Origin of the sequence: Providencia rustigianii DSM 4541 (assembly GCF_000156395.1) — a bacterium.
GTDB classification, from domain to species: domain Bacteria; phylum Pseudomonadota; class Gammaproteobacteria; order Enterobacterales; family Enterobacteriaceae; genus Providencia; species Providencia rustigianii.
This window is the reverse complement of record NZ_GG703818.1, coordinates 939112-996782: the sequence shown is the minus strand read 5'-3', so window position 1 is coordinate 996782 and position 57671 is coordinate 939112. Positions and strand designations below refer to the sequence as shown.

At 42.4% G+C, this 57671-nt stretch carries 51 protein-coding genes and 7 tRNA genes (2 of these 58 only partly in view); 41 read left to right on the top strand and 17 right to left on the bottom strand.

All coding sequences use genetic code 11. The features are described 5' to 3' along the window. The 18 genes from wecA to PROVRUST_RS20335 form a co-directional block, all read left to right on the top strand. A protein-coding gene (gene wecA, locus PROVRUST_RS09705) for a UDP-N-acetylglucosamine--undecaprenyl-phosphate N-acetylglucosaminephosphotransferase (RefSeq protein ID WP_006814617.1) crosses the window boundary here: on the top strand, positions 1-330 show its end. Its footprint begins 756 nt before the window's first position; only the last 330 of its 1086 coding nucleotides appear in the window; its start codon lies beyond the left edge, outside the window; its stop codon occupies positions 328-330. Between the two features lie 28 nt (positions 331-358). Then, positions 359-1417, top strand: coding sequence for an ECA polysaccharide chain length modulation protein (wzzE, locus tag PROVRUST_RS09700; RefSeq protein WP_006814616.1), 1059 nt, complete (start codon positions 359-361; stop codon positions 1415-1417). A gap of 96 nt (positions 1418-1513) precedes the next feature. Beyond that, positions 1514-2644 (top strand): non-hydrolyzing UDP-N-acetylglucosamine 2-epimerase, encoded by a 1131-nt coding sequence (gene wecB / locus PROVRUST_RS09695; RefSeq protein WP_039854893.1) that lies wholly within the window; start codon positions 1514-1516, stop codon positions 2642-2644. Beyond that, the gene (gene wecC / locus PROVRUST_RS09690; RefSeq protein ID WP_006814614.1) at positions 2641-3903 is read left to right on the top strand and encodes a UDP-N-acetyl-D-mannosamine dehydrogenase; all 1263 of its coding nucleotides are present in this window, start codon (positions 2641-2643) and stop codon (positions 3901-3903) included. The genes wecB and wecC overlap by 4 nt, the downstream gene beginning before the upstream one ends. Beyond that, the gene (gene rffG, locus PROVRUST_RS09685) at positions 3894-4967 is read left to right on the top strand and encodes a dTDP-glucose 4,6-dehydratase (protein ID WP_006814613.1); all 1074 of its coding nucleotides are present in this window, start codon (positions 3894-3896) and stop codon (positions 4965-4967) included. Before wecC ends, rffG begins: the two co-directional genes overlap by 10 nt. A gap of 8 nt (positions 4968-4975) precedes the next feature. Next, positions 4976-5857, top strand: a complete 882-nt coding sequence (rfbA, locus tag PROVRUST_RS09680; protein WP_006814612.1) for a glucose-1-phosphate thymidylyltransferase RfbA — start codon at positions 4976-4978, stop codon at positions 5855-5857. Continuing rightward, positions 5835-6575, top strand: a complete 741-nt coding sequence (gene rffC, locus PROVRUST_RS09675) for a dTDP-4-amino-4,6-dideoxy-D-galactose acyltransferase (protein WP_006814611.1) — start codon at positions 5835-5837, stop codon at positions 6573-6575. Before rfbA ends, rffC begins: the two co-directional genes overlap by 23 nt. Further along, entirely contained in the window at positions 6562-7692 is a 1131-nt protein-coding gene (gene rffA, locus PROVRUST_RS09670) for a dTDP-4-amino-4,6-dideoxygalactose transaminase (RefSeq protein ID WP_006814610.1), read from the top strand. Before rffC ends, rffA begins: the two co-directional genes overlap by 14 nt. Then, positions 7692-8942 (top strand): lipid III flippase WzxE, encoded by a 1251-nt coding sequence (gene wzxE, locus PROVRUST_RS09665; RefSeq protein ID WP_006814609.1) that lies wholly within the window; start codon positions 7692-7694, stop codon positions 8940-8942. Before rffA ends, wzxE begins: the two co-directional genes overlap by 1 nt. Continuing rightward, complete coding sequence (locus tag PROVRUST_RS09660; protein ID WP_006814608.1) at positions 8939-10021, top strand: TDP-N-acetylfucosamine:lipid II N-acetylfucosaminyltransferase; 1083 nt, start codon at positions 8939-8941, stop codon at positions 10019-10021. The genes wzxE and PROVRUST_RS09660 overlap by 4 nt, the downstream gene beginning before the upstream one ends. A gap of 8 nt (positions 10022-10029) precedes the next feature. Beyond that, complete coding sequence (wzyE, locus tag PROVRUST_RS09655) at positions 10030-11385, top strand: ECA oligosaccharide polymerase (RefSeq protein ID WP_039854996.1); 1356 nt, start codon at positions 10030-10032, stop codon at positions 11383-11385. A gap of 9 nt (positions 11386-11394) precedes the next feature. Further along, a complete protein-coding gene (wecG, locus tag PROVRUST_RS09650) occupies positions 11395-12132 on the top strand; it encodes a lipopolysaccharide N-acetylmannosaminouronosyltransferase (RefSeq protein WP_006814606.1) in 738 nt (245 codons plus the stop codon). A gap of 238 nt (positions 12133-12370) precedes the next feature. After that, positions 12371-13750, top strand: a complete 1380-nt coding sequence (gene thrP, locus PROVRUST_RS09645) for a bifunctional threonine/serine APC transporter ThrP (protein ID WP_039854890.1) — start codon at positions 12371-12373, stop codon at positions 13748-13750. Positions 13751-13912: 162 nt separating this feature from the next. After that, positions 13913-13989, top strand: a tRNA-Arg gene (locus tag PROVRUST_RS09640). A gap of 79 nt (positions 13990-14068) precedes the next feature. Continuing rightward, positions 14069-14144, top strand: a tRNA-His gene (locus PROVRUST_RS09635). Between the two features lie 16 nt (positions 14145-14160). Next, positions 14161-14246, top strand: a tRNA-Leu gene (locus PROVRUST_RS09630). A gap of 42 nt (positions 14247-14288) precedes the next feature. Next, a tRNA-Pro gene (locus PROVRUST_RS09625) sits at positions 14289-14365 on the top strand. A 358-nt stretch (positions 14366-14723) separates the two neighbouring features. Continuing rightward, positions 14724-14858, top strand: a complete 135-nt coding sequence (locus tag PROVRUST_RS20335) for a hypothetical protein (protein ID WP_006814604.1) — start codon at positions 14724-14726, stop codon at positions 14856-14858. A 270-nt stretch (positions 14859-15128) separates the two neighbouring features. On the opposite strand, the gene PROVRUST_RS09620 is transcribed toward PROVRUST_RS20335, so the two are convergent. The 5 genes from PROVRUST_RS09620 to hemC form a co-directional block, all read right to left on the bottom strand. After that, the gene (locus PROVRUST_RS09620) at positions 15129-15359 is read right to left on the bottom strand and encodes a DUF4014 domain-containing protein (RefSeq protein ID WP_006814603.1); all 231 of its coding nucleotides are present in this window, start codon (positions 15357-15359) and stop codon (positions 15129-15131) included. A 253-nt stretch (positions 15360-15612) separates the two neighbouring features. Beyond that, entirely contained in the window at positions 15613-16812 is a 1200-nt protein-coding gene (gene hemY, locus PROVRUST_RS09615; RefSeq protein ID WP_006814602.1) for a protoheme IX biogenesis protein HemY, read from the bottom strand. Between the two features lie 2 nt (positions 16813-16814). Next, positions 16815-18089, bottom strand: a complete 1275-nt coding sequence (gene hemX / locus PROVRUST_RS09610; protein ID WP_006814601.1) for a uroporphyrinogen-III C-methyltransferase — start codon at positions 18087-18089, stop codon at positions 16815-16817. Between the two features lie 3 nt (positions 18090-18092). Then, the gene (locus PROVRUST_RS09605; RefSeq protein ID WP_006814600.1) at positions 18093-18848 is read right to left on the bottom strand and encodes a uroporphyrinogen-III synthase; all 756 of its coding nucleotides are present in this window, start codon (positions 18846-18848) and stop codon (positions 18093-18095) included. Further along, positions 18845-19789: a hydroxymethylbilane synthase gene (gene hemC / locus PROVRUST_RS09600; protein WP_006814599.1), complete on the bottom strand. Its 945-nt coding sequence runs from the start codon at positions 19787-19789 to the stop codon at positions 18845-18847. Before hemC ends, PROVRUST_RS09605 begins: the two co-directional genes overlap by 4 nt. Before the next feature lie 617 nt (positions 19790-20406). On the opposite strand from hemC, the gene PROVRUST_RS09595 reads away from it, so the two are divergent. After that, positions 20407-22980 (top strand): class I adenylate cyclase, encoded by a 2574-nt coding sequence (locus tag PROVRUST_RS09595; protein ID WP_039854888.1) that lies wholly within the window; start codon positions 20407-20409, stop codon positions 22978-22980. A 55-nt stretch (positions 22981-23035) separates the two neighbouring features. Here PROVRUST_RS09595 and cyaY read toward each other — a convergent pair whose 3' ends face one another. Then, the gene (gene cyaY, locus PROVRUST_RS09590) at positions 23036-23353 is read right to left on the bottom strand and encodes an iron donor protein CyaY (RefSeq protein ID WP_006814596.1); all 318 of its coding nucleotides are present in this window, start codon (positions 23351-23353) and stop codon (positions 23036-23038) included. 214 nt (positions 23354-23567) lie between these two features. Between cyaY and lptM the strand changes: the two genes are divergently transcribed. The 8 genes from lptM (at position 23568) to PROVRUST_RS09550 (ending at position 31139) form a co-directional block, all read left to right on the top strand. Further along, on the top strand, positions 23568-23753 hold the full coding sequence (gene lptM, locus PROVRUST_RS09585) for an LPS translocon maturation chaperone LptM (RefSeq protein ID WP_006814595.1): 186 nt from the start codon (positions 23568-23570) through the stop codon (positions 23751-23753). Positions 23754-23774: 21 nt separating this feature from the next. Beyond that, the gene (dapF, locus tag PROVRUST_RS09580) at positions 23775-24599 is read left to right on the top strand and encodes a diaminopimelate epimerase (protein WP_039854887.1); all 825 of its coding nucleotides are present in this window, start codon (positions 23775-23777) and stop codon (positions 24597-24599) included. Positions 24600-24624: 25 nt separating this feature from the next. After that, entirely contained in the window at positions 24625-25329 is a 705-nt protein-coding gene (locus tag PROVRUST_RS09575; protein ID WP_006814593.1) for a DUF484 domain-containing protein, read from the top strand. Next, the gene (gene xerC, locus PROVRUST_RS09570; protein ID WP_006814592.1) at positions 25305-26240 is read left to right on the top strand and encodes a tyrosine recombinase XerC; all 936 of its coding nucleotides are present in this window, start codon (positions 25305-25307) and stop codon (positions 26238-26240) included. The genes PROVRUST_RS09575 and xerC overlap by 25 nt, the downstream gene beginning before the upstream one ends. Further along, entirely contained in the window at positions 26240-26956 is a 717-nt protein-coding gene (yigB, locus tag PROVRUST_RS09565; protein WP_006814591.1) for a 5-amino-6-(5-phospho-D-ribitylamino)uracil phosphatase YigB, read from the top strand. The genes xerC and yigB overlap by 1 nt, the downstream gene beginning before the upstream one ends. 219 nt (positions 26957-27175) lie before the next feature. Continuing rightward, a complete protein-coding gene (gene uvrD, locus PROVRUST_RS09560; protein WP_039854886.1) occupies positions 27176-29338 on the top strand; it encodes a DNA helicase II in 2163 nt (720 codons plus the stop codon). Positions 29339-29545: 207 nt separating this feature from the next. Next, positions 29546-30319: a hypothetical protein gene (locus PROVRUST_RS09555; protein ID WP_006814589.1), complete on the top strand. Its 774-nt coding sequence runs from the start codon at positions 29546-29548 to the stop codon at positions 30317-30319. 235 nt (positions 30320-30554) lie between these two features. Next, positions 30555-31139 carry a 2OG-Fe(II) oxygenase gene (locus PROVRUST_RS09550; RefSeq protein ID WP_006814588.1) on the top strand — a complete coding sequence of 195 codons (585 nt, stop codon included), beginning with the start codon at positions 30555-30557 and terminating at the stop codon, positions 31137-31139. A gap of 200 nt (positions 31140-31339) precedes the next feature. On the opposite strand, the gene prfH is transcribed toward PROVRUST_RS09550, so the two are convergent. From prfH to PROVRUST_RS09520, 6 genes are all read right to left on the bottom strand, one after another. After that, positions 31340-31951, bottom strand: a complete 612-nt coding sequence (gene prfH / locus PROVRUST_RS09545; protein WP_006814587.1) for a peptide chain release factor H — start codon at positions 31949-31951, stop codon at positions 31340-31342. After that, on the bottom strand, positions 31951-33084 hold the full coding sequence (locus tag PROVRUST_RS09540) for an RNA ligase RtcB family protein (RefSeq protein ID WP_006814586.1): 1134 nt from the start codon (positions 33082-33084) through the stop codon (positions 31951-31953). The genes prfH and PROVRUST_RS09540 overlap by 1 nt, the downstream gene beginning before the upstream one ends. An 873-nt stretch (positions 33085-33957) precedes the next feature. Beyond that, on the bottom strand, positions 33958-35679 hold the full coding sequence (locus PROVRUST_RS09535) for an amidohydrolase (RefSeq protein WP_006814584.1): 1722 nt from the start codon (positions 35677-35679) through the stop codon (positions 33958-33960). Positions 35680-35777: 98 nt separating this feature from the next. Continuing rightward, positions 35778-37151, bottom strand: a complete 1374-nt coding sequence (locus tag PROVRUST_RS09530) for an APC family permease (protein ID WP_006814583.1) — start codon at positions 37149-37151, stop codon at positions 35778-35780. 670 nt (positions 37152-37821) lie between these two features. Then, positions 37822-38721 carry an EamA family transporter RarD gene (gene rarD, locus PROVRUST_RS09525; RefSeq protein ID WP_039854884.1) on the bottom strand — a complete coding sequence of 300 codons (900 nt, stop codon included), beginning with the start codon at positions 38719-38721 and terminating at the stop codon, positions 37822-37824. A 149-nt stretch (positions 38722-38870) separates the two neighbouring features. Beyond that, a complete protein-coding gene (locus tag PROVRUST_RS09520; protein WP_006814581.1) occupies positions 38871-39341 on the bottom strand; it encodes a thioesterase family protein in 471 nt (156 codons plus the stop codon). 151 nt (positions 39342-39492) lie between these two features. On the opposite strand from PROVRUST_RS09520, the gene pldA reads away from it, so the two are divergent. The 5 genes from pldA (at position 39493) to PROVRUST_RS09495 (ending at position 45205) form a co-directional block, all read left to right on the top strand. Continuing rightward, positions 39493-40386 carry a phospholipase A gene (pldA, locus tag PROVRUST_RS09515; RefSeq protein WP_006814580.1) on the top strand — a complete coding sequence of 298 codons (894 nt, stop codon included), beginning with the start codon at positions 39493-39495 and terminating at the stop codon, positions 40384-40386. A 92-nt stretch (positions 40387-40478) separates the two neighbouring features. Then, on the top strand, positions 40479-42305 hold the full coding sequence (gene recQ / locus PROVRUST_RS09510) for an ATP-dependent DNA helicase RecQ (protein ID WP_039854883.1): 1827 nt from the start codon (positions 40479-40481) through the stop codon (positions 42303-42305). A 12-nt stretch (positions 42306-42317) separates the two neighbouring features. Continuing rightward, on the top strand, positions 42318-43313 hold the full coding sequence (gene pldB, locus PROVRUST_RS09505) for a lysophospholipase L2 (RefSeq protein WP_006814578.1): 996 nt from the start codon (positions 42318-42320) through the stop codon (positions 43311-43313). A 20-nt stretch (positions 43314-43333) separates the two neighbouring features. Beyond that, positions 43334-44146 carry a sugar/pyridoxal phosphate phosphatase YigL gene (gene yigL, locus PROVRUST_RS09500; RefSeq protein ID WP_006814577.1) on the top strand — a complete coding sequence of 271 codons (813 nt, stop codon included), beginning with the start codon at positions 43334-43336 and terminating at the stop codon, positions 44144-44146. 261 nt (positions 44147-44407) lie between these two features. After that, complete coding sequence (locus tag PROVRUST_RS09495) at positions 44408-45205, top strand: tetratricopeptide repeat protein (RefSeq protein ID WP_006814576.1); 798 nt, start codon at positions 44408-44410, stop codon at positions 45203-45205. A gap of 16 nt (positions 45206-45221) precedes the next feature. On the opposite strand, the gene PROVRUST_RS09490 is transcribed toward PROVRUST_RS09495, so the two are convergent. The 4 genes from PROVRUST_RS09490 to rsgA form a co-directional block, all read right to left on the bottom strand. Next, positions 45222-45551 (bottom strand): hypothetical protein, encoded by a 330-nt coding sequence (locus tag PROVRUST_RS09490; protein WP_006814575.1) that lies wholly within the window; start codon positions 45549-45551, stop codon positions 45222-45224. A 57-nt stretch (positions 45552-45608) separates the two neighbouring features. Continuing rightward, the gene (gene mscM / locus PROVRUST_RS09485) at positions 45609-48950 is read right to left on the bottom strand and encodes a miniconductance mechanosensitive channel MscM (protein WP_006814574.1); all 3342 of its coding nucleotides are present in this window, start codon (positions 48948-48950) and stop codon (positions 45609-45611) included. A gap of 53 nt (positions 48951-49003) precedes the next feature. Beyond that, a complete protein-coding gene (asd, locus tag PROVRUST_RS09480) occupies positions 49004-49894 on the bottom strand; it encodes an archaetidylserine decarboxylase (protein ID WP_006814573.1) in 891 nt (296 codons plus the stop codon). Between the two features lie 143 nt (positions 49895-50037). Further along, a complete protein-coding gene (rsgA, locus tag PROVRUST_RS09475) occupies positions 50038-51090 on the bottom strand; it encodes a small ribosomal subunit biogenesis GTPase RsgA (protein WP_006814572.1) in 1053 nt (350 codons plus the stop codon). 137 nt (positions 51091-51227) lie between these two features. Here rsgA and orn point away from each other — a divergent pair, with 137 nt between their 5' ends. The 6 genes from orn (at position 51228) to PROVRUST_RS09445 (ending at position 52934) form a co-directional block, all read left to right on the top strand. Further along, complete coding sequence (gene orn / locus PROVRUST_RS09470) at positions 51228-51770, top strand: oligoribonuclease (protein WP_006814571.1); 543 nt, start codon at positions 51228-51230, stop codon at positions 51768-51770. A gap of 88 nt (positions 51771-51858) precedes the next feature. Continuing rightward, a complete protein-coding gene (locus PROVRUST_RS09465; protein ID WP_039854881.1) occupies positions 51859-52113 on the top strand; it encodes a type II toxin-antitoxin system RelB/DinJ family antitoxin in 255 nt (84 codons plus the stop codon). Further along, on the top strand, positions 52103-52396 hold the full coding sequence (locus PROVRUST_RS09460; protein WP_006814569.1) for a type II toxin-antitoxin system RelE family toxin: 294 nt from the start codon (positions 52103-52105) through the stop codon (positions 52394-52396). Before PROVRUST_RS09465 ends, PROVRUST_RS09460 begins: the two co-directional genes overlap by 11 nt. Positions 52397-52628: 232 nt before the next feature. Beyond that, positions 52629-52704, top strand: a tRNA-Gly gene (locus tag PROVRUST_RS09455). Between the two features lie 40 nt (positions 52705-52744). Then, positions 52745-52820: transfer RNA gene (locus tag PROVRUST_RS09450), tRNA-Gly, on the top strand. Between the two features lie 38 nt (positions 52821-52858). Beyond that, positions 52859-52934: transfer RNA gene (locus tag PROVRUST_RS09445), tRNA-Gly, on the top strand. Positions 52935-53621: 687 nt separating this feature from the next. Here PROVRUST_RS09445 and queG read toward each other — a convergent pair. Continuing rightward, positions 53622-54779 carry a tRNA epoxyqueuosine(34) reductase QueG gene (gene queG / locus PROVRUST_RS09440; RefSeq protein ID WP_006814567.1) on the bottom strand — a complete coding sequence of 386 codons (1158 nt, stop codon included), beginning with the start codon at positions 54777-54779 and terminating at the stop codon, positions 53622-53624. Between the two features lie 215 nt (positions 54780-54994). Between queG and tsaE the strand changes: the two genes are divergently transcribed. The 3 genes in view from tsaE to mutL are tightly spaced (at most 14 nt apart) and all read left to right on the top strand, a layout consistent with a single transcriptional unit that may run on beyond the window. Continuing rightward, positions 54995-55459 (top strand): tRNA (adenosine(37)-N6)-threonylcarbamoyltransferase complex ATPase subunit type 1 TsaE, encoded by a 465-nt coding sequence (tsaE, locus tag PROVRUST_RS09435; protein ID WP_006814566.1) that lies wholly within the window; start codon positions 54995-54997, stop codon positions 55457-55459. Positions 55460-55473: 14 nt separating this feature from the next. Continuing rightward, entirely contained in the window at positions 55474-56790 is a 1317-nt protein-coding gene (gene amiB, locus PROVRUST_RS09430; RefSeq protein WP_006814565.1) for an N-acetylmuramoyl-L-alanine amidase AmiB, read from the top strand. A gap of 11 nt (positions 56791-56801) precedes the next feature. Then, positions 56802-57671: the 5' portion of a DNA mismatch repair endonuclease MutL gene (gene mutL, locus PROVRUST_RS09425; protein ID WP_006814564.1), read on the top strand. The gene runs 1086 nt beyond the window's last position; only the first 870 of its 1956 coding nucleotides appear in the window; the start codon lies at positions 56802-56804; the stop codon falls past the right edge of the window.

Sequence of the window (57671 nt, the reverse complement as noted above, 5' to 3'; positions counted from 1 at the left end):
ATTCCATTAATGGATATGGTGGCAATTATGTATCGCCGTATTCGTAAAGGAATGAGTCCATTTTCACCGGATCGTCAGCATATTCATCACCTGATTATGCGTTCAGGCTTTTCCCCAAAAGGGGCATTTGTAATCATCACATTGGCCGCAGCAGTACTTGCGAGCATTGGTATCATTGGCGAACGCTTAACATTTGTCCCTGAGTGGGTAATGTTGGCATTGTTTTTGCTTGTATTTATGATGTATGGCTATTGCATCAAACGTGCATGGAAAGTCGCCCGTTTTATCAAACGAATTAGACGTCGTGTGCGCAAGAGTGCGGTCCGGTAACGACAAACGAACATAGAGGTTCTGCGCAGTGAATAACTCAGAAACACAACCTAGCCAGCACCAATCTCCGGTTGAAGGGGAGTTGGATATCCGAGCGTTATGCCTCTCATTATGGAAAGGTAAAGTTTGGATCGTGGCATGTGCAGTCATTTTTGCAGCCATCGCTTTAGGCGCATCTTATTTTATGCAGCCTAAGTGGAGTACTACTGCGATCACAGATTTACCCACGGTGAATAATCTGGGAAGTTACTACTCTCAGCAACAATTCCTGCGTAATCTTGATTCCCGTATTAATGTTATGGGACAAGAAGGCCAGTTACCCACAATTGCGAAAGAAGCTTATGAAGAGTTTACCAAGCAATTAGGTGCTTATGATACTCGTCGCCAATTTTGGTTAGGAACAGAGTATTACAAGCAACGTCTGGAAAATGATCCAAAAGCTGACGCGGCATTACTTGATGAATTAATTAACAATATCGAATATACGCCAGCGGATGAGTTAAAAAATCCAACCGATAACGTGAAGTTAGTGGCTGAAACAGCAACTGATGCTAACCAGCTATTACGTGAATATATTGAGTTTGCCAACAAACGCGCAACGACTAATCTGAATGATGAATTGAAAGGGACTTGGGCAACGAAGACTCAATCAATGAAAGCCTTAGTTAAGCGTGAAGGTATGGTAGCAACCGCGGCATATGACCGTCGTTTAAATGTCCTTGAACAAGCGTTAAAAGTTGCTGAAAAACAAGGTATTTCACGTAATCAAATGACCGCGCCAGTGGATGAAATTCCGGACTCAAAAATGTTTATGTTAGGTGTTCCATTATTACAAGCACAGATTGAAACACTGAAAGCAACCGGTCCTGATTATGATTCCGATTATGATCAGAATGTCGCGATGTTATCGACACTGAATGTTGAACCCGTTCTTCAAGAAAATTTTCAGGCTTATCGCTTCCTGCGAACTCCTGAAGATCCAATCAAACGTGATAGTCCACGCAGAGCCTTTATTGCTGTTCTGTGGGGAGCCATAGGGATGTTAGTAGGTGCCGGAGTGGTACTGTCTCGCCGTCGCCCTTCATGATGTAGCACTAGCCACTGGCGCTAAGCGTTAGTGGCTAGGTCAAGTCATAAAACAAAAAAAGCAGTAAACTGCGAAGATAAAGATAAGAGAGTCACTGTGAAAGTATTGACTGTATTCGGCACACGGCCAGAAGCCATTAAAATGGCGCCATTGGTTCATGCTCTTGCGGGTGATGCAGATTTTGAAGCTAAAGTTTGTGTTACCGCTCAGCATCGTGAAATGCTAGATCAAGTACTGAACTTATTTGAGATCACGCCTGATTATGATCTCAATATTATGAAACAAGGCCAGGATTTAACTGATATTACATGCCGTATCCTTGAAGGATTAAAAGCGGTATTTGCCGATTTTCAGCCCGATGTTGTCCTCGTTCATGGGGATACCGCCACAACGATGGCAACCAGTCTTGCGGCGTTCTACCACCGTATTCCTGTTGGGCACGTAGAAGCAGGGTTACGCACGGGAAATCTGTACTCGCCATGGCCAGAAGAAGGTAACCGTAAGATTGCCGGGCATCTTGCTCAATATCATTTCGCACCGACAGAAAATTCTCGTCAAAATCTGCTCAACGAATCCATTCCAGATAGCCATATTTTTGTGACTGGCAATACAGTCATTGATGCGTTGTTGTGGGTCAAAGAAAAAGTGATGGGTAAATCAGACATGATGGCGCAATTAGCCGAAAATTACCCATTTATCGACCCAAACAAAAAGATGGTTCTTGTCACAGGGCATCGTCGTGAAAGCTTTGGTGGTGGTTTTGAACGTATTTGTCATGCGTTAGCTGAAATTGCTCAAACACATCCTGATGTCCAAGTGGTTTACCCTGTTCATCTGAATCCAAATGTGAGTGAGCCAGTACAAAGAATTCTACATAATATTGATAATATTATTCTCATTAGTCCTCAAGAGTATTTGCCATTCGTTTATTTGATGAACCATGCATATCTCATTTTAACGGATTCTGGCGGTATTCAAGAGGAAGCTCCATCACTAGGCAAGCCTGTTTTAGTCATGAGAGATACCACTGAACGTCCTGAAGCTGTGGATGCAGGAACAGTACGTTTAGTTGGTACAGATACACAAACCATTGTAAATGAAGTTAATCGGTTACTGACAGATGAAGCGGAATATCATGAAATGAGCCGCGCACATAACCCTTATGGTGATGGTCATGCTTGTCAGCGTATTCTTGCAGCATTAAAAAGCAATCAGGTGAAATTATGAGTTTTGAAACTATTTCTGTTATTGGCCTTGGTTACATCGGTTTACCAACAGCGGCAGCCTTCGCATCTCGTAAAAAGCAAGTTGTCGGCGTAGATGTTAACCAACATGCGGTTGATACTATCAATCAAGGTAAAATCCACATCGTGGAACCTGAGCTGGATGTTGTGGTAAAAAAAGCGGTTGAAGAAGGTCACTTAAAAGCCTTCACTAAACCACAACCCGCGGATGCATTTCTGATTGCAGTTCCAACACCATTCAAAGGTGAACATGAGCCTGATTTGGTCTATGTAAAAGCCGCTGCGGAATCTATTGCGCCAGTACTGAAAAAAGGTGACTTAGTGATCCTTGAGTCTACCTCTCCAGTGGGTACGACTGAACAAATGGCACAGTGGTTAGCTGCCGCACGTCCAGACTTAACGTTTCCTCACCAAGTGGGTGAAGATGCGGATATCGATGTTGCTTACTGCCCTGAGCGCGTACTGCCGGGTCAAGTCATGATTGAGCTGATTAAAAATGACCGTGTTGTTGGTGGAATGACGCCAAAATCCTCTCTGCGTGCTAGTGAGCTGTATAATATTTTCCTAGAAGGTGAGTGTGTAATCACTAACTCTAGAACCGCAGAAATGTGTAAGTTAACAGAAAACAGTTTCCGTGATGTTAACATCGCATTTGCTAACGAATTGTCATTGATTTGTGCAGACCAAGATATCAATGTATGGGAACTGATTAGCCTTGCGAATCGTCACCCACGTGTGAATATTCTGCAACCGGGACCCGGTGTTGGTGGCCACTGTATCGCTGTTGACCCATGGTTTATCGTGGCACAAAGTCCAAAACAATCTCGCTTAATCCACACTGCGCGTTTAGTTAACGATGGCAAACCAATTTGGGTTGTTGACCAAGTCAAAGCTGCGGTTGCTGATTGCTTAGTTGAAACAGGTAAAAAAGCGAACGAAATCAAAATCGCCTGTTTCGGTTTATCTTTCAAACCAAATATCGATGACTTACGTGAAAGCCCTGCAATGCACATCACTAAAATGGTTGCAGAGTGGAACCCAGGTAAAACATTTGCTGTTGAGCCTCATATCCATGAACTACCAACATCCCTGAAAGGTATCGCCGAACTAGTGTCTATTGAACAAGCCGTTAGCGAAGCGGATGTGGTTTTAATGCTGGTTGACCATAACCTGTTTAAAGGTATCCAAGGTTCAGCAATCCCACAAAAATGGGTGGTGGATACGAAAGGAGTATGGCGTTGAAACGTATTTTAATTACTGGTGGAGCCGGTTTTATCGGCTCTGCTGTTGTTCGTCATGTGATTGAAAACACAAATGATAGTGCAGTTGTGGTGGATTGTTTGACCTATGCTGGCAATTTGGAATCACTCGCTGAAGTGGCGAACAATGAGCGCTATGCTTTTGAACACGTTAATATTTGTGACCGCGCGGCGCTAGATCGTGTGTTTGCTGAATATCAACCCGATGTCGTCATGCATTTGGCGGCAGAAAGCCATGTAGACCGTTCAATTGATGGTCCAGCCGAATTTATCGAAACTAACATAGTGGGCACTTACACCCTGTTAGAGGCTGCTCGCCACTATTGGTCTGCTCTTGATGAAAGTAAAAAATTAGCTTTCCGTTTCCACCATATTTCTACTGATGAAGTGTATGGCGATTTAGACGGTCCCGACGGTTTCTTTACTGAAACGACACCGTATGCACCAAGCAGCCCATATTCTGCGTCAAAAGCATCTAGCGACCACTTAGTTCGTGCATGGCAGAGAACGTATGGTTTACCAACCATGATCACTAACTGCTCGAATAACTATGGGCCGTATCACTTCCCTGAGAAGCTGATCCCTCTAATTATTCTGAACGCGATTTCGGGTAAACCATTGCCAGTGTATGGCAAAGGTGAGCAGATCCGTGACTGGCTATTTGTTGAAGACCATGCGCGTGCCCTGCATTTAGTAGCAACTCAGGCACAACCGGGCTCTACATATAATATTGGCGGGCACAACGAGCGCCGCAATATTGAAGTCGTTGAAACGATTTGTGAGCTGTTGGAAGAACTGTATCCACAGAAACCTCAAGGCGTTGCTCACTATCGTGACTTGATCACTTACGTGAAAGACCGACCGGGTCATGACATGCGTTATGCCATTGATGCTGCAAAAATTGAGCGTGAATTAGGGTGGACACCACAAGAAACTTTTGAATCCGGCATTCGTAAAACCGTGCAATGGTATTTGAATAATGAAACTTGGTGGCGCCGTGTTCAAGATGGCTCTTATGCCGGTGAGCGCTTGGGCTTAGGCCGCTAGGAGGTCGTATGAAAGGTATTATTTTGGCTGGTGGTTCGGGAACACGTTTACACCCAATCACTCGCGGCATCTCAAAACAGCTGCTGCCTATCTACGATAAGCCAATGATTTATTATCCGCTGTCCGTACTCATGCTGGCAGGGATCCGTGAAATCCTCGTGATTTCTACACCTGATGACTTACCGATGTTTAAGCGTTTATTGGGTGATGGTCATGAGTTTGGTATTGAACTGAGTTATGCCGAGCAACCATCCCCAGATGGATTGGCTCAAGCTTTCATTATTGGTGAAGAGTTTATCAATGGTGATGCTTGTTGCTTAGTGCTCGGCGATAATATCTTCTTTGGCCATTCATTTAGCCCAAAACTGATGTCTGTGGCAGCACGTCAAAAAGGCGCGACTGTGTTCGGCTATCAAGTTATGGACCCTGAACGTTTCGGTGTTGTGGCGTTCGATGACGATTTTAAAGCACTGTCTATTGAAGAGAAACCCAAACAGCCAAAATCTAATTGGGCGGTAACGGGATTATATTTCTACGATAACCAAGTGGTTGATTTTGCAAAGCAAGTCAAGCCATCAGAACGTGGTGAACTGGAAATTACCTCTATCAACCAAATGTATTTAGAGCGCGGCGAGCTAAATGTTGAGCTATTGGGCCGTGGCTTTGCTTGGTTAGATACTGGGACTCACGACAGCCTGATTGAAGCCGGTACATTTGTGCAAACTGTGGAAAAACGTCAAGGCTTCAAAGTGGCATGCTTAGAAGAAATTGCATGGCGCAATGGCTGGTTGAGCGATGAACAAGTGAAAGAAGCGGCAGCTAAACTGAATAAAACAGGCTATGGCAAATACTTAGAGGATTTACTCCGTGTCCGTCCGCGCCAGTATTGAGCCACTCGATTGGGAGTCTGATTTTTTCAGACACTCAACGGCAAAGCTGAATTTTACGCAGACTGATGCCGAAACCATCCTCGCTTATCAAATGGATAAGTATGACATTGTGCAGGCAAAAGTTTCTGCATCTGAAACTGCATTAATTGATGATTTAGCGGGAATGGGATTCAGCTTTGTCGAGGGTGAAATTGACTTTGCTTTAACGATTGGCACAGAAAATGCTTATCTAAATACGGCATTGGCCGAGACGGATCATGTCGTTGCTGCACAAGTCAGCGACATTGTTCAACTGCGCACAACAGCGGAGTCAGTGTTTAGCAACAGCCGTTTTAGAACGCCTTGGTATCATGAAGGTGATAGCGGCCGGTTTTATGGATTATGGATTGAAAAAGCCGTTTTAGGCACATTCGACCATACCTGTTTACTGGTTAAAGATAGTGCGGGTGCAATTTTAGGTTTTGTTAGCCTACGCAGCCTTGATGCAGATACTGCAAGAGTCGGGCTGTTGGCATCAATGCCAAATGCACAAGGGCGCGGTATTGGTCGAAAGTTAATGTCAGCGGCTTATCAGTGGTGTGTGCAACACCAAAAAAGACAGTTAAATGTTGCCACTCAAATGAGTAATGTTGCGGCATTAAATCTTTATTCACGTAGCGGTGCGGCGATTGCCAGCACAGCATATTGGTTATACAGGGGACAACATGATTCCATTTAATAAACCACCCGTTGTAGGTACTGAAGTTGAGTATATGAAACAAGCCATGGCAAGTGGCAAACTTTGCGGGGATGGTGGTTTCACAAAACTTTGTGAAGAGTGGATGGAGAAACGTTTTAACTGCCCGAAAGTTCAGTTAACGCCGTCTTGTACCGCTTCGTTAGAAATGGCTGCTATTCTGATTGATATCAAGCCGGGTGATGAAGTCATCATGCCAAGCTTTACCTTCGTTTCTACATCAAACGCATTTGTTTTACGTGGCGCAAAAATTGTCTTCGTGGATATCCGCCCAGATACCATGAACATCGATGAAACTAAAATTGAATCGGCAATTACAGATCGCACTCGTGCCATTGTACCTGTTCATTATGCTGGCGTAGCTTGCGAAATGGACACCATCATGGCGATCGCGAAAAAACACAATTTATTTGTAATTGAAGATGCTGCACAAGGTGTGATGTCGACTTACAAGGGCAAAGCGCTTGGAACGATTGGGCATATCGGATGCTATAGCTTCCACGAAACCAAAAACTACTCTTCTGGTGGCGAAGGTGGAGCGACATTAATTAATGACAAATCATTGATTAACCGTGCAGAAGTGATCCGAGAAAAAGGTACTAACCGTAGTCAATTTTTCCGTGGGCAAGTAGATAAATACACATGGCGCGACATTGGTTCAAGCTATCTGTTATCTGACTTACAAGCCGCGTATTTGTGGGCTCAGCTAGAACAGGCTGACAAAATTAACGATCGCCGTTTACTGTTGTGGGATCGCTATTATCAAGCATTACAGCCATTAGTCGCTGCGAAACGTTTAGTGTTAGCAACCGTGCCTGAAGGGTTAAAACATAATGCGCATATGTTCTATATCAAACTCAAAAATGTAGAAGAACGCACAGCATTTAATGACTATATGAAAGCTCATGGCATTCTGACGGTTTTCCATTATGTACCACTGCATACCAGCCCTGCGGGTATGGAATTTGGTTATTTCCACGGTGAAGATAAATACACGACAGTTGAAAGTGACCGTTTGGTTCGTTTACCGATGTTCTACAACATGACGGATGACGAACAACAAAGTGTTATCGAGAAAATCAAAGCGTTCTTTGCCTAATGTCATTAGCTAAAGCATCGGTTTGGACTGCTGGGTCTACCCTGATAAAAATCGGGGTGGGCCTGTTAATTGTTAAATTATTTGCAGTCTCTTTTGGTCCCAGCGGTGTGGGACTAGCGGGTAACTTCCGCCAATTAATTACTGTGCTAGGGGTGCTCTCTGGCGCAGGGATCTTTAATGGTGTCACTAAATATGTGGCAGAACATCACCAAGATCCGCAAAAATTACGTGCAGTGCTTGGTACCTCTTCGACGATTATCCTCGGGTTTTCGACACTATTAGCTATTATCTTTTTACTATGCAGTGCACCAATAAGTGCTGCGTTATTTGATACTGCGCAATACAGTTCAGTGATCCGCATGGTTGCCTTGATTCAAATGGGTATCGCGTATGCGAACTATTTTTTGGCAATTCTCAAAGGTTATCGAGATGCACCAGGCAATGCCTTAGCTATCATTTTTGGTAGCATAATTGGCGTTGTCGCCTATTATTTATGCTATCGAGTGGGTGGCTATGAAGGGGCATTAGCGGGTCTGGCTCTGGTCCCTGCATTAGTGGTACTTCCTGCAGCTGGAATGGTATTTAAGCGCAAACAATTTGCGTTGTCATCGCTAAAACCTGCATGGGACAAAGCGATTGCCAGCAATTTAGGCAAATTCACGATCATGGCGATGTTAACGGCGGTGACCTTGCCTGTTGCTTATATCATGATGCGTAACTTGCTCGCCCAAAAATACAGTTGGGATGAAGTCGGTTTGTGGACGGGTGTGACGACAATTTCAGATGCCTATTTACAGTTTATTACGGCAACATTTTCAGTGTATTTGTTGCCAACATTATCCCGTTTACAGCATAAGAGTGAAATCTCCGCAGAGATCATTAAAGCACTGAAATTTGTTTTACCTGTAGTTGCCGCGGTGAGTTTCACGGTTTGGTTGCTACGAGACTTTGCTATTTGGTTACTATTTTCTGAAGAATTTACTGGGATGAGAAACCTGTTTGCTTGGCAGCTGGTGGGTGATGTATTGAAAGTGGGCGCTTACGTATTTGGCTATTTAGTCATTGCAAAAGCCGCACTACGTTTTTATGTTCTAACGGAAATCAGTCAATTTGTGTTATTAACGGGCTTTGCTCATTGGCTTATTCCTGAACATGGCGCAGTCGGAGCCACACAAGCCTATATGGCGACATATATCGTATATTTTACTCTCTGTTGTTGCGTATTTTTGATCTACCGTAGGCGAGCATGACAACCTTAATACATGTACTGGGATCTGATCTCCCACATCATAATCAGACGGTTTTAACGTTTTTTAATCGCGTTATTTGCCAAGAAACAGCACCGTCACAAAAACCGCATTTTATGGTGGTTAGCCAAGATGCGCAGCTTGCTGATGCTTATCCTGAGCTGGAAATTGAAGTTTTTAATAGCAAAAAAACAATCGCAAATGAGGTGATCCGTCGTGCGAAAGCGGATCGCCGTGCACGTTTTTTCTTCCATGGACAATTTAACGCCCCAATCTGGCTTGCATTATTGTTTGGCCAAATAAAATCTCACCAATTTTGGTGGCATATTTGGGGGGCAGACCTGTATGAAGAATCGAGCTCTCTGAAATTTAAACTGTTTTATATTCTGCGTCGTTTAGCGCAGAAAAAGGTGGGGCATGTCTGTGCTACGCGGGGAGATTTGTGCTATTTCCACCAGTTCAACCCCAATGTGCCTGCATCTGTACTCTATTTTCCAACCAGAATGGATCCTACATTGACGGTAAGCGAGCGTGAGCCTAGAGAAGATGAGCAACTCACCATTCTTCTCGGTAACTCAGGTGATCGTTCAAATCGTCATATAGAGGCACTGGGCGCGATTAAACAGCAGTTTGGGGGTCAGGTTAAGATTATCGTCCCAATGGGATACCCTGCAAACAATCAAAGTTATATGGATCAAGTGGAGCAGGCAGCAAACAGCCAGTTTGCAGCGGGACAGGTTGAGATCTTGAAGCAACGTATGGAATTTAGCGATTATTTGAATTTGCTGAAAACCTGTGACCTCGGCTATTTCATTTTTAATCGCCAACAAGGGGTGGGAACGGTGTGTTTACTGATTCAATTCGGTATTCCATTTGTTATCAGCCGACAAAATACTTTCTGGCAAGACCTTACTGCCCAGAATGTTCCGGTCTTTTTCTATGGTGATGAACTGACTCTGCCTTTGGTATCGGAAGCCCAGCGCCAAATGAACATGTTGGATAAACAACAGATTGAATTTTTTGCTCCTAACTTTACTGAAGGCTGGAAACAGATCCTCAGCGTTGCGGAGGAGCGAGCATGACATCGAGCATGACACTTTTAGAATTAGGTGGCTTAGCGCTGATTTACCTGATATCAATTATTTTTATTGGCACGCTGCTGTATAAAGAATTTTTACGCGTGCGTTTTAACTTTAATATTTTCTTCTCAATGTTGTATTTGTTGACGTTTTACTTCGGTTTTCCGTTAACTTGCGCCTTAGTGTTCCAGTTTGATGTTGCAGTGGTTTCCGCTGATTATTTAATGTATGCGATGTTAGCGTCGACGAGTTTTTATGCAATTTATTATGTGGCATACAAAACAAGGCTAACAAAACAGGTAGATACCCAGCGGCGTGCGCTATTTAGCATGAATAAAGTTGAAACCAACTTAACCTGCCTATTATTAATCTCGGTCGCGGTTGTCACGGTCGGCATTTTCTTCATGGAAAATGGCTTCTTGCTATTTAAGCTGAAGTCTTACAGTCAGATATTTTCTAGTCAGGTTTCTGGTGTTGCACTAAAACGCTTTTTCTACTTTTTTATCCCTGCCATGTTGATCGTTTATTTCTTAAATCCGACGCAAAAACGCTGGTTTTTCTTCCTGATCAGTACGGTAGCATTTGGCTTCTTAACCTATGTGATTGTGGGTGGAACGCGCGCTAACATCATTCTGGCATTTGCCTTGTTCCTGTTTATTGGAATTGTGAGAGGCTGGATTACGTTATGGATGCTGGCGGCTGCGGGGGTTGCAAGTATTGTGGGCATGTTCTGGTTAGCCCTAAAACGTTATGGGCTGGATGTGAGCGGGGCGGAGGCATTTTACACCTTCCTTTACCTAACTCGCGATACGTTCTCACCGTGGGAAAACTTAGCGTTATTACTCAGTTATTATGACCAGATGGAATTCCAAGGTTTAGCGCCCATTGTTCGGGATTTCTATGTATTTATTCCATCATGGGTATGGCCAGAACGTCCTGATACCGTGCTGAACTCAGCGAACTACTTTACGTGGGAAGTTCTGAATAATCACTCAGGCTTAGCTATTTCGCCCACTTTAATTGGGTCATTGGTCGTGATGGGCGGATTGTTATTTATTCCTCTCGGCGCCATTGTGGTTGGGCTGATTATCAAGTGGTTTGACTGGATTTATGGCATGAGTTTGAAAGAGCCAAATCGTTATAAAGCAGCGATTATGCAGGCATTTTGCTTTGGTGCGATTTTCAATATGATTGTTTTAGCGCGCGAAGGTGTCGATTCCTTTGTGTCGCGAGTGGTCTTTTTCTGTTTAGTATTCGGACTCTGTCTGGTATTAGCAAAATTACTGTACTGGTTATTTGAAAGTGCGGGTCTTATTCGTATTAAAGCCTCTTCTTATCTACGAAGTGGGCAACGGGAAAGCCGTTAAAGGAGCAGCATGGAACAGTCATCAATTCCTCAATATAGCATCAGAGGTCATAATATTTGGGGCTTCAAAAACATGGCCCATTTTTTAGATTATCTGTTTGCTGGCGGTGAGACCAAGACCGGTACATTAGTGGCGATCAACGCTGAAAAAGTGATGATTGCTGAACAAGATTCCGCTTTGAATACCTTATTGGGTCAGGCTGAATATCTGTATGCAGATGGGATCAGCATTGTACGGGCTATTCGCCGTAAATACCCGCAAGCAGAAGTCTCTCGTGTTGCTGGAGCTGACCTATGGGAAGGCTTAATGGAGCGCGCAGGAAAAGAGGGCACGCCCGTTTTTTTAGTGGGTGGTAAACCGGATATTTTGGAACAAACAACCAGTAAATTACGTTCTCAGTGGAATGTGAATATTGTGGGTTCCCAAGATGGCTATTTCACTGCGGAAGATCGGGATGCATTATTTGAACGTATCCGTGGGAGTGGCGCAAAAATTGTCACGGTTGCCATGGGATCGCCTAAGCAAGAAATCTTTATGCGTGATTGTCGCAAAGTACATCCAGACGCCTTATATATGGGCGTCGGCGGGACTTACGATGTCTTTACTGGGCATGTTAAGCGAGCACCAAAGGTATGGCAAAATTTAGGGCTAGAGTGGCTGTATCGTCTTCTATCCCAACCAACCCGAATTAAACGCCAGTTTAAATTGCTCAAATTCTTGGGCTATTACTATGGCGGTAAGCTATAAAAACCTTCTGGCGGTAAGCTGTACTAGCCCTCCAATAAATGAGACTGGCGTAATTGCTGGTCTCTTTTTTCAAATATTTCTATAATCCTTCAAAAATAGATGCAGCCTAAGAGATCTCACGGTATCTTGGGGCGATCATGTGTTTTTATGACATTTTCGATTGTAAGTAGCGATTTCTAATAAGGCAATTGCCATTAAAGCTACGGATATTGAATCACTATTAATGACAGGGGAATTTATGGAGAAGCCGCAGCAAGGCTTGCAACGGGGGCTTGAGGCTCGTCATATTGAGTTAATTGCACTTGGTGGAACGATTGGTGTAGGGCTGTTTATGGGCTCTGCAAGTACGTTGAAATGGGCTGGCCCATCGGTTTTGTTAGCCTATATTATTGCTGGGCTATTTGTCTTTTTTATTATGCGTTCGATGGGGGAAATGTTGTTTCTTGAGCCCGTCACTGGCTCATTTGCTTCATTTGGGTATAAATATTTAAGTCCATTTTGGGGTTGCTTAACGGCTTGGGGCTACTGGTTTATGTGGGTGGCTGTGGGTATCTCAGAGATCACCGCGATAGGGGAATACGCCAAATATTGGTTCCCTGATGTCCCTCAATGGATATTTGCCATGGTCGCCGTCGTATTAGTGGCTTTAGCTAATTTAGCAGCGGTTAGGCTCTATGGGGAGCTGGAATTTTGGTTTGCCATGATCAAAGTGACGACCATCGTGGTGATGATACTGATTGGGCTTGGGTTGATTTTCTTTGGTCTGGGTAATAATTTTCAGCCGATTGGCTTAGGCAACCTTACAGAACATGGCGGTTTCTTCGCTGGGGGGTGGCAAGGTTTCTTGTTTGCGCTGTGTATTGTGGTGGCGTCGTATCAAGGTGTCGAGCTGGTGGGGATTACTGCGGGTGAAGCTAAAAATCCGCAAGTCACATTGAAAAAAGCCATCAATAATATTCTGTGGCGTATTTTGATTTTTTATGTCGGCGCAATTTTTATTGTGGTGACTTTGTTTCCGTGGACAGAAGTCGGGCAGCAAGGTAGCCCATTTGTGATGACGTTTGCTAAGGTGGGGATTGTCTCTGCGGCAGCGGTGATTAACTTTGTAGTGCTGACTGCGGCACTTTCGGGCTGTAATAGCGGCATGTATAGCGGTGGGAGAATGCTGTATGCGTTGGCTCAGAATAAGCAGTTACCGAGTTCGCTGCTGAAATTGACGAAAAGTGGGGTTCCTGCCCGCTGTGTCGGTTTCACCATCTTATGTTTGGTTGCAGGCTCTAGTTTGAATTACCTGATTCCGAATCCAGAGAAAGTGTTTGTGTATGTGTATAGTGCCAGTGTGTTGCCAGGAATGGTTCCTTGGTTGGTCATACTGACCAGCCAGCTACGTTTTCGTAAACAAAACCAACAGCACATGGCGGGGCATACCTTTAAATCGATTCTATTCCCATGGGTTAACTATGCGACATTGCTATTTTTAGGCTGTGTATTAGTCGGAATGGCAATTAATCCAGAAACTCGTTTATCGCTAATTGTGGGCGCTATCTTTTTATTAACGGTTTCGGTGCTGTATTTTTTAATTCGGTTTTTAAATCGAACAAATAGTCAGCAGTCGTAAAACATTTTATTCACAAAAATGGGTTATTTGGAGGGGAAGAGAGAAAAAATGCTCTCTTTCTCGACAAAATGAATAAAAGGCAAGCAATCGATATTTTTATTGCAAAAAGGACTAGACAGCAGGAGGATAAATCCGTACTATCCTCTCCCGCAACGGCGTTAAGCGCCCGTAGCTCAGCTGGATAGAGCGCTGCCCTCCGGAGGCAGAGGTCTCAGGTTCGAATCCTGTCGGGCGCACCATCAAATGGTGACAAGCTACGGTGGCAAAATGAAGTTGCATGTTGTACTATGACAACGCTTTGAAATAAGTGAAGTTATGGTGGCTATAGCTCAGTTGGTAGAGCCCTGGATTGTGATTCCAGTTGTCGTGGGTTCGAGTCCCATTAGCCACCCCATTTTTTTTGTGATATTGCGAGGGTGGCGGAATTGGTAGACGCGCTAGCTTCAGGTGTTAGTGTCCTATGGACGTGGGGGTTCAAGTCCCCCCTTTCGCACCACGAAAAGAATGTATGGAGTCACTGCCTAGCGCAGTAAAATTTCGGCGAGTAGCGCAGCTTGGTAGCGCAACTGGTTTGGGACCAGTGGGTCGGAGGTTCGAATCCTCTCTCGCCGACCAATTTAGAGAACCCCGCTCAATTGAGCGGGGTTTTTGTTTTATACGCCAAAAATTTTCCTTCTTCTTTTCCCTTCTAGCTTTTTATTTATCCCTTTTTATTTATTATTTGATTTTTTTTCATGTCTACAGTGACCCCAATGGATTACAGTTTAACAAGAATCATTACTATTCATGTGTATGGATAATATATTGATTTATATATGAAAAAAATATTGTCTCAGATCTGATACAAACCCACCTTTTGTTGTCTCCAAAAAGAGACATATTACCCATTGATTTATATAAATAAAATGATAGTTATTATAAGCTGTCTCTAAATTGAGACGGAATAGCTGAATCGAACTGAAGGGGGGAGGGTATGAAATGGGTATTAAAAAATCATAAAGAGTATAAAAGAGAAATTATGTTTAAAACTACAGAGATACAGATGAAAAAAAGAAAAATTATGAATTTTAATGAAGTTGGCATGCATTCTGCATTATTAACTTTGTAGATGCTCATCCCACTTATTATGACAGCCTAGCTTCATAAACCAAGGGATGACGCAAAGCCGATTATACGGTGCCTATTGTCCAATTTAGATGATCAAGAGCTAATCCTCTTACCATCAGCGAACGGGCGAAACGTTGAGTGAGGCACCATCCGTCTGTAGACCTGATTGTATATTTACACCTGCTTCGGCAGGTGTTTTTTTTTGCTTTCAGTACGGATTGACTTCCCTAACAATTTTTAAATTGGTTAGGGAAGATTCACCATTCTAATATTACGCGCTCTTCTCTTTGCTTAACCATTTACTGATCCAGCGGGTCACGTAGGTATAGGCGATAATAATGAAGGTAATAATAAAGATATCTTTGTTGAGATCTGCGGTATTGAAGCCAATTATCGAAATAAAAATAAATGGGGACAAAATCAGTAGCAGCAGGTCAAAAAAGATCTGTAAGCGATTTTGGCTCGCCACAATCCAATGCCAGAGAGTTTTAACTACATTCATGTCTCTATCCTGAATTTATTCAAAGCGGAAATGTATACGATCATTTATACACGATGTATCTCTTTTATAACATAGCAATAAATGGTTTGCTGCGACTATTGAATGATTACTTAATTATCATAGAGCGTACTAATAAAAAGATGCTTATTTTAATTATCTAATCAAGATAGCTAAGTGAAGAATGGAACATAAGCGATAAAAAAGCTCCTCTTATTAGGAGGAGCTTGGTGCGAAAATAGAGTTATGTGGGATGCTAGGATTTGGTTCGATCACTTTTTAATGAGTGGGTGAGCGCTTCCTGACGGATTTTCGCAGCTTCATTTGGTTTATGAAGTTTATCATAGGCATCTGCCAGCCATGCAGCATCGTATGCATCGAAGCGCTGTGCTAATGCAGCTTTAAAGTAGCTTTCTGCTTTTTCCCACTGAGCATGTTGTAGGGCAATCTGCCCTAACGTGCTATTTAATAGTGCAGTGGCTCCAGCATGCTTAACTAAGCCCAGCAATATTTTTTCTATGACTTCTGGTTGTTCACTGTTGAGTTTTGGAACCAACAGCAACAGACGCTCATCATATTGCTGCTTCAAGCCATCTACGATTATTTTTTCTGCGCTAACTGTATCGCCACATTCAATTAAATGTTCCGCTAAAAAAGCTTGCAGAGGAATTTCATGGCGCACTTTCCGTGGCTGATTTTTCCACCATTTTTTCAAGCCATCACTGCCACTTTCAGCCATAAATTGGTTCATTAACCCTTTGTAAGCTTTAAGTTTTAATAACTCTAGTTCATCTTCACTGTGTAACTGAACTTTTGCCATAATAGGCAGTAATTCTATTAACGCTTGATAGGCACCTGAACTTAAGTAGGCTTGTTCTGCTAAACGTAAAATGGCAGGGTGGCGTGGCGCTTGCTCAAGGAGTCGGTCGATACCATTACGTGCCGCATAAATTTCACCTTCAGCAAGCTGAATTCGTACTCGGCTAATATCCACGGGCAGTTGGTCTCGGCCTGCCGCTTCCGCAGCACGATCTAAGTATTGGTGAGTGCGGTAGCTGTCACCCCGCTGTTGAGCTGCTTCTGCGGCCATCAGGTAGTTAATTACGGGCTGTTGAGAATAGTCAGCGTGCTTACTCATTAATTTCTCAACTTGCTCTAAGTCCCCTTCAGCAAGCTTCAATAATGCTTTTTGGGTTTGAGTATGTGCTTTATGGTATTTATGGCCAGTTAACCAACCTTTAGTGCGGGATGTTGTACTCATAAAACGGCGGTAACACCATCCAAGGAATAGCAGCACAAACTGTAGCAGGATAAAACAGAGGACTAGGCTAGTCACACTGGTTGTGATGTCGTAATCGTCAGTGCGAATAAATACGTAACCCTGATGCCCAGCAAGTAGTGGACCTAAGATCACTCCCGCAATTAAGACGATAAAGAGAATAAATACTTTAATCATAATTACCCCTTATTCTCAGGGGATTTCGCCGCGTCAGTAACTGGCGCTGCTGCGGCAACTTCCGGTGTTTCGGTGTGAGTTTGAGCGTCAGCTGGAATGGCGGCATCAGCAGCGATGTCACTCTCTTTTTTTACTGCTTGCGCTGCGGCATCGACAGCTTCACCCGCAGGATTATCCGACTGTGAGAGTAAATTGCGTACACGGGTTTGCATCAGTTTTTCGAGTTTCGCTTGGCTCTCTAATGATTCAGGCATGTCTACATCTATTGGTTGATTAATTAGGTCATCCAATTCCGTTAAAAATGCTTTAGTTGCAGGTGCTTCGACATCAAAGTAAGCGCGTACCCATGTTGATGCTTGTTCAAGAGATTGTTTGTACGTTTCTTCTTGATAGCGAGGTACGGCTTGCGCCGCAATTAATAGCTGAGAGCGGATATTTTCACGCAGATAAATATCTTGGTTGGGCGCGAGTAATGGAGCTTCAGAACCATCACGGGCACGTACGGTAATAAAGTCACTGGTAAAACTTTTCCAGCTGCGTGCTAAATTTTGTTGCCAATCTGAAATATCTTCACTGATATCCGTATTCGCTTCTTCTGGGGCATCACCATTATTGAGATCGGCAAGACGCAGATTATCCACCTCATTACTGAGTTGATTTAAACGTAGGATAATCCCATCGTAATCGATTTGGTTGATGGCAGCTAAGCGAGCCATATCACTAGAAATGGCTTTACGAACATCCAGCAAACTTGGGTCATTCATTTCTGCAAGGCTGGTATCGGCACTTTTTAATAGCACCGCTGCGGTTACAGGATCATGGTCATTCCACAGTTTACGACCGGCCATTTTTACCATGAAATCTGCTTGCGCGATCAGCCAATTTTTGACATCAGAACTGGAGAGGGAAGTCACGTGGGCTTGCAGTTCTTGCATCCGACGATTGAGTTGCTCTTCATAGTCGCGCGCATGATTTTTCAATTCTGTATTTGTTGAAATCAGCGCATCGACACGCTGCCGGTCTGCATTTTGCTGTTCGATTAACTCACTAATTTGCTGCTTGAGTTGGTTATTATCATGGACTAATTGCGAATTACTTTGTTGAGTAAAATAGTACATTCCGCCGCCTATAACGACGAGGATCGCAATGGCGATCGCACTGACTGCAAGACCAGAACGTTTTTGCTTTGAGGATGTGGAGGTTTGGTGAGTATCCTGTTTCTCCGTGCTCACTTCTTCATCGTTAACCTTGTCGGCTGTTTTGTCTTGTTCCGTCATAAATTAGCATCCCATGTCGGTTGAAATTAATGCTTCAAGCAAAGCAGAATTATCTGCGCTATTGGATACGCAAACTCTGCGCCAGCCATTTTGGCGAGCCTGCTCTGCAATTCGTTCGCTGACAACCAGCAGTCGGCGGGAAAACCACCATTGTTTCATGTTTTCAGCGAGTAATTCGTTAAGTAAAGCTAACATTTGACCACTGGTAATCACGATGTCAGTGATATCAGCGTGAAACCATTTTTGGTTGAATTCTATCTTGTCGTATTGCACTGGGTGTCTTGCATAGCATTCGCAATAATCGACTTCAGCATCCCGGGCTTTTAATGTTGAGGCGAGCAGTTCTCGTCCCCCATTCCCGCGCAGTAGCAAAGCGCGTTTTCCTGCTAAACATTGGAGATCAGGATGTGTCAGTAACACTTCACTGGTTTCTCCACTTTCAGCCCAGCGGATTGGTTTACCTGTAATTTGCTGAAAATAGTGCCCTGTTGAGCGACCTATACCATAATAGGATAACTTATCTGACCAGTTCCGTCCTGTTTGTTGCAATCTTAAATTCGCATACCAGACTGCATTTTTGGATAAAAGAAAAACGAGGTCATTTTCTGATAATCCATCAAGGTGCTGTGATAGTAAATTTAACTCTGCACCCGCACCGATTTTAATCAGAGGGGAGGCATAGGCTTCGTTCCCTGTTGCATTGATTGCTGTTATTAGCTCCGAACCGGATGGCTCGGGGCGAGTAACAAGGACTCTCATGCAGGTGGATTCCCTTTATAGACTTCTGCAAGAATTTCACGGGCACCTTTATCCAGTAATTCTTCGGCTAAGGCGATGCCCGCTTGAGTCGCGTGTTCAGGTTCGACGAGACGTTCGCCTCGTATTACGGTGCTACCATCTGGCGCGCCGACTAATGCACGTAACCAAATTTTGTTATCTTGCCAAATGGCATAGCTACCGATGGGAACTTGGCAGCCGCCTTCTAGGCGCATATTCATTGCGCGTTCCGCTAAAACACAAATAGATGTTTCATCATGATTAAGTTTAGCGAGCAAATCGCGAGTACGCTGGTCATCAAGACGGCATTCGATACCGACAGCACCCTGACCGACTGCAGGAAGAGACAGCTCTGGTTCTAAGGCGGTTTTAATTCGTTCGTCAAGCTCTAAGCGTTTTAACCCTGCAACGGCCAAGATAATTGCGTCATATTCGCCGTTATCCAATTTTGATAGGCGAGTGCCGACATTACCTCGTAAGTCACGAATGACTAAATCTGGGCGTAGTTCTTTCAGTTGGCACTGGCGGCGTAGGCTCGAAGTACCCACAATGCTACCGGCGGGTAATTCGTCAATATTGGCGTAGTGATTTGATACGAAAGCATCCCGAGGATCTTCTCGCTCACAAATGGTTACTAAGCCTAAACCCTCAGGAAATTCAACAGGCACATCCTTCATGGAATGTACGGCAATATCAGCACGACCTTCTAATAATGCAAGCTCTAATTCTTTGACAAATAAGCCTTTTCCACCCACTTTGGCTAGTGGAGTATCTAAAATGATATCGCCTTTGGTGACCATCGGCACAAGCTCAACCTGTAAATTAGGATGCAGCTGCTCTAATTTTGCTTTCACAAAATAGGCTTGCCATAAGGCGAGAGGGCTCTTGCGTGTCGCGATACGTACGATATTTGTTGAAGTCATTTCACTGTTTTCTCTGGCGAATATTGCCGCAGATTAACCATATATTTGGCGTTAGTTTTAACATGTTAGCGGTCATTTTTCCAGTTGCTCACTGGATAAGCATTTTTAGGGCATCATTCTTTGATGTGCGTGGCGAGTTAAATTTTCTTTAAAAGGGGGATTTCGATACTCGAAAAAGGAAAAAACAGATAAAAAAAGGATCTATCTAGCAAATTCATTTAGCTATTTGTGCTATTTATTAGGTCTTACCAGTCCGAATTTTCTCAACGTTTTGTTGAAGCGTGCAAGCGTAGACCCTGTGCGCATTGAACTTAATGCCCTATAAAATTGATTTTGAATTGTACAATATCAAAGGATGATATTATTCCATTGAAAAACAAGGGATATTTCACCATTACAAAAATAAAAAGTCTTTTTATACAATATGTTGAAAAATTATTTGTACTAAAAATCAGCGGGAAAAATAATGTGATCTACTTTACCCTTTTGCTGCAAGGTGTTAAATTGATCACGTTTCCGACAATTCATTTGAAAAGTAATTTAAGTTTTTCTCTATCTGTTGGGTGCTGGGAAAAATCCCAGGAATGTCATTACATTCATTCAGTCAGGCGTAACCTTTGTACCTCTATATTGAAACTTTAAAACAAAGACTTGATGCGATAAACCAGCTTCGGTTGGAGCGCGCGACGGCATCTATGAGCGAAACCTTTTCGAAGGTTTATAGCCTATTGCCTGTTTTGTTTCATTATCATCATCCAATGATGCCAGGTTATATTGAAGGCAATGTCCCTCATGGCGTGTGTTTTTTCTCTCCAGATTCCGATCAGCTTAAATGGCTGGAACAATTCGAACGCTTCCTCCCAATAGACAACCAAGCCAACGGTGAACTGCCTATTACAGGCATTTATTCTATGGGGAGCACTTCATCTATAGGGCAAAGTCACTGTTCTGATATCGATGTTTGGGTTTGCCATCCATCGTGGTTAGACCATGATGAAAAACGCCTTCTACAGAAAAAATGTACGCTTATCGAGCAGTGGGCTGCATCTTTAGGGATTGATGTTACAGTCTTTTTAATCGATGAAAACCGTTTTCGCCATAATGCCAGCGGGCATATTGGTGGTGAAGATTGCGGTTCAACCCAGCATATCCTGTTATTGGATGAGTTTTATCGTACCGCTGTTCGTATGGCGGGAAAACGTCTGTTATGGACGATGGTTCCTGTTGAAGAAGAGCATCACTACGATGAATATGTCATGGGATTGTATGCGCAAGGAGTTCTCACGCCTAATGAGTGGCTAGATTTAGGTGGTTTGGGTGAGCTTTCTGCGGCTGAGTACTTTGGTGCGAGTTTATGGCAACTGTATAAAAGTGTCGATTCCCCCTATAAAGCGGTATTAAAAAGTATCCTTTTAGAGTCTTACTCATGGGATTATCCCAACGGTAAATTATTGGCAATGGAGTTCAAGCGCCACTTACATGCCGGTGAAATTGTCTGTTATGGGCTAGATTCCTATTGTTTGATGTTAGAGCGTGTGACTCGTTATCTAACGGAAATTAACGATTTAACGCGTTTAGATTTAATTCGCCGCTGCTTTTATCTGAAAGTCTGCGAAAAACTTTCTGAAGATGACGGAGATCAATGCTCAGGCTGGCGTCGTGATGTGCTTTCCCAATTAGTGGAATCGTGGGGATGGAGTGCAGAGCGTTTAGCGGTATTAGACAGCCGTAATCAATGGAAAATTGAGCGTGTTCGTGAAGCGCACAATGAGCTACTCGATACCATGATGCAAAGCTATCGTAACTTGATCCGCTTTGCTCGCCGTAATAATTTAAGTGTTAGTGCTAGCCCTCAGGATATTGGGGTATTAACCCGTAAGTTATATGCTGCATTTGAAGCACTGCCAGGTAAAGTAACACTGGTGAATCCTCAAATTTCTCCAGATCTTAGTGAACAGCACCTGACGTTTATTTATGTACCCGAAGGGCGTGCAAATCGTAGTGGATGGTACTTATACAATCAAGCTCCACAGGTCGATGCGATTATTGGGCATCAACCATTAGAATATAACCGTTATCTGAATAAACTGGTGGCGTGGGCGTATTTTAATGGGTTACTGACTGAAAATACCCAAGTGTATATGCACCATGGTAAATCGCAGTGTGATGAACGTAAGCTACTTGAGTTAATGCATGACGTTTCTAGCCACTTCCCAATTAGATTGCCAGCACCGACACCCAAAGCGCTGTATAGCCCTTGTGAAATCCGCCATTTAGCCATTATTGTTAACTTAGAAAAAGATCCTACACAGGTTTATTCTGAGCAAGTAGTACATGTGGATTTCAGAAAGCTGGATATTTTTAGTTTTGGTGAATCTCAAAATTGCTTAATTGGTAGCATTGACTTGTTGTACCGCAATTCATGGAATGAAGTGCGTACCCTGCATTTCAGTGGTGAACAGTGCATGCTCGAAGCGCTTAAAACGATTTTAGGCAAAATGCATCAGGATGCAGCGCCACCAGAAGCCGTAGAAGTCTTCTGCTATAGCGAGCATTTGCGTGGGTTGATTCGTACTCGTGTACAACAATTAGTTTCTGAGTGTGTTGAATTGCGTTTATCCAGTAACCGTAATGAGCCTGGTCGCTTCAAAGCATTACGAATTGCTGGGCAAACATGGGGGCTATTCTTTGAGCGTTTGAATGTCTCTGTGCAAAAATTGGAAAATGCAGTGGAATTCTATGGTGCTATTTCCCATAACAAATTGCATGGCTGGCCAGTGAAGTTACAAGCCAAAGGGGATAACTCTCTACCTGCGGTTGTGGATGGTTATGCCAGTGAAGGTATTGTCCAATTTTTCTTTGAAAATACCCCTGATAATACCGGCTTTAATATTTATGTACTGGATGAGGCCAATCGCGTGGAGATTTATTCCCATTGTGAAGGCTCAAAAGAAGATTTAGTTCGCGATGTCAGCAAATTCTACTCGTCTTCCCATGACCGTTTTACTTATGGGGCGAATTTTATCAACTTCAATCTACCTCAGTTTTACCAAATTGTCGTCCAGGATGGCAAAAGCCAAGTAACGGCTTTTTCGGGCGCCACATGGCCATTTACGCCAGAAGATGAACATGAGATAGATCATGCGCCTCAACAGAATCAAACTCAGCCTCAGCACGCACAATATTACTAATTTTCTATTATTTTAACCGCAGACAGAGCGGATTAATTAGCCTCTGTCTGTGCAATTAAAAAGAAAATGGAGTGTGGCTTTGGAAGGTAATCGCATTACCTAGCATCGATAGAAATTCTTGACCAGAACGGTCGCAAATCCACTTACCATCTTGATAATTATAGTGATAGCCGCCTTGTTTAGTCGCTAACCAGATTTGGTGAAAAGCTTCTTGTTTGTTGATGATAATTTTACTGCCATCTTCGAAGCTTAGCGTCATAACGCCACCATTGATTTCGCTATCAATATCGGCATCGCCATCATAATTATCAATATGCTCTTCAATTGAACTCAGTAATTGCTCTGCTAACTGATGAAATTCACTATCGTTCATAGTCTGTTTCCTGTTTATATTTTTATTTAGCCGAAATTATAGGGTTGAATAGGTTCAAGGGTCAAACTCGTCATTCTCGAATGCCGAGATGCCATTTGAATTATTTAACGTATATAATATTAATATGTTTGATAAACAGGCGTGATTTGAAAAGCGACACCTGTTACTGTGTGAAATATCAGATCTCAAAATTTAGTCTTACAGGCGAAACACAATGAAAAAAAGTTTATTTGGGCTTAGTGCACTGATCGTTTTATTCACCCTAACTGGCTGTGGCTTAAAGGGCCCTCTGTATTTTCCGCCTGAAGAAAGCGTTGAGACTCCAGCAAAATCAGCACCTCAAGCTAAAGCGCCAAGCAGCTCGACCCAAGAGCCTGCTGCGGCTACGAATAAACAGTAAGCCGCTGTTATGGAACGTGAAATGCAGTTCTCAAAAATGCATGGTTTAGGCAATGATTTTATGGTGGTCGATGGCGTTACTCAGAATGTCTATTTCTCACCAGAACTGATTTGCCGTCTTGCTGATAGGCATACTGGAGTCGGTTTTGACCAGCTTTTATTAGTCGAAGCGCCTTATGACCCGGATCTCGACTTTCATTATCGTATTTTTAACGCTGATGGAAGTGAAGTTGCACAGTGTGGAAATGGTGCGCGTTGTTTCGCTCGCTTTGTTCGCCTGAAAGGGTTAACGAACAAACAAAAAATTAAAGTTAGCACGCAATCTGGACGAATGACCCTCACTATTAATGAAAATGATGATGTGTGTGTCAATATGGGGGAGCCAGAATTTGAGCCTCAAAAAGTCCCATTTCGCGCGGTAAAAGAAGAAAAGACCTATATTATTCGTGCGCAAGAACGTACAGTGTTATGCGGTGTTGTCTCAATGGGAAATCCCCATTGCGTTGTCCAAGTGGAAAGTGTACAGACCGCAGAAGTTGAGGTATTAGGTCCTGCACTTGAAAGCCACGAAAGATTCCCAGAGCGCGCAAATATCGGTTTTATGGAAATCGTTAGTGCTGAACATATTCGTTTACGTGTGTATGAGCGTGGCGCTGGGGAAACACAAGCCTGCGGTAGTGGTGCGTGTGCTGCGGTAGCAGTCGGTATTGGGCAAGGTTTACTATCGAAACGAGTTCGTGTCGACTTGCCGGGTGGTTCTCTCGATATTAGTTGGGATGGCCCTGGTACGCCGTTATATATGACTGGTCCTGCAACCCATGTTTATGATGGAGTGATCCAAATTTAATCTTGATTGAGTAAAGAGGGAAATAATGGAGAAGAGTGAAAGCGTACCAGACATCGCTCATGGAATAGATGAGCAGGATGTGGTGCAATATTTAAAACAAAACCCTTATTTCTTCATCCGCAATGCGGCTCTTGCTGAACAACTCAAGGTTCCTCATGCCGTTCAGGAAGCCATTTCGCTACCTGAATTGGTGATGAGTACACAGCGTCAAAAAATCAAAAATCTTGAACAAGATATCCGTTTTATGGTGGAACAAGCCCATGAAAATGGACAACTGTTCGATGAACTTCTCTATTTAGTCATTGAAATGTCATCTGCAAGTAGCTTGCGAGAAATGCTATTTTCGTTAAATCGTTGGGCGAAGAAACTAGGGCTGTCAGGTGCAACCGTGCGCTTATTTAACGATTGCTGGCGGTTATCAGCCCCATTAGATGCATGTGATTTGATGATAACTCGACGGGTATTTGAGCCAGTCAGAATTCAACGGTTTGGTAGCAATCTTAATTATCTTGGGCGCTTAAACGGTCCAGAAATCCAGTTATTACTCCCAGATGCCCATAATGTAGGGTCGGTCGCTATTTCACTGTTTGGTCATCACGGAGAGTCTGGCATGGTGATTTTCACGAGCCGTGACCGTGATCATTATCAACAAGGAATGGGAACAGTGATGCTGGAGAAAGTGGCTCAAATTCTACCGAGGTTATTATGCCAGTGGATAGAACGTCTGTAGAGTCTCAGCCTGAAGGGCTGATGACCCAAGTGGAAGCCTTTTTACGTTATTTACGTGTTGAACGTAGACTAAGCCCTGTGACTATCACTAATTATCGCCGACAGTTGAGCGCAGTCTGCCAAATCCTTGATGAGCTTAAAGTCAGCCAGTGGCAACAATTAGATATTGCGATCGGACGTAATGTCGCCGCAAAAAGTCGCCGTACAGGTTTGCAAGCGGCAAGTATGGCACTTCGCTTGTCTGCACTGCGTAGTTTTTGCGATTGGATGGTAGAGCAAGGTGAACTCCCCGCAAATCCCGTTAAAACTATTCATGCACCGAAAGGCAAAAAGCGTCTCCCCAAAAATATGGATGTGGACGAAGTGTCCCAATTGCTGAATATGGATAGCGGTGACCCTCTCGTCGTTCGTGATAGAACCATGTTAGAGGTGATGTATGGTGCGGGGTTACGTCTTTCCGAACTTGTTGGGCTGGATGTGAAGCATCTGGATCTGAATTCTGGTGAGGTTTGGGTCATGGGTAAAGGCAGTAAAGAACGTCGGATCCCCATGGGAAAAACGGCGGTCAACTGGTTAAAGCGCTGGTTAGAGATGCGTGAACTTTATGATCCTGAAGACGGTGCTGTTTTTATTTCGACACAAAGTGGTAAACGAATTTCTAACCGTAACGTGCAAAAGCGTTTTGAACAGTGGGGAATTAAGCAAGGGGTGAATAGCCATATTAACCCCCATAAATTGCGCCACTCTTTTGCTACTCATATTCTCGAATCAAGTGGTAATTTACGTGGGGTACAGGAGCTATTAGGTCATGCTAACCTCTCCACGACGCAGATATATACCCATCTTGATTTCCAACATCTTGCCAGTGTTTATGATGTGGCTCATCCGCGAGCAAAGAGGGAGAAATCGTAATGCATTTTTACCGTCCTTTATCACCCATAAAAGCCATCACTTTTGATTTGGATGACACTTTATACGATAACCATCCGGTGATTGATAAAACAGAAGCTGAAGTTTTACGCTTTATTCGCGAATATGACCCACGCTTTCATCATTTCACTAATGATGACATTTATGCATTTCGCTATTTAGTGGAAGAACAAGAACCCAGTATTTGCCATGATATTACGCGCTGGCGTTGGTTATCCGCTAAGATGATGCTGTGCCATTATGGTTATAGCAGAGAGGATGCTTTAAAAGGGGCGGATGACATTATGGCGCATTTTAATTATTGGCGTAATCAAATCCATGTCCCTGAATCTACGCATCAAATATTGGCTCAGTTAGCACAAAAGCTACCTTTAGTAGCGATCACTAATGGAAATGCAGAACCCCAAGCTTGTGGATTGGGCGACTATTTTGAATTTGTGTTAAAAGCGGGTCCTGATGGGCGCTCAAAACCTTTCTGCGATATGTATCACCTTGCTGCTCAACGCTTAAATCTTGAGCCTAATGCCATTTTACATGTGGGTGATAATTTACTGACAGATGTTGAAGGTGCAATTAATAGCGGGATGCAAGCATGCTGGATTAATACTGGTGATAAGACTCTGATGGAAGAAAAAGAGGTTCGTTTATTACCTCATGTTGAAATTTCTAAGTTGGTTTCTCTCTTGTCATTGGTATAATCCTTTTTCTGTATAAAAACACAGTGGTGTAAGCCACTGTCAGATCGTTTCCAGACCTATAGGGCTTGGAAACAGATCTTTTTGGGTGTGAAAATAAACGAGGAAAATCAATTTATTGATTTTCGACTGATAACACAAAGAGGGAAAAACCACGCTTTTATCCCTCTTTGTCAGCAACCTCACAGTGGTGTAAGCCACTGTTTTGCTTTGATGGTAACTATGGACGTCTCATATCTGCTCGAAGGTCTTAATGACAAACAGCGTGAAGCGGTTGCTGCTCCGCGCACTAATTTACTGGTACTTGCGGGTGCGGGTAGTGGTAAAACGCGCGTATTAGTACACCGTATTGCTTGGCTAATGTCGGTGGAAAATGCATCTCCATTTTCGATTATGGCCGTCACATTTACCAATAAAGCTGCCGCAGAAATGCGTCATCGTATCAACCATTTAATCGGAACTAGTGAAGGTGGGATGTGGATTGGTACTTTCCATGGTTTAGCTCACCGTCTGCTACGTCAGCATTATTTAGATGCGAATCTTCCACAAGACTTCCAAATTTTGGACAGTGATGACCAATATCGCTTGATCCGCCGTTTGCTCAAAGCCATGAATCTGGATGAAAAACAATGGCCACCCCGCCAAGGGATGTGGTACATCAACGGTAAGAAAGATGAAGGATTACGACCTCAACATATTGAAAGTTACGGTAATCCAGTTGAGGCAACTTGGCAGAAAGTGTATCAAGCTTATCAAGAAGCTTGCGACCGTGCAGGGCTTGTAGATTTTGCTGAATTACTGCTAAGAGCACATGAACTCTGGTTGAATAAGCCTCATGTTCTACAACATTATCGTGAACGTTTTACCAATATCTTAGTGGATGAGTTTCAAGATACCAATAGCATCCAATATGCTTGGATCCGCATATTGGCAGGTGATACGGGTAAAGTGATGATTGTTGGGGATGATGACCAATCTATTTATGGTTGGCGAGGCGCTCAAGTGGAAAATATTCAGCGTTTCTTGAATGATTTCCCCGGCGCAGAAACGATCCGTCTTGAGCAAAATTACCGTTCTACCAATAATATTTTGAAAGCAGCAAACACACTGATCGCCAATAACAGCGACCGTCTAGGTAAGAATTTATGGACGGAAGACGGTGATGGTGAGCCAATTTCGCTCTATTGTGCATTTAATGAATTAGATGAAGCTCGCTATGTGGTTGGGCGCATCAAGCAGTGGCATGAAAACGGTGGTGCATTGCAAGATTGCGCCATTCTTTATCGCAGTAACGCCCAATCCCGTGTGCTGGAAGAGGCGTTAATTCAAAGTGCTATGGCATACCGGATTTATGGTGGCCAACGGTTCTTTGAACGCCAAGAAATTAAGGATGCATTATCTTATTTAAGATTAATTGCTAACCGTAACGATGATGCCTCTTTCGAGCGCGTTGTGAATACTCCAACTCGTGGAATTGGTGAGCGTACGCTAGATACGGTTCGCCAAACGGCACGGGACCAGCAGTTAACCCTCTGGGAAGCTTGTGAGTATTTACTTCGTGAGCAAGTCCTCGGCGGAAGAGCTGCAAGTTCTATTGAACGTTTCCTTGAATTAATCGACGCCCTCGCTAAAGAAACCCAAGATATGCCGCTGCATGTTCAGGCTGATCGCGTGATTAAGGACTCAGGCCTGCGAGCGATGTATGAGCAAGAAAAAGGGGAAAAAGCCCAAGCGCGTATCGAAAACTTGGAAGAGCTGGTTAACGCCACCCGTGATTTTAGTTATCAAGATGAAGACCAAGACTTAATGCCACTACAGGCATTTTTATCTCACGCTGCGTTGGAATCTGGTGAAAGTCAGGCGGATGTGAGCCAAGATGCCGTACAGCTAATGACGCTTCACTCAGCAAAAGGGCTGGAATTCCCTGTTGTATTTATGGTGGGCGTGGAAGAAGGCATGTTCCCAAGCCAAATGTCGATGGATGAAAGTGGTCGCCTTGAAGAAGAGCGTCGCCTTGCTTATGTGGGAATTACCCGTGCGATGGAAAAACTGACCATCACTTACGCAGAAAGCCGCCGCTTATATGGTAAAGAAGTTTACCATCGTCCTTCACGGTTTATTGGTGAGCTGCCGACGGAGTGCGTGGAAGAAGTTCGCTTAAGAGCCACAATTTCTCGTCCTGTTAGCCATCAACGTTTAGGTACGCCAATTAGCCAAAATGATTCTGGCTATGCATTAGGGCAGCGAGTGATGCACCCTAAATTCGGGGAAGGCACCATTATCAATCTTGAAGGTAGTGGAGAGCATTGTCGTCTACAAATTGCTTTTCAAGGGCAAGGGATTAAATGGCTGGTGGCATCTTATGCACGGCTAGAAAATATCTAGCTATTGTGAGTAAAATGAAGCAGAAATAATGTTTAATTTCTGCTTCATCCTTTCATATAAATAAAAATTTCAATTAAATTATTGTGACTAAAACTAATGTTCATTTAATTTATATTTTTATTATTTAATATATTAAATATAAATTGGTTATTTTTAAAGTATTAAAATAAAATTCATGCTCTTTTTATTTTAAAGGGATTTTTATACATGAAAATTGATTTTGATTTGAATTATTCAAAATATGAAAGATTAAGTGGTCTATTAAACTCAGTCGAAAATAGAATTGATAAAATTAATATATTAATGGCTTCCTTAGATAAACAGATGGGAAGGGAAATATCTAAATATCAATTTGATACTTCTATTTCATCAGATGGGATAATAAATGCCTATCAAATGAAAATGTTTATTGTAGATGCAAAATTCTATTCGTTTAAAGAAAAATATGGTCTTACGTTAAATTCTATTTCAGAAATGAAAAGTACCATCTTCAAAGATAAGGCATTATTTAATAATAGAAAAAATAATCAAGAGTTTAATAGCCAAGATAATGCTATTAATGAAAATCAATATAACATTGCTTTAGATGCAAGGAAGGAACGAATTTTAGCTGCAAAAGTGTCACAAAAAATGTCGCATAATTATAAATATACACTGCCGAACGCAATAAGAAGAAACATTGTTAAGCTAAACAATGAGTCTGAGCATATTAATAATGCATTAGCTGAAATTGCAGAGCTAAAAAAAGAGCTAATTAATGATTATATTCAGAAAAAACAAAATGTTCTGAATAATGAAAAGTTGGTATCAATGAATATTACCCATGGTGAAGATTTATTGATCAGTGAACAAATTTCAGGATTTAAACCTAGTGATGAAAGCAGTTCATTGATAAGTATAGACACTCCGATACAGGATCAAACACTAAATAGTCATCGAGTATGCTTAGGTAGAACGGCTATGTGTGGAGCGACACACTAACCCTAGAATTTTGTAGATTGGACTGGTGGCTCTCTTGTTATGGTGAGCCCCTTTAATATCTATAATGGGATATATTTACTTTTATATCAAAGTGATAAATATTATTTTATCAAAGCTTATTCTTAGTATTAATCATCGATATATTTGTTGAATCATCAAGATTCACGTTTTTAATTTTAATTTTTTCTGATAATAAAGTATAAAATATCACCTAATAACCACTCTTAGATTCATCATGTCCATCGATAAACTTATTGATTCACTTGCCTCACAAGGTTGGTATGTGTGGGATGATTTTCTTGATTTATCAGACGTACAGGCTATTAAACAATGTATTCCCGAAACGTTGCAAGATGCACGCATCGGTTATCTGAACACATTACAAGACAATAAAGGGATACGTGGAGACCAAACTGTTTGGCTCGAATCGAATATGGGGGCACCAATTGTCCGCTATCTGGATAAAATGGAAAGCCTGCGTCAGGAGCTGAATTATCAGTTATTTTTAGGATTGCGTGATTTTGAGACTCATTTTTGCCGATATCCAAATGGCGGGTTTTATAAGAAACATGTGGATAATTTTAAAGGGCAAGGGCGTCGTAAAATCACCACGGTACTGTATATGAATGAGTCATGGCAACTGGGTGATGGTGGTGAGCTAGTGATGTATGATTTACAAGATAAAGCGCTATTTAAGCTAGAACCACTAGCGGGTCGTATGGTGTTTTTCTTATCAGAAGATTTTCCCCATGAAGTTCTGCCTACCCAACAAAAGCGTGAAAGTATTGCCGGTTGGTTTCTAACCGAAAAAATACTGTAACCCTTTCTCGTCTATGCCGCCTCTGCAAAGGGGCGGGCTGTAAACTAATCATCCCAATAATAAAACTAAAAGTTGTATATGAACTATGAGTTTGTTTTTTTTAAATTAATCCCTTTATTTTAAAGTTATTATCTTGGTACTCAGTACTGCTGCTAGGTAGTGAATTGGAGAACCACAGATATATTGTGGCTCCCCATAACTTAGTTAACTCGTTTAAACTCATTCCCAACAAACGTTATTGATGCATTTCCACGCTCAATCTGATAGTGAGAATGATGACGTTGTTTATCGAGATCCGTTCTCTGTTGAGATTGAAATTCACTGAGCTTCCAATGGATTAACTCTTTCGCTAGCCTCTTATTGGCATGTTGGCTACGCTCTGATTGGACTTTCACACTAATCCCTGTTGAGACATGCTTGGCACGTACCGCAGAACAGGTTTTATTCACATGCTGGCCACCGGCACCTTGAGATTTCGTAAATTCATATTCGATTTCACTCTCTTCTAAAGGCTGGATAGGCGAAAATGCAATCACGCTGATAAACCAGTTTTTGCGTTTATGACGTGGTCGTAAGGGGCTTTGGCATTGCCATTGAACGGTTCCACTCCACACGTTGACCAGTTGCTCGCTCTGTTTCCCCTCTAAGGAGACTAACACGGACTTTAACCCCTGTTTTGAGGGAAAAGACTCCAACACATCAATTTGAACATCTAACAAAGCGGCCTCTTTTAAAAAGCAGGAAAAAGCTTTTTCCACGGCGATGCAACATTCATCCGGCCCTTGAGCTGAGGAAAATTGTAATAATGTCATTAGCAATCTCCGCTCGTTTTATAGGTGATCACCGGCGCTAAGCGGGCAATAACCTGAATGATGCCGACGTTTACCATGCTTTCGATAACGGTCTCAATGGATTTATAGGATTGTGGTGCTTCTTCATAAATCAATTGTTTGTTTGCACAAATAACGCGACTGCCCAAGGCGGTGCGAGATAGCTGTAACGGCGTATAACGATGAGATAAACGACCTTTGCATTCCGTTCGCATCCATTTTCGCCCTGCGCCATGGGCAAGGGAATTTAAGCTTAAATCACTGGCAATCGGTGCGACTAAATAGCTGTAATCGCCGCGAGAACCGGGGATAACCACGAAACCTCTATCTGATGGTGTGGCGCCTTTGCGGTGTAGCCAGCCGTCAATACCGTCGATACGACATGGCTCTACAAGATTATGATTGAGACTGAAACGCTGCTCTCCAGATGTCTTAACTTGTTGCATCATCCGCAGTCCAATTAATTGGCGGTTGATTTGTGCGAACTGTAGTGCGTCTTGGTGTGCGTTGAGGTAAATTTCAGCATCATCAGATTGCTCATCCAGCCCATTATGACTATGTTGTTCAAGATGTTGACGTAGAATGGATTGCCCTAAACCACGCGAGCCACTGTGTACGAGCAACAATAATTTTTGTTTATCAAGACCGCTTTGCTCAAACAGCGCTTGGTTTACGATTTTATCGACGGACTGGAATTCCGCAAAGTGGTTACCGCCCCCAATGGAACTGAGGGATGCCATAAAAACATGGGACTTCATGAACTCAGGAACGTGCTCATCTAGCCACTCCAATGGTGCATGATCCGTCATTTCAGATAGCTGTTTTTCCAGCTTATCCAAGTTAACTTTGGTACGCTTAATATCGGTTTGGAACAGGCTCATGCCACAGCCGATATCGTTACCCACCAACGCCGGATAGAAGCGTTTAGCAGAGAAAAATGCAGCACCAATTGGGTAGCCACGCCCAGGGTGTAAGTCAGGCATGCCGACCACAGAAACCATGTCGGGTAAATTAGCGGTTATTTGTAATTGCTGGATTGCTTTACTTTCAATCCATGTAGATTCTGTCGCGATATAACGGATATGTTCGCCCACAGAATGAAGGGTATTGCCCATAAGCTATTAACTCATTTTTAATGTGAAAAATAAGGTGATTAGCAGGCAAATTTTGAGAAGATAGCTGAACTAACGTTTAAAACGATTTTTAACGTCTAAGACTATTTCTGGTTCTGCCCGCAAAGAGTTTGATTAATTGTTGTCATGATGAACCTCCTTGCAGTGAATTGATTGAATGAAAACGCGGCGGATAGTAACGAGAACATTTTTCTTTTGCAAGAGGGAAGGGAAAAAAAGTGTAAAATTAATCTTTATCCTAAAGTAATTAATAAATGAGAAATTAATTATTTTCATGATAAATAATAATGCAAAACTCAAATTTATATTTAATTCTAGATTTGAATATTATAAAAATATTTCATTAAGATAAGCGCAAATAGGTATATTTTCACTATTTTAACTTTGCTACTCTTTTGCTGGGTGCTTGATCTTGCTCAGTTCAAGCATTTATTTTTGGTCTGGGAAAGAAAAAGCCCCGTTAGTGATATTCACCAACGAGGCTGCACTCCCAACCAGACAATCGGGAGTGTGCCTCTTAATAAAAAAGAGGTCAAGGAGAAATGACAAAGTACGCAATGATAGCGGTAGTTTCTATTTGCGTAACAATATTGGGTTGCTCATTTTTAATAAAGGATAGATTAAGCTATTTGCATATTGATAATGACAATACAGTTGTTCAGGTGAAATTGGATTACGAAATCAATTAATCATTGAGTAGGGAAATTAAGTCGATTTAACCTAAATTAATTCAGTTTAATGACAGTTAATTTCCCACTCTTTCTTCTTTCTTATTACCGGTTGGGATATCAAGCACCCAAACTAAAGTGCCCCAATATAATTGGGGCACTTTTACTATTTTAACTAATTAAAAAACTATGCAGCGATATGAACGGTTTTTCCGCCCACAATAGTGCGCAGCACTTTCACATTTTCAATATCATCTGTAGGGATGGTAAATACATTGCGATCCAGCACGATCATATCCGCGAATTTACCCGCCTCAAGCGATCCTAAAACATCTTCACGATGTTGCGCATAGGCTGAATCAATGGTCGCTGAACGTAGAACCTCGATCACGGTCATATCACGGTCGTTATCCAGTCTTGGGGCTGGTTGCCCGTTAATATCACGTCCACGGCGGGTTGCTGCGACTTTCAAATCATACCATTCATCGAAATCATCAATTGGCCAGTCGCTACCAAAAGCAACAACGGCACCCGCATCAATGAATTTTGCGATAGGCTCAAGTTGTTCAAAGCGGGTTTCACCCAGCATATTTTTTTCAAAAATTGCTAACTCTGGTGTTGGTGCAGCCCATTGGAATGAGAGGCAAGCAATCGTTTTTAAACGCGCAAAGCGCTCATAATCTTTTGCATCAACTAATTCATTATGTGCTAATCCTGGGCGGATATCTTTTTCAGGATGGGCGGCACGCATTTTTTCAATGGCATCTAAGACGATGGAAACCGCGCCTTCACCTACGGTATGTAAGTGAGGATCGTAGCCCGCAGCTGCAATTTTTTCGAGAAGTTCATCAAGAATTTCAGCCGTAAAATACAGGTCACCGTAGTTATCAGTTTCTACCCAATTAGGTGCGCTATCTGTCCCTTTATTCACACGGTATGGCTGTAATAATGATGCGGTCATGGTTGGATATTGCAGCACGCCGTCCACGAACATTTTGATATTACGCAGACCAATTCCCGGTTCAGGAGTCCATTGTGCTTGGTGCCATTTCTTCGCAAATGCGACGGCTTCATCGACTGCTGCTGCAACAGCAGCGACATTTGGCGTATTATCTGGAGTAATTTCACGGGCAGCTTGAAAGCGTAAAGTGAGATCGCCACGTTGCTGTAACTGTGCGAAAGCTTCAAGTTGCTGTTCAGAAACTCGCGCATCCATCACCATGGTAACGCCTTGTTGATTGAGAACTTTTTGGACTAATTCGGCGACTTCGACAGCCTGATCTGCACGAATTGAAGGGATGCTATCGGCAGCACGCATTGCAGGAGCATCTTCCAAAATACCGTTAAGTTCACCATTTTCATATTTACCGATTTTGCCATCTGCTGGATCGGGGGTTTCTTTAGTGATGCCAAATAATTCTAAGGCACGGCTATTGGCTAATAAGGTATGGCAGTCATTGGAAAATAGTACCACTGGGCGCTTTGTATTGAGCTTGTCCATATCTTCACGGTACATATCAATACCTGCTGGTAACATGCCTTGGCGTAACCATGCAGTGACTTTTAGCCAGTCATTTTCGCCGGTACGAGGATCTTTATCGAGGTGATCTTGCACGCGCTGTAAAATTTGGTCGATAGTCAGGGATTCATAATTTAGGTGACAACCGAACAGCTGAATCCCACCCCAAAATGGGTGCATATGTCCATCAATGATCCCCGGCATCATCATCTTACCTTCAAGATCGATACTTTCCGTTTCCGGTCCTACATATTGATGTAATTCATCTGATGTCCCCGTCCCAAGAATATAACCTTCTTTTAAGGCAATAGCGTCAACAACGCTATCTTGACCGTCTGCGGTATAGATATAACCGTTGAAATAAATAACATCAGCAATTTTATTATTCATCGTAAACCGTCTGTATCAAGGGCTCGTTAGGAGCCAGAATTAAAAAAATAACGGGGAAGGCTTAGCTTCCCCGTAATCATTAAGTCGAATAGTAAAAATTAATTAATAATCATCTCGGTTTCGGCGTCAGAAATAGCCGGAGGACGACGAGTAAAACCATGAGTCAGAAGCGTGAGGTAACCTGCCCCTGCGGCTAGCCAGCATAAGCCAACAGTGAAGGCTTCTGCATCTAGACTTGTCCATAACCATAAAGTGAGTATGACACCAATGGATGGCATGACTAAGCAGGTCAGCAATTTGGTGCTATCAAGAGGGGCTTTGCGGTCGATATAAAAATGTTTAATCACCGACAAATTCACAAAGGTGAATGCGATTAATGCCCCAAAGCTGATCATGGATGCCACCATGCTCAGTGACAATACCAGCGATAACAATGACGCCACCGCAACAAAGATAATCGAATAAATTGGTGTATTCAGACGTGGATGCAAGTAAGCAAAGAATGAACGCGGCAATACGCCTTCACGGCCCATTGCGTAGAAAATACGCACAATACTTGCTTGTGAGGTCATTGCAGACGCAAACACACCGATGACATAGGCGGTGATAAAGCTAGATGCCATTAGAGATGCGCCGATAAGTTGCATTTTAGCGCCAACGTTTTGCATCACCGCGAGACTGGCGACATCCGTATTCGGAATGAAGTCTTGCCACATCGGGTACATCAAGTGGGCACCGTAAGAAATGGCAATAAACATCGCACCGGCAATAAAGACCGTATATAGAATGGCTTTTGGTAATGAGCGACGCGCATCCTTGGTTTCTTCCGCCATGGTTGAAATAGCATCAAAGCCTAAAAACGCTAAGCAGAGCACGGCTGCTCCAGCAAATAATCCGGAAGCTTGTGAAGACATTACCGTTAGCGGAGCCATTAATGCATCCATGTCCAAGACAAATGCGTTTTGGAAACAGATATATAAAAAGACAGCAATGAAGACAAATTGCATCAGAATTATCAGCATATTCATCCAAGATACCAATTTGATACCCAAAATGTTCATTAAGCTGACAATGGCAATTGTGCTACAAATAATGACTGGCATTGGAATATTAGGGAGAGCTTCGTGGACAAAGATCCCAATTGCAATGTAGTTGATAATCGGTAGGAATAGATAATCGAGGAGCTGTGCCCAACCGACTAAGAATCCAAGAGTACCACCAAAGGTTTTTTGCACATAGGAGTATGCGGACCCAGAAAGAGGGAGCGCGCTCGTCATGCGGCAATAGCTCATGGCAGTAAAAAAGACAGCAGCGAGTGTAATTAAATAAGCGATAGGCAGGTGCCCTTCACTTAATACAGTCACTTGTCCATAGGTGGTGAAAATTCCGAGAGGCACCATATAGGCCAGCCCGAAAAACACTAACGCAGGGGTGGTCAGTACACGTTTCATGTGAACGGTATTCTGTTGCATTTTGAAGCCCTTCCCAAAAGCCCTTAACAACGTCAGCTCTTTCTGAATAGACAGGCGGAGCGAACCTAAAATGCAGCCATATAACGGAAGCTATAGCACTACATGTTTTTGTATTTTTTACATACTTAAATGAATTAATTAGGTATGTGGTAGAACGCCTTGTATTCAATTTCAGAAAACCTCGCACCAGGGCAGATATAAATACCTGACATCGTGCGCACTTTAATGAAACGTCAGTAATGAATCGGACCATTACCATCCGCTGGGGTGAATACAAGCGGCGTACAATATAATTATCAAGTTACTATTAAGCAATCATTTATTTCTATAAATAAATATACTGTTTTATTTCAATGAGTTGATGTATTTGGGGTATAAGTTGATTTTGAATTAAATTAAGTTAAATATGAATTATTATTTGTATAAAATCAAGTATTGATTTTTTGGTTAACCAATTGAATTTATTGAATAATTTATTTTTTATTTAAATTTTATAATGATGCAAAGAAATGATAGAGGGTTATTTGCTAATAAACAGGTTAATTGTATTAATTAAATTAACGAATAAAGTTCCATTTAATGAAACGCTGACCTTAATATAAATTTAATATTAAGGTCAGGATTTATTTAAAATAGCATTTATGGTTGTTAGCGCCATAAGTTAGCAAAATTAATGTTGTTTTCGTCTTAGCTTTTGTTGGGTATATAATGCATCTAAAGTAAATAAAATTAATGCAACCCAAATAAACCCGAATGTAATTAACAATTCTTGTGTCATTACCTCACCATACATAAAGACCGCCAGTAAAAACATAATACTTGGGCCTAAGTATTGGAAAAAGCCCAGAGTGGAAAGGCGTAAATGGTTAGCAGCTTCAGTAAAAAGCAATAAAGGTACAGTGGTAATGATACCCGCTGCAATCAACAATAGGTTTAATGTCCAGCTATTCATGGTCATATTACTTGTTGGGCTATCTGCAAAGAATAACAAGAAGATAACGCCAACAGGGAGTAACCATAGGGTTTCAAACGTCATACCTGTTTGTGCGTCAACACCCAGTTTTTTGCGTAGTAGCCCATAAGTGGCAAATGTAACTGCAAGGCTTAAACCAATAATTGGTATTGAACCAAATTGCCATAGTTGGATCAGAACCCCAGTGAGAGCCAGTGCTACAGCAACCCACTGCATTCTACGAAAACGTTCATGCAAAAATAGCATACCGAACAGAACGTTAACTAATGGGTTGATAAAATAGCCTAAACTGGCTTGTAGCATATGACCGTTGTTGACTGCCCAGATATAAATCAGCCAGTTAGATGCGATAGTGACCGCAGTAACACCTAAAACTAATATTTTTTTAGGTTGTTTTAATACTTGGCGGAAATAGCTCCAGTGACGCGAGAGCGTGAGCAGTATCAACATAAAGAAAAATGACCAGATAATACGGTGGGTCAAAATCTCTTCGGCGGGGACTTCTTTAATCGTTTTAAAATAAATAGGGGCGACACCCCAAATAAAATAGGCGCCCAAGGCACATAATACGCCTTTGGTAGTATTTTGCTGGCTCATGAATAGCTCTGAAATTGATATAAAGTCAAACTGAGAGACCGAGGCCAATACGTTTTTTGGCTCGATTTGTGATGCCATTAATGTGACATCGCTCAGGTTTTTTTACAAGCTATTAGTTAATGAGGTTATTAATTATTTGCCAAATTGTTTCATCCAATTAAATAGGTGGCTGTGGCTGTGGCAATATGCTGATTTTTTTCATTATGTAGTTCACAGCGAGTCACGGCGATCTTATTACCATCGCGTAGCAGACTGGCACTGGCGATAAAAACCTCACCTCTGCCGGGACGTAAATAATCAACACGCAGGTCGATGGTCCCCATTTTTGACATCTTATCTGCAATCTCTTGATGAACGAGAGGCTCGATACGTTTCAGGATACGATTGATGCATACCATGCCACCTGCGACATCTAAGATAGAAGCAATTACGCCGCCATGTAAAATATTTTGGGTGAAATTACCAATGAGTTCAGGGCGATTCTTGACAGACAGTTGTACAAAGTCATCGCTTATTTGCAAAAGTTCAATACCGAGTAGCTGGTTAAAAGGCATTCTATAGATAAATGCATCACTCATGAATTTACTGGCTTCATCGAAAGTATAGATACGGTCATTCATTGGCGAGATCCTGTCTGAAATGTTAATGATAAGTTACCATTATGTTTGTGGTAATATCTATAAAACAAATGAATAATCTTGCATCAGGTAATCATTTTTAGGTGTAAAATACGACAAACTTTTTTTATTGCTGCTGAAATAGGAATGGCGAATGCGCGCTTTACAAATGTTGTTGAGTTTTGTGCTCTGTTTCTGGTCTGCTTCACTTTTAGCCACAGAAAATACCGACGAGCCTGAACAACAAAGTACATTAGAAAATACACCGGTTCGAGGGAGTGTCATCTCAGGGTTACTGCAAAATTATGATAACCCGTTTGTATTGTATCCCTATGAGTCGAACTACATTATTTATACTTATACTTCATCGATTAATAAACAAGCAATATCCAGTTATGACTGGGGTAAAGATGCTTTAAAGGATGAAGTCAAATTCCAATTAAGTTTAGCATTCCCTATTTGGCGAGGCATTGCAGGGGAAAACTCAGTTTTGGCGGCGTCTTATACACAACGCTCTTGGTGGCAATTAAGTAATAAAAAAGAGTCGTCACCGTTTCGTGAAACCAACTATGAGCCGCAAATTTTTGTCGGTTGGGCGTTGGATAATGAGTTAGCGGGTTGGACATTGCGTGAATTCGAAACGGGTTTTAACCATGAATCAAATGGCCGCTCAGATCCAACTTCGCGTAGTTGGAACCGTATTTATGCCCGTGCGATGGCTCAAAATGGTAACTGGCAGGTGGAACTGAAGCCTTGGTATCGCATTCCAGAAAGTGAAAGTAGCGATGACAACCCAGATATCAACAAATATCTCGGATATTACCGTTTGAAAGTGGGTTATGCTCTTGGGGATAGCGTACTGACTGCCGCAGGTCACTATAATTGGAATTCGGGTTACGGTAATGCAGAGTTAGGCTGGAGCTATCCATTGACGAAACATGTGAGACTTTATACCCAGTTATTTAGCGGTTATGGTGAGTCAATGATAGACTATGACCATCGCCAAACCCGTTTCGGGATCGGCGTAATGCTCAATGATATGATGTAATCTGAGCAGACATCCCTTAAGTTTCAGGGTAATATCTTGCCAATAGCTGCTCCTATCGAGCAGCTATTTGTTTCAATCTGTAGAGGAAATTCGTGTCTACCGCTTGCGTGCTCAATCAACTTTCACTGGCTGAAAATGTGCTAAACAGTACGTTTGGCTACCAATCATTTCGTCCAGGACAAGAAGCTGTCATTGGAGGGATCCTTGATGGTCGCGATTGCTTAGTTTTAATGCCAACCGGTGGCGGTAAATCTCTCTGCTATCAAGTTCCTGCATTGGTTAAGCCGGGCATTACGTTGGTGGTATCGCCGTTAATTTCCTTGATGAAAGATCAAGTTGATCAACTTAAGTTGCATGGCGTTGAAGCTGCTTGTTTAAACTCTTCGCAGACCCCACTTGAGCAGCGCCAAATTATGGAATTATGTGCAGAAGGGCGAATTAAACTTCTGTATGTGGCGCCAGAACGGTTACTGACGGACTATTTTTCTCAGCAGCTTAGCTCGTGGAATATTACCCTTTTAGCGGTAGATGAAGCCCATTGTATTTCGCAATGGGGGCATGATTTTCGTCCAGAATATCGTGCGTTAGGCCAATTACGGCGCACATTACCCAATGTCCCAGTGATGGCGCTGACAGCGACGGCGGATGAAGCTACGCGCACGGATATTATTCGTTTGTTGGAATTGAACGATCCTTTAGTGCATGTCAGCAGCTTTGACCGTCCAAATATTCGCTATACGTTAGTTGAAAAATACAAGCCGTTAGATCAGCTCTGGTTTTTTATTAAAGGGCAAAAAGGTAAATCTGGCATTGTGTATTGCAATAGCCGCACTAAAGTAGAAGAGACTGCTGAACGTTTACAAAAGCGGGGTCTGAGCGTTGCGGCTTATCATGCAGGGTTGGATAACGCCCAGCGTGAGTGGGTACAAGATGCCTTCCAAAAAGATAACTTACAGATTGTTGTAGCAACTGTGGCTTTTGGAATGGGAATTAATAAATCGAATGTACGTTTTGTGGCTCATTTCGATATTCCTCGCAATATTGAAGCTTACTATCAAGAAACAGGGCGTGCCGGACGAGATGGTGTCGAAGCTGAAGCCATTTTATTCTACGATCCCGCAGATATGGCATGGCTGCGTCGTTGTTTAGAAGAAAAGCCTGCGGGTATGCAGCAAGATATTGAACGACATAAATTAAATGCCATTGCTGCTTTTGCGGAAGCTCAAACTTGCCGTCGTCTTGTTCTGCTCAACTATTTTGGTGAGAATCGCCAGCAACCCTGCGGCAACTGTGATATCTGCTTAGATCCGCCAAAACGTTACGATGGGCTGATGGACGCACAAAAAGCTTTGTCCTGTATTTATCGAGTGGGGCAACGTTTTGGGATTGGTTATATTGTTGAGGTGCTGAGAGGCGCAAATAATCAACGTATCCGCGAATTAGGTCATGATAAATTACCGGTATACGGTATTGGCAAAGAGCAAAGCAATGAACATTGGGTCAGTGTGATCCGCCAATTAATCCATCTTGGTATGATTACGCAAAATATTGCGCATTTTTCTGCTCTACAATTAACTGAAGCCGCAAGACCGATACTGCGTGGGGAAATGCCTCTTCAATTGGCAGTGCCACGAGTTTTAGTCACAAAAAGCCGGAATCAACAAACGAAAATTTATCATGGCAATTATGATAAGAAATTATTTGCCAAACTTCGTAAGTTACGCAAATCGATCGCCGATGAAAATAATATCCCGCCATTTGTGGTGTTCAACGATGCCACATTGATTGAAATGGCAGAACATTGCCCAACCCGACCCGTTGAGCTATTACTGATTAATGGGGTTGGAGAACGCAAGTTAGAACGTTTTGGAGATGCGTTTATGTCGCTGATCCAAGACCACCTAGAAGGCTATGAATGAGGATAAAACTGCATGACGCCAGATAACCTAAAAGCCAGTTGGTTAAATCGAGAAACTGAGTTTTCGGCCTTTACCAACGGTCCACTTTTAGATTTTTGGCAATTGCGTGAAGAAGATGAGTTTCTAGGTGTTGATAATATTCCTATCCGTTATGTCCGTTTTATTCATGCCAAGCATCATAAAGCCGTGGTTATCTCACCCGGTCGTAGTGAAAGTTATGTAAAATATCCTGAAATTGCCTATGATTTTTATCACTTAGGTTTTGATGTATTTATTATTGATCATCGAGGCCAAGGGCGATCAGGGCGTATGTTGGCGGATCCCCAAAAAGGGCATGTGGAAAGATTTACCGACTATATTGACGATTTTGCTACGTTTATTGATTTAGAAATCAAATATCGACATTATCCCAAATGTTATGCCTTAGCTCACTCAATGGGAGGGGCGATTCTAGCGGGTTATTTATTACGGGATAATGTCACGTTTGACGCAGCGGCATTGTGTGCACCGATGATTGGCGTTAATTTACCGATGCCTCATTGGTTAGCGAGTTTTATTGTAGAGCGGGCAGAACCTCGTCGAAGTGTACGTAATGATTATGCGGTTTCGACGGGTAAATGGCAGCCTTTACCTTATTTAATCAATGTATTAACCCATAGCCAAGAACGCTATCGACGTTACTTACGTTACTATGCGGATTATCCTGAATTACGTCTCGGTGGTCCAACTTACCACTGGTTACGAGAAAGTTTTGCGATTGGCCGAGAGCTGGTTGCGAAAGCGGGAGAGATTGATACCCCACTGATATTGCTAGAAGCTAGCGAAGAGAAAGTGGTCAGCAATCGAGAGCTACAAGCTTTTTGTCAAAGCCGACAAAAAGCGCAAACAGGACGAGAAGAAAAATTACCTCTCATTATTGAAGGGGCTCACCACGAAATCCTGTTTGAAATCGATGCATTAAGAGCGATGGCTCTAAATGCAATTTGTGATTTTTTTGACCAGCATTAGCTATTGTTAGGGAATTCTGTATGAAATATCCGGTTGTTGCTTCCGACTTGGACGGAACACTTTTATCTCCCAATCATGATTTAACCTCTTATACGAAAGAGACATTAAAACAACTAGTGGCTTCTGAAGAAGTTCGCTTTGTGTTTGCAACTGGACGTCATCATGTCGATGTGGCACAGATCCGTGATGGGTTAGGTATTGATGCGTATATGATCACCTCCAATGGCGCTCGTATCCACAATACCAATGGGGATCTGATTTTTGAGCATAATGTTGATTCTAAAATTGCTCAGGAACTCTGTTTAATGGAGTTTGATCATCCTGAGATTATTACCAACTATTATCACGGTGATGACTGGTTTATTAACCGCGAAAGCCCTGAACAGAAAGAATTTTTTAAAGAATCAGTTTTTAATTATCAACTGTTTGATCGTCATGATTTTCCAACGAATGAAGTTTGCAAAGTGTATTACACGAGCGAAGACCATGACCTATTGGTGGATCTGCAACAGCGTATTCAAAATCGTTGGCAAGACAAAGTGCACGTGACTTTCTCCTTACGCAGCTGTTTAGAAGTCATGGCGGGGTCAGTATCTAAAGGTGAGGCGTTAAAACAAGTGACGGCACTTCACGGTTTTGGTACCCATGACTGTATTGCTTTCGGTGACGGCATGAATGACAAAGAAATGTTAACGCTGGCAGGGAAAGGCTGCATTATGCAAAATGCACATCAATTATTGAAAGATCAACTTCCACATATGGAAGTGATTGGTTCGAATAAAGACGATGCAGTGGCTCGTTATCTAAGAAGTAAATATTTGGACAACAAATAAGTAAATTTGCATGATTGTTAGTATTAAGCCAGATAGAATAAATGACTATCTGGCTTTTTATTTGCCTTTTGCTCCTAAATGGTAACGAAAAGTGCTATTTATATAAATTAAGTCTTTTATCCTATTTTGTCGGTCTACCAGTAAATTTAAACTACAGAGTATGGAAAGAGTGTTTAGGCTATATAATCTTGCAGATTAGCCGATATTAACGGGTGTCATGGAGTTATCAGTTATCATACTGCACGGTGAGGATTGCTTAGGATGAAAAGAATTGCGTTAGCGCTGTTGTTAGGATCTGTTTGTTATAGTTCATTGTTACTTGCCACCTCTGCCAATTCAACCGCAGGGGAACAGACTACGATAGAGCACATTACGCAGTTAGCCGAGAAAGGTGACCCAGCATCTCAGTTTATTTTGGGCGAACGTTACTTTAAAGGTCAAGGCGTTTCCCAAGACTCAAAAACAGCCGCAGAATGGTTTATTAAAGCAGGGGATCAGGGTAACTCTGATGCTCAGTTCCGTTTGGGAACGATGTATGTCAATGGCTTTGGTGTTCGCCGTGACTATGATAAAGCGATGTTGTGGTATGAAGAAGCTGCAAAAAATGGCGATACTCGTGCAGAAACCAACATGGCAACCATGTATGCACAAGGTTTAGGGGTTAAACAAGACCTCGAAAAAGCCGCGTACTGGTATAGAAAAGCGGCTCAAAGCGGGAATGTGATTGCTCAGTTTAAAATTGGGCAAATGTATTCAATCGGTAGTGGCGTTGCATTAGACAATGAAAAAGCCGTTTTCTGGTTTAGAAAGGCAGCAAAACAGCGTGATGCTAATTCTCAAGACCGTTTAGGCGTTATGTACTCAGAAGGGAAAGGGGTTAAAAAGAACCTCCAGCAGGCTTATGCATGGCTGTCTACAGCGGTTTATAGTGGCAATAAAGAAAGCCAGCGCTTGCAAAAGAAAATTGCTGAACAGTTAAGTGCCGATGAGTTAAAACAAGCCCAAAAGCTTGCTGATAATTACATTAAAACCTACGGCAATAATAATGAAGAAAGTTAATTTCTAAGCGTAAATTTTAGTGGGATATCAGGTGGTATCCCGCTAAACCTATCATCGATAAAATCAAATATCCCCAACAAAATCGGTAAAATCGGTTATATCCCCATCCTCGACGCACACTCAATTGCAGCTGTTTTGTTGATAATTTACTGACTTGAAAACGGTAAACTAGCAGATACAGTACGCTAAATCCTTGCCATAAATACAGTGTATTAAAGGCAAAGGTTTTACCCACAATAAGCAAGATAACCAGTGGGATCAAAAAGAATAGAATTGAACCAATTCGTTCAAATTGTGCCACTTTTAGCTTAATAATTTCATCTTGTTCAGTGATGATTTGGGTCATATTCAGCGAATACCTTAAGGTTGAAGACTGAGGGGAAATCCCCTCAGTTTTGACAAATTAAAGTTCACCCGATTTACGGGGTGGATTGCGACCAGTGACGTTGCTGGTGGCACTTTGTATTGCGTTTTCACGAATATCCACACGCGCTTGGAATGGCGGGAATGGCAGACTAATACCTTGAGCAGCAAAGGCTTGTAAAATCAGTTGATGAACTTCATGGCGTGCTGGCATACGAAGTCCCATTTCAGCAGCAAAAATACGTAATTCAAAAATCTGGATCCCTTGCTGCAAGTCAACTAAGTAAACTTCAGGGGCTGGATTACTCAAAATCATCGTTGAGCGTTCGGCTGCTCGCAAAATGGTATCTGTGACTAATTCACTTTTTACATCAATTGGCGCTGGGATTGTCATGACAATACGGGTTACCGTATCAGTGAGTGACCAGTTAATAAATTGTTCAGTAATAAATGCCTTATTCGGAACAATAATTTCTTTTCTATCCCAGTCAGTTAACGTGGTCGCTCGGGTATTGATCTTGGTAATGCTACCCGTCAGGTTACGGATTGTAACGGTATCCCCGATACGAATTGGTTTTTCAAATAAAATCATCAAGCCAGAGATAATATTGGCAAAGATCTCTTGTAGACCGAAACCTAACCCTACCCCCATCGCAGCGATGAGCCATTGTAATTTTGACCAATCAATCCCTAGCATGGAGAAGCCAACGATTGTCCCGATAATTGTCAGGCTATATTTGGTCAATGTACTGATGGCGTAGCCCGTTCCAGGGGTTAAATCCAAGTGTTGTAGAACGGCAAGTTCCAATAACGCAGGCAAGTTACGAACTAATTGTGCAGTCACGATAATCACTAAAATAGCGATGAAAATCGATCCCATAGTGATGGCTTGGACTGTCTCAACACCATTAATGGATGACGTTACATCCCATAATCGAATATTTTCAAGGAATGAGAATGCCGTGTGTAATTCAGACCAGAGCCAAATTAAGGAGACTAGGGCTATCATGGTTAGAATAGAGCGAACCAACCCGACGGACTGCGTGCTAATAGCATCAAGGTCAATGACTTGCTCCTCGATATCAATGCTTCCTTCTCCGCTTGCATTGGGAGACTGAGAATCATCTTCGCCTTTTGCTCGCTGGGCTAAAATCTCGGCACGTCGTTGCTTGGCTCGTTCAAAAGCCAGTTTGCGGCGCTGCATCGACATCCAACGGCGGATGGTATGGTAGATGATTAAAATCACGAACCAAATCGCCACTGAAGTCTCTAAACGCGCTAATAGGGCTTGAGAGGTCGCAAAATAACCTAAAACAGAGAAGAAAGCCGCAATCACGGGAGCAATAAATATCAACCACCATAAAGCCGTATTGATGATATTGTCCCCTGAACCATGTCTATCTAAATATAGGGGGATTTTGGAGCGGCGTAAGTTATTAGTAATCAGGCTTAATGCGACACAAAGAATTAAGAAACATAAACGTCCTAGAGTCGCTGCAAATTCTCTATCGCTATAATGTTCGAAGGTTATCAATGCCATTACCAGCGGGACAATCACAAAAACAGCTAAGCGATAGTGGCGCATTGCGCGTTTTACCGCATCTTTATCCCAACCAAAATGGGCGATAAATAGCCCTGTTGGACGCGAAAATGTTTCACTGATCATAAACAACCACAGAAGCGGCGTTGTTGCACTCACACCGTACCCAATTGCAGCTGCCATTGGGTATTGCCACGCACTTTGCAGTCCGTAACCGATCGCTGACCACATCATTGGGAGCGGCAGTGCAACGATAATTGACCAAAAAATAGTACGAATGGTGAGATAAAAACGGTCTTGTGTCACTTTACCAATGCGTAAACTCGAACGGTCCAAAAATGCTTGATAGTGACGGCGAGTACTCAGGCTAAAGATCACCAAGATGACTGATCCTAGCAGATATAAAAAAGAGTCTTGGCTGGTGACCATAACTTGAAGAGCACCAGTTAGCTGTGTCAAGGTGTCGAGAGATAAGAGCTGGGTCATATCTGTCACGACAAGCACTGGGTAGTGAATACTGATCGGTGGAACATCTGCAACCCAGAAAAGGTAACGATTTGACGCGTCTTTGACTTCTTTCAATGCGTCAGTCAGCTGCCCTGTTGAGACATTGAGCTTCGTGAGTTCCAGCATCTCTGTATCAAAACCTGAAATCAGAGACGTCAGTAGCTCTTTACGCGTCTTCATCAGTGACTGATAGACTTGAGACTGTGTTGAATCGAAATCCTGAGCTGTTTCTTGGACTGACACATCTAGCTTGGATAAGCGCTCCAACATATCTTCATAGTTCAAACGTTGAACTCGTAGATCGGCCATTTCACGATCAAGTTGTTGCCCTTTAGGTATTTCAGGGAGTCGTGAAAGCTGGGTGCGCAGTGCCTCACCTAAAGTACTTGAGCTGCTAATCCACTGTGCTTGTTCTCGAATGGTCGACAATGTTTGGCGAGCATTACGGATATTCGTCGATATTTCAGCTTGGTTGGCGGTAATTTCACTCATACGCTGAGCTTGTTCCGTCAATTCTTGAGACATTTTACGGTTGATATCGAGCTGTTCTTTTAGGAACGGTGTCAATTCCCCTTGCTCTGCGAGCATTTCAGTATGCTCTAATGCCAGAATAGCTTTTTGCTGGCGTTGACTATTTTGAAAATCGCGTAATTTTTGTAGTTCGAGCTCAAGGCGTTGATAGCGTTTTTTCGCCAGTTCAAGGGCCATACGCGAAATTTCTTGGCGATTATTGGCGGAGAGCTGCGCCATTTCTAATTCATTAACTATAGATTTGCGAGCACTCACTTCGGCTTGAGCGAGAGTATATTGAGCTTCTGCTAAAGGTGTTGAGGGTGTGCTGAGCGCTTGAAAACGAGCAGATGCATCCGTTAACTGACGTCGAGCTTCGGATAGTTGCTGGGGTAAGGCATTCAGAGATTCACTGATCTCTCGACCTTTATCTTGCTCCTGCTGCATTAAGCGTCCCTGATCGAGCAGTTGACTGCTCAAAAGGGTAATATTTTGTTCTAATTCACTTAAGCTAATGCCTGTCGGAATCGGGGATGGCGTATCGGATTCACTGAGTAGATTTTGCCTAATCTCTTTGATTATTTTAGGAAAGTTATCAATGGCATCTTGATATGACTTTGCCTTGTTATCCGCCTCACGGGCTTCATTGATCCAATTAAGAGCGCCTTGTAATGCTTGAGCCATCTCAGCATCTTTCGGGTTCTTACTTGGATCTAGCTGTTTGAGCTCCTGTGTAATCAGCGCTTCATCTTGCGCAGAAATAGGTGCTGCGCTAGATGAAAATACGATTAGCAGGCTAATTAAAAAACTGATAATCAAACGCACAGTGAGGAGCTCCTTCAGAGATATAATGGCTTAGTTAATTATAGTTCAAATAATTAACTAGTTTTTTCAGTGTGTTGTGCTTCAGTTGACTCTGCAAGTAGCTCACCCATACGAGTTGCGTAACCTGGGATCAACGATGAATTAAAGCGAATTTTGTTAGGTTCAAATAGGTTAATCACGGTAGACCCTAATTTGAACAGACCCATTTCCTCGCCTTTTTTCAGGAAGATAGCACCTTCAGAATGCTGTTCAGGGTAAGTCCAGCGCTTAATAACACCTTCACGTTGTGGATTTACACATCCAGTCCAGATCGTTTCAATACTGCCGACAATCGTCGCACCCACCAAAATCTGTACCATAGTGCCAAATGGGGTATCAAATACACAGATTAAACGTTCATTACGTGCAAATAAGTTAGGCACATTAGCCGCAGTTAATGGATTTACAGAGAACAAATCTCCAGGCACATAAATCATTTCCGTTAATAAGCCATCGCATGGCATATGGACACGGTGATAATCACTTGGCGATAAGTAAGTGGTAATAAAGTCTCCACCACGGAATTTTTCAGCTAATTGATATTGGCCTGCCAGTAAGGCTTCAACGGTATAGTTGTGTCCTTTAGCTTGAAAGATAAGGTTATCTTCAATTGGACCTAATTGGCTTACTGCACCATCAGCAGGCTGTGCAAGTTGATGCTCTGGTTCAACAATAGGGCGTGCTCCGTCTTTAAGCGCACGGATGAAAAAATCGTTGAAAGTCGAGTATGCAGTTAGCTCACTTTTTTGCGCCTCATTCATATTCACTTTATAAGCTTTGGCGAACAGTTTTATTGCCCATTGGGTAACAATACCAACGTTTCGACTAGCGAACCAACCTGCAAGTTGAGTAAGTCCTTGTTTAGGAAGTAAAAACTGCAAGCGGATCTTGATTTTATCTAGCACATTAACCTCTGATTATTAAAGGTAAGTTAGTAAAAGGGCGCTATTGTATCTGAAACAGAATTGCTTTCGAGTTATTTCAGAAAGCGCTTTAATTCATCGAAGAATGTAAGCGCCCACTAACTAATATTAGACTGATTTGGGAATTATTTATCTTTGGCTGTAAAGTTACCGCGAGGTTTGACCTGTTCCATACTTTCTAGAATACGGTGATAGTTTTCAAAGCGTGACTCAGCGATTCTACCTTCTTCCATTGCCTCTCTTAGCAAGCAACCCGGATCATCTAAATGTTTACAGTCACGGAATTTACATCCGCCAAGGTAATCTTTAAATTCGACAAATCCTTTGGTCACTTGTTCCGTGGTGAGATGCCACAAACCAAATTCTCGAACACCTGGGGAGTCAATAACATCGCCGCCTTGTGGAAAGTGATAGAGCCTGGAGGCCGTGGTTGTATGTTGCCCTAAGCCTGAGCCATCTGAAACATCATTCACTAAAATACTTTCTGCATTATGCGGTAGTAAGGTATTTAATAAGCTGGATTTACCGACACCAGACTGCCCTACAAACACAGAAACTTTACCTGCTAGAGCGTTAGTGAGCGCTTCCATTCCTTCACTTGTATGGCTAGAGACTTCTAACACTTGATAGCCGATATCAGTATAAATGGTCATGAGGTCACTCACCCATTCGCGATTCTCATCATCCAATAAGTCGACTTTATTTAAGACAATAACCGGTTGGATCCCAGTGGTTTCACAAGCCACTAAATAGCGGTCGATAATGTTGAGGGATAATTCAGGTAGGATCGCGGAAACAACAACGATCTGGTCAATATTGGCAGCGATTGGCTTTAATCCGTCGTAGTAATCAGGGCGAGTCAGTACAGAATGTCGCTCATGCACAGCTTCAACGATGCCATTGATTTTTATATCACTTTGAGTGTTGATTGCGGGACGCCATACGACTTTATCCCCAGTCACTAAAGATGAAATGGTTCTACGCAGGTTACAACGTTGTACGGTACCGTCTGCGGATTCGATATCAGCATGTTGCCCAAAACGGCTAATCACTAAGCCTTCTTGAGCTTCACCTAATTGACTATCATCAATCTCGATTGTCTTTTGTTTTCTCAATCTTTTTTGATGATTTTCTTGTACGCGGCGTTGTTGACCTTTCGACAATTTCTGCTTAGCCACCTGACCTCTCTCACTTGAATAATGTAGTGTCTATATAATACTAATTGGGCATGCCACACAACAGCAACACACCTATAACTCATAGCATGAAGGGTGCTATCATACCTTAACTCCACCGTATTCAGTTAGGGCATATCATGCAAAAGAATGAGAATAATTTAATTTGGATCGATTTAGAAATGACCGGACTCGATCCTGTCCGCGACCGTATTATTGAAATTGCGACCATAGTGACGGACAGCAATTTAAATATTTTAGCGGAAGGTCCTGTTATTGCCGTTCATCAAACGGAAGAACAATTAGCTCTGATGGATGAATGGAACGTAAATACCCATACTGGCAGCGGCTTGGTCGATCGTATTCGTAAAAGCACGATCAATGAACGTGAAGCTGAGTTAGCGACAATCGAATTCTTAGAGAAATGGGTTCCAAAAGGGGCATCACCAATCTGTGGTAACAGTGTAGGACAAGACCGCCGATTCTTATTCAACTATATGCCTGAGTTAGAAAGCTATTTCCATTATCGTTACCTCGATGTGAGCACTCTGAAAGAGTTAGCGCGCCGTTGGAAACCAGAAATTTTAGCGGGTTTTACTAAAAAAGGGACCCATCAAGCGTTGGATGATATCCGAGAGTCAATCGCTGAACTGGTCTATTATCGAGAAACGTTTATTAAGTGATAGATGTCATAGATGTAATGCAAATTGCATTACATCTGTCATTACGTTATTCTATTGAATAAAACTCAGAAAATACTGGAGTATGGTGATGACAACAATACAAATTAGAGTCGATGAACAATTAAAAAAAGAGGCATTTCAAGCCTTTGAAAAATTAAATTTATCCCCATCTGATGCACTCAGATTATTTTTACGATATGTAGCAGAGAATAAAAAATTACCTTTTACTGAGGTTTCTGTTGTCGTGAGTGAAAGTGATGCTGATGATGAAATTTTGGCAGTAGTTCGTGAGCGTTTGAAAAAACCAGCAAAACGAATCAGAGTAAATTTGGATGATATATAGTATTGAGTTTGATGAACGAGCTTTAAAGGAGTGGAAAAAACTTGATAGCAGTATTCGAGATCAATTTAAAAATAAACTGAAAAAACCACAAAAAAATCCGCATGTTGAGTCAGGTCGGTTACATGGAGAGTTGTCAAGTTGCTATAAAATTAAATTGCGCTCTTCAGGCTATCGTTTAGTTTATCAAGTTATTCATTCGGAAATTGTTATTTTTGTTATTGCTATAGGAAAAAGGGAAGCGAGTACAGCCTATACAGCAGCCAATACAAGATTAGTAAAATAAACAAAGTAAGGTGTTTAATAGAAAAGTTAACAATGTTAACGTCTTGAGAAAGAAGATTAACAATCTCGATGACAAAATCATCATTGTGATGAATTTATCAACAAATGAACAAAAAAATAAAAAAATTGGGCTCAAGGGCTTGCTAGTCTCCTATTTTTTCGTATAATGCGCTCCCCGTACCGATGAGATTTTTTGGTTTTATCGGCACGATTAAAGCACCAAGAACCGGAATGCGGGAATAGCTCAGTTGGTAGAGCACGACCTTGCCAAGGTCGGGGTCGCGAGTTCGAGTCTCGTTTCCCGCTCCAAATTTTCTTGATGTTTTAGCTAGAACACTATTTTCGGAATGCGGGAATAGCTCAGTTGGTAGAGCACGACCTTGCCAAGGTCGGGGTCGCGAGTTCGAGTCTCGTTTCCCGCTCCAAACTTTCTTAGTGTTTTAGTCAGAAGTATCCACCAAATGCGGGAATAGCTCAGTTGGTAGAGCACGACCTTGCCAAGGTCGGGGTCGCGAGTTCGAGTCTCGTTTCCCGCTCCAATTTTTCTTCAGGTAATTTTCTAAATTAATCTCCTCTGTAATTGCAAATCATCTTTTACTATCGCTAAGTAATATTCCTTATTTGCCCTCGTGATGCTCAATTATTAAGTAGTCATGTTTTTATCTTGCTCCCCTACGGGATCCTTTTATTATTCAGGATCTTTTTGAGATCAAATCAAGTTTTTTACTTGCATTCGCTAATCGGTCGCCATAGAATAGCCACCCCTTAGCAATAGGGCATTTCAGTAAGAACTTCTGCCAGAATGGCACTCGTTTGAATGGGCGACAAAAAAGTCATTTTTTCTTAGTTCAGTCAAACAATCTTCTTAACCTGATTTTTTCACAACTTAACTCTGATTAGTTAACCAAAAATCAGCGTATTTTATTATTTCTCTATAAGAGAAAGTTATCCACAGCCTGAATGTGTTTAGGTTGCGTTTAGTCTATTTTGAAATAATTTACCACACAGAGTTATCCACAGGTTACTTGTAGGTTAATTTTAGATTATCATAAAATGAATTTTATAATGAAATAAATTAACTAATTGAATTTATTGATTAATTTTATTTATTCAAAATGTGCTAAGCATAACTTGCAAATCCTTTACCTATTGTCGGCTAAGAACTTTTTTATTTTATTCACATCGATTTGACAATTAACAGATCAAGATATATAACCGCATCTTTTTTAAGCGTCCCGCGGTAAACCTTTGGTAATAGCGCGTACAAGTCGCTTTTGTTGTGAAGTTTGAATAGTCACTTGATTCTCTTCTCGCCGTTGTAGTTGCTGGCGAATCGACCACTGAAAATGCTCATCAAGCATCGGATTGATTCCAAGGCGATTTTGTAAAGCGAGGACAATCTGGTCTTGGTAGGGGGCATTGCCAAGAGCAACGCTGATATTTCTTAGCCATTTAATATAGCCAATTCGACGGATCGCTGACCCCTCAGTGGCACGGAGAAATTTATCCTCACTCCAAGCGAATAAATCCAAAAGTTCTGGCGTATGCAATGCGGCTCTTGGGCTAAAATCATCTTCGTCGGTTAGCTGGGAAAATCGGTTCCATGGGCAAATAAGTTGGCAGTCATCGCAACCATAAATACGATTTCCCATTAATGGACGAAATTCTTCGGGGATTGCGCCATCCAACTCAATAGTCAGATAAGAAATACAACGTCTCGCATCAATGGTATAAGGTTCTACAATTGCACCTGTTGGGCAGGTTGTGATACATGCTACGCAACGCCCACATTGTTCCTCTATAGGTTGATCCACGGGAAGAGGGAGATTGATCAACAGCTCCCCAAGAAAAAACCAAGATCCAGCTTGTTGATTGATAACTAAAGAATGTTTTCCTGTCCATCCCAAACCTGCTTTAACCGCAAGAGGCCGTTCAAGGATCGGTGCGGAATCCACAAAAGGACGGAAATTAAGATCATCAGAACATTCAAACTGTCTGCAATAATCTAAAATACGATCGCCAAGAATCTTTAAGCGTTTTTTTAAGAGCTTATGGTAATCTCGCCCCAGCGCATAACGGCTGATATAGCCAAGTTCAGGGTTATTGAGTGTGCTGGCAAATGCGGCTTTTGCGGGAAGGTAATTCATGCGCACACTGATGACTCGTAATGTGCCGGGATGTAGCTCATGGGGTCTGGCCCGCATCATGCCATGGCGATTCATCCATTCCATATCACCATGATATTGCTTATCTAACCAAGCTTGAAGCTTTGGTTCTTCGAGGGATAAATCGGTATCGCAGATGCCAACTTGTTGAAAGCCAGCATCGAGGCCCCATTGTTTTATATTTTGGGCAAGAAGATTAAGATCAAGGCGTGTAGACATGGGTTCTATCAAGGTAAAAGTGGATTCGCAGGCACTCTAACATGATCGTTTCATTTATCAAAATAACCCCCTGTTGAGCTTTGCGATCAAGGTCAGAAACTTCTGATCTCGATGTTCACACAATGTTAAATAAGAAAAATGGATCTGCTTAGGTTAATATAAGCGGTAATATCAATTCTGATTCGATTTTATCATTATAATTGGCTGCACCAACTATGAAAGAATGCACAATACAACTCGCTAATGAAGAGCAAACAGTTGCGCTGGGGCGCGCTATTGCCAGTGCTTGCCATCAAGGCGTTGTGATTAACTTATATGGCGATCTTGGCGCAGGAAAGACGACATTTAGTCGTGGATTCCTTCAAGCGCTTGGTCATAAAGGTCACGTAAAAAGCCCGACTTATACATTAGTTGAACCCTACGAATTAGCGGATAGACAGGTTTTTCATTTTGATCTCTATCGTTTAGCTGATCCTGAAGAACTTGAGTTTATGGGAATTCGCGACTATTTTTCGGGCAACTCAATCTGTTTGGTTGAATGGCCACAGCAAGGCAAGGGATTTTTACCTGAAGCGGATCTTGAACTCCATTTAACGTATAAAGATGAAGGGCGCCAGGCACGTTTAGTGGCTTTTTCGGCAACTGGAGAGTCGTTACTAGAAGCATTACCGGTATTCTAAGGAATATATAGCTCATGATGAATGCATCGATAAACAGAATAACAACTAAGGGTCTTTTTTCTTTCTTTTTATTATTGATAGTGTTTGCGCTAGGCTTAATGACATCCTTGGCTCAGGCTGCATCACTTTCTAATATTCAAGTCAATAATAGCCCTTCACAGGCGCAAGTGACATTAACTTTTGTTGATGGAAAGCCTGATTATTCGACCTTTCCGTTGCATTCACCTGAACGTTTAGTGGTTGATATCCAACAAAGTGGTAAAATCATCGGTTTACCAATTAAGCTTCCGAAAGGTGATTTAGTTAAACAGGTGCGCTCAAGTCAAGCTCCCGATAACCGTCATCAACGTATCGTATTAGAGCTGTCCCAAGCAGCAAAAACCAAAGCGATAGTTAAGCAAGTTTCTGGGCAATATCAATTGGTATTGACAGTATCAACGGGTAATAGCAGCTCATCGAACTCTTTCAATAGCACTGATATGGCTCAGCCTGCGGTGACAACATCAACACGTAATCCATCAACTGTGCAAGAGAAACCGCTAAAAATGAATTCTCCGGCGGTGACGCCAGCCACAGTACCTGCAACAAAGCCTGCAGTAACAAAAAGCTTACCGAAAGGAACTAAGCAGGTCGTGATTGCGATTGATGCAGGGCACGGTGGTAAAGATCCCGGCGCGATTGGTAAAAATGGTTATAAAGAAAAAGACGTCACCCTGAGTGTAGCGCGTAAACTGTATCAAAAACTCGATGCAGACCCGATGTTTAAACCCGTTATGACGAGGGAGGGTGACTACTTTATTTCAGTCAGTGGCCGCTCGGATGTCGCACGTAAAAAAGGTGCCAATATGCTGGTTTCCATTCATGCTGACTCCGCACCAAACAGCAGTGCGCGAGGTGCCTCTGTTTGGGTGTTATCAAATCGTCGAGCGAACAGTGAATTAGGTAGCTGGTTAGAACAGCGTGAGAAACAGTCAGAATTACTAGGTGGTGCTGGTGATGCGCTTAGTGGCGCCGACCCTTATTTAAGCCAAGCAGTATTGGATTTGCAATTTGGTCATTCACAGCGTGTTGGTTATGACGTGGCTGTTCATGTGATTCGTGAACTTCGTAAAGTAGGTAATATTCATAAGAAAACCCCAGAACATGCCAGTCTCGGTGTGTTACGTTCTCCGGATATTCCATCAATCTTGGTTGAAACTGGGTTTATCAGTAACACAGCAGAAGAGCAGCTATTAAAATCAAATGATTACCAAGAGAAAGTCGCGGATGGTATTCATCAAGGGTTGCGTCAGTATTTCTTAGCGAACCCGTTACAAGCCGCCCCAAAATAAGCGAGTAGATAATGTCGATTCAAATTCTCTCTCCACAGCTAGCTAACCAAATAGCAGCGGGTGAAGTGGTCGAAAGACCAGCATCTGTTGTGAAAGAGCTCGTAGAAAATAGCCTAGATTCAGGGGCTACACGCATCGATATTGATATCGAGCGAGGGGGAGAGAAATTGATCCGTGTTCGTGATAACGGCTGCGGGATCAATAAAGATGAATTAGTTCTTGCATTAGCGCGCCATGCGACGAGCAAAATTGCCACATTAGATGACCTTGAAGCCATCATGAGTATGGGATTTCGTGGCGAAGCATTAGCGAGCATTAGCTCCGTCGCACGCTTAACATTGACGTCGAAACCCGCAGAGCAAACGGAAGCATGGCAATCTTATGCGGAAGGGCGGGATATGCAAGTGACCGTCAAACCAGCCGCACATCCCAATGGCACGACAGTCGAAGTGCTGGATTTATTTTACAATACTCCCGCACGCCGTAAATTTATGCGTACGGAAAAAACAGAATTTGGTCATATTGATGAGATTGTTCGCCGTATTGCGCTTTCTCGTCCCGATGTTGCGATAAACCTGACTCATAATGGTAAATTGGTGAAGCAGTATCGTGCTGCCCATGATGATATTCAGCAAGAGCGTCGCCTCGGGGCAATCTGTGGTACTGGATTTATGCAAGGGGCATTAGCGTTATTGTGGGAACATAGTGATTTAGCAATCAAAGGCTGGGTTGTTTCGCCGTCATCTTCTCATCATGTTGCGAGTGATATTCAATATTGTTATGTGAATGGACGAATGATGCGCGACAAGCTGATTAACCATGCTATTCGCCAAGCTTATGAAGGGCATCTTGATGAAAACCAGCAGCCTGCCTATGTCCTA

Bases quoted from the DNA above. Each gene is read 5' to 3' on its own strand.
- hemY (WP_006814602.1), bottom strand. From the start codon at position 16,812: ATGATTAAAGTATTTATTCTCTTTATCGTCTTAATTGCGGGAGTGATC.
- PROVRUST_RS09520 (WP_006814581.1), bottom strand. From the start codon at position 39,341: ATGAATGACCGTATCTATACTTTCGATGAAGCCAGTAAATTCATGAGT.
- PROVRUST_RS09555 (WP_006814589.1), top strand. From the start codon at position 29,546: ATGAAAATTGATTTTGATTTGAATTATTCAAAATATGAAAGATTAAGT.
- pldB (WP_006814578.1), top strand. From the start codon at position 42,318: ATGACGCCAGATAACCTAAAAGCCAGTTGGTTAAATCGAGAAACTGAG.
- yigB (WP_006814591.1), top strand. From the start codon at position 26,240: ATGCATTTTTACCGTCCTTTATCACCCATAAAAGCCATCACTTTTGAT.
- thrP (WP_039854890.1), top strand. From the start codon at position 12,371: ATGGAGAAGCCGCAGCAAGGCTTGCAACGGGGGCTTGAGGCTCGTCAT.
- tsaE (WP_006814566.1), top strand. From the start codon at position 54,995: ATGAAAGAATGCACAATACAACTCGCTAATGAAGAGCAAACAGTTGCG.
- hemC (WP_006814599.1), bottom strand. From the start codon at position 19,789: ATGACTTCAACAAATATCGTACGTATCGCGACACGCAAGAGCCCTCTC.
- PROVRUST_RS09465 (WP_039854881.1), top strand. From the start codon at position 51,859: ATGACAACAATACAAATTAGAGTCGATGAACAATTAAAAAAAGAGGCA.
- PROVRUST_RS20335 (WP_006814604.1), top strand. From the start codon at position 14,724: ATGAAATGGGTATTAAAAAATCATAAAGAGTATAAAAGAGAAATTATG.
- PROVRUST_RS09530 (WP_006814583.1), bottom strand. From the start codon at position 37,151: ATGCAACAGAATACCGTTCACATGAAACGTGTACTGACCACCCCTGCG.
- PROVRUST_RS09660 (WP_006814608.1), top strand. From the start codon at position 8,939: ATGACAACCTTAATACATGTACTGGGATCTGATCTCCCACATCATAAT.
- PROVRUST_RS09605 (WP_006814600.1), bottom strand. From the start codon at position 18,848: ATGAGAGTCCTTGTTACTCGCCCCGAGCCATCCGGTTCGGAGCTAATA.
- rfbA (WP_006814612.1), top strand. From the start codon at position 4,976: ATGAAAGGTATTATTTTGGCTGGTGGTTCGGGAACACGTTTACACCCA.
- orn (WP_006814571.1), top strand. From the start codon at position 51,228: ATGCAAAAGAATGAGAATAATTTAATTTGGATCGATTTAGAAATGACC.
- rarD (WP_039854884.1), bottom strand. From the start codon at position 38,721: ATGAGCCAGCAAAATACTACCAAAGGCGTATTATGTGCCTTGGGCGCC.
- xerC (WP_006814592.1), top strand. From the start codon at position 25,305: ATGCCAGTGGATAGAACGTCTGTAGAGTCTCAGCCTGAAGGGCTGATG.
- cyaY (WP_006814596.1), bottom strand. From the start codon at position 23,353: ATGAACGATAGTGAATTTCATCAGTTAGCAGAGCAATTACTGAGTTCA.
- wzxE (WP_006814609.1), top strand. From the start codon at position 7,692: ATGTCATTAGCTAAAGCATCGGTTTGGACTGCTGGGTCTACCCTGATA.
- amiB (WP_006814565.1), top strand. From the start codon at position 55,474: ATGATGAATGCATCGATAAACAGAATAACAACTAAGGGTCTTTTTTCT.
- uvrD (WP_039854886.1), top strand. From the start codon at position 27,176: ATGGACGTCTCATATCTGCTCGAAGGTCTTAATGACAAACAGCGTGAA.
- dapF (WP_039854887.1), top strand. From the start codon at position 23,775: ATGCAGTTCTCAAAAATGCATGGTTTAGGCAATGATTTTATGGTGGTC.
- PROVRUST_RS09495 (WP_006814576.1), top strand. From the start codon at position 44,408: ATGAAAAGAATTGCGTTAGCGCTGTTGTTAGGATCTGTTTGTTATAGT.
- PROVRUST_RS09490 (WP_006814575.1), bottom strand. From the start codon at position 45,551: ATGACCCAAATCATCACTGAACAAGATGAAATTATTAAGCTAAAAGTG.
- PROVRUST_RS09540 (WP_006814586.1), bottom strand. From the start codon at position 33,084: ATGGGCAATACCCTTCATTCTGTGGGCGAACATATCCGTTATATCGCG.
- PROVRUST_RS09460 (WP_006814569.1), top strand. From the start codon at position 52,103: ATGATATATAGTATTGAGTTTGATGAACGAGCTTTAAAGGAGTGGAAA.
- wzyE (WP_039854996.1), top strand. From the start codon at position 10,030: ATGACACTTTTAGAATTAGGTGGCTTAGCGCTGATTTACCTGATATCA.
- prfH (WP_006814587.1), bottom strand. From the start codon at position 31,951: ATGACATTATTACAATTTTCCTCAGCTCAAGGGCCGGATGAATGTTGC.
- PROVRUST_RS09620 (WP_006814603.1), bottom strand. From the start codon at position 15,359: ATGAATGTAGTTAAAACTCTCTGGCATTGGATTGTGGCGAGCCAAAAT.
- wecG (WP_006814606.1), top strand. From the start codon at position 11,395: ATGGAACAGTCATCAATTCCTCAATATAGCATCAGAGGTCATAATATT.
- lptM (WP_006814595.1), top strand. From the start codon at position 23,568: ATGAAAAAAAGTTTATTTGGGCTTAGTGCACTGATCGTTTTATTCACC.
- queG (WP_006814567.1), bottom strand. From the start codon at position 54,779: ATGTCTACACGCCTTGATCTTAATCTTCTTGCCCAAAATATAAAACAA.
- PROVRUST_RS09575 (WP_006814593.1), top strand. From the start codon at position 24,625: ATGGAGAAGAGTGAAAGCGTACCAGACATCGCTCATGGAATAGATGAG.
- yigL (WP_006814577.1), top strand. From the start codon at position 43,334: ATGAAATATCCGGTTGTTGCTTCCGACTTGGACGGAACACTTTTATCT.
- wecC (WP_006814614.1), top strand. From the start codon at position 2,641: ATGAGTTTTGAAACTATTTCTGTTATTGGCCTTGGTTACATCGGTTTA.
- PROVRUST_RS09535 (WP_006814584.1), bottom strand. From the start codon at position 35,679: ATGAATAATAAAATTGCTGATGTTATTTATTTCAACGGTTATATCTAT.
- PROVRUST_RS09550 (WP_006814588.1), top strand. From the start codon at position 30,555: ATGTCCATCGATAAACTTATTGATTCACTTGCCTCACAAGGTTGGTAT.
- pldA (WP_006814580.1), top strand. From the start codon at position 39,493: ATGCGCGCTTTACAAATGTTGTTGAGTTTTGTGCTCTGTTTCTGGTCT.
- rffG (WP_006814613.1), top strand. From the start codon at position 3,894: ATGGCGTTGAAACGTATTTTAATTACTGGTGGAGCCGGTTTTATCGGC.
- hemX (WP_006814601.1), bottom strand. From the start codon at position 18,089: ATGACGGAACAAGACAAAACAGCCGACAAGGTTAACGATGAAGAAGTG.
- rffA (WP_006814610.1), top strand. From the start codon at position 6,562: ATGATTCCATTTAATAAACCACCCGTTGTAGGTACTGAAGTTGAGTAT.